Genomic DNA, 57,553 nt, shown 5'->3' on the forward strand with positions numbered 1-57,553 from the left:
AACTTCTTCTGCATTATCTAGTTTTGAGGGAATGAAAAAAAAAAATTTTCCTCTTGAAAAATTTCAAAAAGACATTATAATAAAATAGTGTCTGATAAATAGTCTGGTAATAATGGCGAGAAGGCCACACCCGTTCCCATACCGAACACGGAAGTTAAGCTTCTCAGCGCCGATGGTAGTTGGGGCCTTGCCCCTGTGAGAGTAGGACGTTGCCAGGCTGTTATAATGGAGGATTAGCTCAGCTGGGAGAGCATCTGCCTTACAAGCAGAGGGTCGGCGGTTCGATCCCGTCATCCTCCACCATTATTATTTCACAAAAGCGAATAAATCTTCAATAAACCTGCCGGTTTAGCTCAATTGGTAGAGCAACTGACTTGTAATCAGTAGGTTGGGGGTTCAAGTCCTCTAGCCGGCACCACTTTGTTTGAGCCATTAGCTCAGTTGGTAGAGCATCTGACTTTTAATCAGAGGGTCGAAGGTTCGAGTCCTTCATGGCTCACCATTTAAATTGGATATGCGGGTGTGGCGGAATTGGCAGACGCACCAGACTTAGGATCTGGCGCCGCAAGGCGTGGGGGTTCGACTCCCTTCACCCGCACCAAATTTTTTTGCGATAGAAAAATAACAAAATATAAATGCGGAAGTAGTTCAGTGGTAGAACACCACCTTGCCAAGGTGGGGGTCGCGGGTTCGAATCCCGTCTTCCGCTCCATTTTTGCCGGGGTGGCGGAACTGGCAGACGCACAGGACTTAAAATCCTGCGGTAGGTGACTACCGTACCGGTTCGATTCCGGTCCTCGGCACCAGAGTTTTTTGCAAAAGTAAAATAACTTATAAATAATGCGCCCGTAGCTCAATTGGATAGAGCGTCTGACTACGGATCAGAAGGTTATGGGTTCGACTCCTTTCGGGCGCGCCATTAAAAGAACGGGAAGTAGCTCAGCTTGGTAGAGCACTTGGTTTGGGACCAAGGGGTCGCAGGTTCGAATCCTGTCTTCCCGACCATCTACTTCACTATATATTGGGGTCTTAGCTCAGCTGGGAGAGCGCCTGCTTTGCACGCAGGAGGTCAGGGGTTCGATCCCCCTAGACTCCACCAATTAAATTTCATTGATACTTTGGCGGTGTAGCTCAGCTGGCTAGAGCGTACGGTTCATACCCGTAAGGTCGGGGGTTCGATCCCCTCCGCCGCTACCAAATGAAATTAGAACCAAATTGCACTTTAACTTGGACCTTTAGCTCAGCTGGTTAGAGCAGACGGCTCATAACCGTCCGGTCGTAGGTTCGAGTCCTACAAGGTCCACCAGTAATTCTTATTTAATATGGAGGAATACCCAAGTCCGGCTGAAGGGATCGGTCTTGAAAACCGACAGGCGGGTTAAACCGCGCGGGGGTTCGAATCCCTCTTCCTCCGCCATATTATTAAACTTCAGCAATGTTAAGTTTCATTTCTATTATCGCGGGGTGGAGCAGTCTGGTAGCTCGTCGGGCTCATAACCCGAAGGTCGCAGGTTCAAATCCTGCCTCCGCAATTTGGTCTGGTAGTTCAGTTGGTTAGAATGCCTGCCTGTCACGCAGGAGGTCGCGGGTTCGAGTCCCGTCCAGACCGCCATATGTTGGCTCAGTAGCTCAGTCGGTAGAGCAAAGGACTGAAAATCCTTGTGTCGGCGGTTCGATTCCGTCCTGAGCCACCATTTAATTTTCTAGATTTAATATAATGGCGATTGTGGCGAAGTGGTTAACGCATCGGATTGTGGTTCCGACATTCGTGGGTTCGATTCCCATCAGTCGCCCCATTAATTTTGCGGGTGTAGTTTACTGGTAAAACCTCAGCCTTCCAAGCTGATGTAGTGGGTTCGATTCCCATCACCCGCTCCAATATGGGCCTATAGCTCAGCTGGTTAGAGCGCACGCCTGATAAGCGTGAGGTCGATGGTTCGAGTCCATTTAGGCCCACCATTGGTTTTTGAGAGAGCAAAATAACTATTATTATTCCGCAGTAGCTCAGTGGTAGAGCTATCGGCTGTTAACCGATCGGTCGTAGGTTCGAGTCCTACCTGCGGAGCCATATAGAGAAGTACCCAAGTGGCTCAAGGGGCTCCCCTGCTAAGGGAGTAGGTCGGGTAACCGGCGCGAGGGTTCGAATCCCTTCTTCTCTGCCATATTTTTTTTGGCCCCTTGGTCAAGCGGTTAAGACACCGCCCTTTCACGGCGGTAACACGGGTTCGAATCCCGTAGGGGTCATATTTTGAAGCTGATGAAATTATTCATCAGCTTTTTGTATTAAGCATCCTCAATACAAAAACATTTCTTGATAATGAGAGCATGGAATGAATTTGGTTAAAAATGTTCCAAATGTGGTCAGTAATGAAATTTATGATGCCCTTTCCACAAACCACAAAATACTTTCCAGTTTAAATGGTTTATTTTCCACTTAAGCAAAATATTTTCCACTTTGAATGATTTACTTTCCACTCTATATTTATAGGCCCTTAAAACTCGTAATTTAGTATTAAACAAAGGAGATCCTATCATAATTTTGAGGAATCCCTCACATTCCATCACTAATTTTATTAAAGATTTCAATTTATTTTCCACAAACCACAAAATACTTTCCAGTTTAGAAGGTTTATTTTCCACTTTAAGCAAAATACTTTCCACTTTGAATGATTTACTTTCCACTTACGATTATAGGCCCTTAAAACCCGTAATTTAGTACTAAACAAAGGAGATCCAATTATAATTTAGAAAAATATTTTCCACTCGAAATAATTTATTTTCCATTCTAAAACAATTACTTTCCATTATATACTTCCAACTTGCTTTACCTCCTGATGTAAACGTAATCAAAATAAAACTTTTTTTAAGAAATTTAATCAAATATTGTCGAGAATCGTAATTTTCTTTGTCGTATGCAGTCGGATTGTGGTGGAATTTCGAAGAATATGGTGCCTGATAATAGTTATTGTCAGAAAACATAAAAAAGTATTTCGGGAAAACACAATAATTACAATTATAATTGTATTTTGTAATACATATTTTCAATGGAGATGTGAAAAGCCATGGCAGTGAATACTTTTTTTCCTACTGACTACCAGTTGCATTTATTTCATGAAGGAAGTCTTTTTCAAAGTCACCAGCTTTTTGGCGCTCATATCTATAGACATTCCGATAAAGTATATACACGGTTTTGCGTTTGGGCCCCTCGGGCACTGAAAGTGAGGCTTGTTGGGGATTTTAATAATTGGAACGGTAGTGGATATGAACTACAAAAAGTGAATGATGAGGGTGTTTGGATTCTCATTATGGACCAGGACTTTGAAGGTTGTCTTTATAAGTACGAAATTTTTACGGAAAAAGGTGAAGTCCTTAAAAAGGCAGATCCTTATGCCTTTTATTCAGAGCTTCGTCCGAATACTGCCTCCATTGTTTATTCATTAGAAGGCTATAAATGGCAGGATGAACAGTGGATGATTCAAAGGAGAAAACGAAATTTCCTGTCAGAGCCTTCCATAATCTATGAAGTTCATCTAGGGTCATGGATGAAAAAACAGGCGAAAGAATTTTTGTCCTACAAGGAATTGGCAGAAGAACTTCTTCCCTATGTACTTGAGCATGGGTTTACACATATTGAATTATTACCCTTGGTTGAGCATCCGCTTGATGATTCTTGGGGATATCAGGGAACAGGGTATTATTCTGTAACTTCTAGATATGGTACACCGGAAGAATTCATGTATTTTGTTGACCAATGCCACCAGCTGGGAATAGGGGTTATTCTTGACTGGGTCCCAGGGCATTTTTGCAAAGATGCACATGGTTTATATCAGTTCGATGGTACCCATGTTTATTCCTATAGTCATGTAAAGGACCGAGAAAATCCAGTATGGGGAACAGCCAATTTTGATTTAGGGAAGCTCGAGGTCCAAAGTTTCCTGATTTCGAACGCATTGTTTTGGATGCAAAACTACCACATAGATGGCTTCCGAATGGATGCTGTTGCCAATATCATCTATTGGCCAAATGCAGATGGAAAAGTGGAAAATCCATTTGGAATTGAATTTTTAAAGAAATTAAACAAAGAAATCCACGAATATGATCCATCCTTCTTGGTTATTGGGGAGGACTCAACTGATTTTCCGCGCGTCACCACACCTGTTTGTTATGGCGGTTTAGGCTTTGATTACAAATGGAATATGGGCTGGATGAATGACATGCTGGAATATATGGAGACCCCCCCTTATTTTCGCTCAAAGGTACATTCAAATGTAACATTTTCGCTTTTATATGCATTTTCAGAAAACTTCATGCTGCCATTTTCGCACGATGAAGTGGTCCACGGAAAAAAATCATTATTAGACAAAATGCCAGGTGAATATTTAGAAAAATTTGCCCAATTGCGATTATTACTTGGCTATATGTTCGCCCACCCTGGAAAAAAATTATTATTCATGGGATTTGAAATGGGGCAGTTTTCAGAATGGAAGGATAAAGAACAGCTTGATTGGAACCTGCTGGACTATGAAATGCATCAAAAGATGAATGTATATGTTAAAGAATTAACAAAGTTTTACAAACGCTCAAAGCCTCTTTTTGAATTAGACCACCTGCAGGATGGCTTTGAATGGATTGATGCTAATAACCATCACCAATCAATTTTTTCTTTTATTCGAAAAGGTAAAAAACTGGATGAGAATTTAATCGTTATTTGTAATTTTACAGGGGTAGGTTATGAAAATTATTGTGTTGGAATTCCGTTCACTGGTGAATATCGAGAAGTTTTTAATAGTGATTATGAAAAATTCGGCGGTGCCGGATGGATAAATAAAAAGAAAATCATTTCTATAGAGGAGCCGTATCATCGGCAGAAGTACTCTGTTGAACTGACCATTCCACCATTTGGATTCCTCATTATTAGACCTGTCAAAAAGCGAAAGGAGAGAAAAGGAAATGGGAAAGAAAAAGTGCGTAGCCATGCTATTGGCAGGAGGGAAAGGAAGCAGACTTAATTCTCTTACAAAGGATCTTGCAAAACCGGCTGTACCCTTTGGAGGTAAATATAGAATTATAGATTTTCCTTTAAGTAACTGCTCCAATTCAGGAATCGATACTGTTGGTGTTTTAACACAATATCAGCCCCTATTGTTAAACTCGTATATTGGAATCGGCAGTACCTGGGACCTTGACCGTAAGGATGGCGGGGTAACGGTTTTACCACCTTACAGTGAGTCGTCGGAAGTAAAGTGGTATACAGGTACAGCAAGTGCCATTTATCAAAATTTAAATTATCTTAAGCAATATCAGCCGGAGTATGTGTTAATTCTGTCCGGGGATCACATTTATAAAATGAACTATGAAAATATGCTTGAATATCATATTGAAAAAAGGGCGGATGTCACCATCTCTTTAATTGAGGTGCCTTGGGCTGAAGCCAACCGCTTTGGCATTATGAGTACGAATGAGGATATGAGGATTACTGAGTTTGAAGAAAAGCCGAACAGCCCTAAAAATAATCTTGCTTCTATGGGCATTTATATTTTTAGCTGGAATATATTGAAAGAATATTTGGAAATGGATGAAAGAAATCCACATTCCAGCCATGATTTTGGTAAGGACGTTATTCCATTATTATTAGATGAAAAGAAGAAATTATATGCCTATCCGTTTAAAGGGTACTGGAAAGATGTTGGAACAGTGCAAAGCCTTTGGGAAGCCAATATGGACCTCTTGAATAATGAGTGTGAATTAGATTTATTCGACCATGATTGGAGAATTTATTCGGTTAATCCGAATCAGCCGCCGCAATATATTGCTCAAAATGCAATTGTGAAAGAGTCGCTTATTAATGAAGGCTGCACGATTGAAGGAGAAATTGAAAAATCGGTTCTGTTCCAAGGAGTAAGTGTCGGGCATGGGTCAATTATTAAAGAGTCGGTTATTATGCCTGATGCGATAATTGGCAATAATGTTTTGATTGAAAAAGCAATTGTACCATGCGATGTAACAATTCCAGATGGAACGGTAATCCGTTCCTATGAAGATGAAATTATTCTTGTTACCGAAGAGATGTTAAGTGGGTTATTTCCTACTTATTAAATATAGGTTGTATTAAATGACATTGTTGATTTTTTAACCATGTTGATTGGAGCGGAAGGCACGAAGACTCCTGCGTGAGTACGGGGCAGGGGAGACCTCACAGGAGCGCAAGCGACGAGGAGGCTCCCCGGACCACCGCCCTAAGGTGTGCGAAGTGCCTGGAGTGGAAATCAACAGACAAGTTTAACACAGCCTAAATATAAAAAATTGCATGTTCTTTAAAAATTTAGGGAGGGAACAAGGTTTGAAAAGAAAGCTATTAGGAGTAATTGACGCAACAACCTATCATGAAGATTTAGAGGACTTAATCACACACCGTTCACTTGCAGCTCTCCCTTTTGGCGGGCGCTACCGAATGATTGATTTTATTCTTTCCAACATGGTGAATTCAGGAATTCGCAGTGTGGCGATTTTTCCGAAATTACAATACCGCTCCTTAATGGATCATTTAGGTTCAGGAAAAAATTGGGATTTAAATCGAAAACGAGATGGCCTTTTCTTTTTTCCTTCTCCCAATCTCGAAAGCGATCAAAACAAAGTCGGTTCCTTTGATCATTTTGCTGCGAATATGGACTATTTTTATCGCAGCACCCAAGAATATGCAATTATTGCTAATTGCTATACTGTTTTTAATATGGACTTTAAACCTCTTTTGGATTGGCATATCCGTTCAGGTTGTGATATCACCGAACTCCATCACAAAGATGGCCGCCCAATGGAAATTTACTTAGTAAAAACATCCCTGCTAATGAAATTAATTGAAACAAGAAATGAAACAGGATATACCTGTATGAAGGATGTGGTTATGGAGATTGATCATCAATATACAGTGTGCCACCACGTCTATGATGGATATGCAGTGATGATTGATTCCTTCCAAAACTATTATTCTACTAGTATGGAAATCTTAAACCCAACTGTTTGGAAGCAGCTATTTTTAAAAGAACAGCCGATTTTAACAAAGGTAAAGGATGAGCCGCCAACGAAATATATTAAAGGCTCAATCGTAAAAAATACGATGATTGCCAATGGCTGCTTAATTAATGGTACGGTTGAAAATAGTATTATCTCCAGAGGCGTTAAGATTGGCAAAGGGGCTGTTATTAAAAACTGTATTATCATGCAGAAATGTCAGATTGAGGATAATTGTTTCCTAGATTCAGTCATTTTAGATAAAGATGTAAAAGTTCAAGCCGGTACCCGTTTGACAGGGACAGCTCAGAATCCATATGTTATCCGTAAAGGTACGAAACAAGGAGAGTTGATTAATTCGTGAAAGTATTATTTGCAGTTTCCGAGTGTGGTCCATTTGTAAAATCAGGAGGGCTTGCTGATGTTGCAGGCTCTCTTCCAAAAGAATTAAAAAGTCTTGGTACCGATGTCAGAGTAATTCTCCCTAAATATGGCACGATTTCTGATCATTTTAAGAAGGATATGAAAAAAATAAATGAATTTACGGTCTCGGTAGGCTGGAGAAAGCAATATTGCGGGATTGAGGAACTCGAGTATCAAGGACTAACCTTTTATTTTGTAGATAATGAATATTATTTTAAACGAAAAAGCCTTTATGGTTTTTATGATGATGGGGAGAGGTTTGCTTTCTTTAACCGGGCCGTGCTGGAAACGTTAGCCCACCTTAATTTCTTTCCGGATGTCCTTCATTGCCATGACTGGCATACAGCCATGATTCCTTTCCTTCTGAGGAAGGAATATTACAATCGAAAAGGTTACGGTAAAATTCGCACCGTGTTTACGATTCACAATCTTCAATTTCAAGGAATTTATTCAAACGTAGTTTTGGAAGATTTTTTTGGAATAAAGCCGGAGGCTAACGATTTCGGACAATTGGAGTTTTTCGGAAATGTGAATTTTATGAAAGCCGCCATTGTTGCTGCCGATAAAATTACGACTGTAAGTCCTACGTACAAGCAGGAAATTCAAACACCAACATATGGTGAAAAGTTGGACGGTCTCTTGAAGGCAAGAGAAGAGGATCTTTTTGGGATTCTGAACGGAATCGATGAGGATTTTTATAATCCGGAAAAAGATTCATTGATTTATCAGACATACACGGCTAACAATCATGAGAAAAAGCCCGTGAATAAGCGTGAGATTCAAAAGTTTTTTGGGCTGCCACAATCCTCAGGAACACCGTTAATGGTGATGATTTCAAGGCTTACAAGACAAAAAGGACTTGATCTTGTTCAATGTGTTCTAAGGGAAATTCTCCAGGAGGATATACAGGTAATCATCCTGGGAACGGGCGATTATGAATTTGAGGAATATTTCAGACAGGCCTCAAGGGTTTATCCGGAAAAGTTAAAGGTTTATACCGGATTTAGTGAGGAGCTTGCCCATAGGCTATATGCGGCGGCAGACTTATTTTTAATGCCGTCACTATTTGAACCATGCGGGCTTGGCCAGCTTATTGCCATGAGATATGGTGCTATCCCGATTGTTAGAGAAACAGGCGGCTTGAATGATACTGTTCAGTCCTGGAACGAAATTACAGGCGAAGGAAACGGGTTCTCATTCAGTCATTTTAATGCCCACGACATGCTTTATACAATCCGAAGAGCCATTCATTTTTACCGTGATCAGGATGTATGGCCAATGCTCATCAAGAGGGCAATGGAGATGGATAACAGCTGGGCACAGTCGGCATTTAGATATAACCAACTCTATGCAGAACTCATCTCAAGGAGTGAAACTCATGTTTTCTAATAAAAATGAGTTTAAAAGAACCTTTTTAAAAAGAGTTGAGATGGTATGCGGGACTAGTTTTGCTGAGAGTTCGGAGCAGGATCATTTTCAAACGCTTGGAAATATGATTCGCGAATATGTTAGCAATGATTGGATTAAAACAAATGAACGGTACCGGGAAACGAAGGGAAAACAGGTTTATTATCTGTCCATCGAGTATCTGCTAGGAAAACTATTACGGCAGAATTTGATTAATCTTGGTATCGAGGATGTGGTCCAGGAAGGGCTGGAGGAGCTTGGAATCGATTTAGGTGAGTTAGAAGAGTTTGAAGCGGATGCTGGCTTGGGAAACGGCGGATTAGGCAGGCTGGCCGCCTGTTTTTTAGATTCCCTGGCCTCGCTGAATTTACCGGGTCATGGACATGGAATCCGATATAAACACGGGTTGTTTGAACAAAAGATTGTCGATGGATACCAGGTTGAACTCCCTGAGCAATGGCTGCGGAGCGGTAATGTTTGGGAAATCCGGAAAGCGGATTTGGCTGTTAAAATTCCATTTTGGGGGAAGGTAGAAGCTAAAATGGAAAATGGCCACCTTCTGTTTCAGCATCTGAATGCAGAAACCATTACGGCTGTGCCGCATGACATGCCGGTAGTTGGCTACCATACGGATACCGTTAATACATTAAGGCTTTGGAATGCTGAGCCCTCTCAGTTTCCTATTCACCATGACATTTTAAGGTATAAAAGAGAAACAGAGTCTGTTTCGGAATTTTTATATCCTGACGATACTCATGATGAAGGAAAAATACTGCGGTTAAAGCAGCAATATTTTCTCGTTTCCGCGAGCCTGCAATCGATTATTAAATCCTACCGGCAACAGCATGGCGATTTAACGCAGCTTCATAAGAATGTCAGTATCCACATCAATGATACGCACCCGGTTTTGGCCATACCGGAATTGATGCGGATTTTAATTGATGAGGAGTCCTTTGAATGGGACGAGGCATGGCATATTACGAAAAATACAATTTCTTATACGAATCATACCACTTTGACAGAGGCACTGGAGAAATGGCCGATAAGAATTTTCCGACCGCTGCTGCCAAGGATTTATATGATTGTTGAAGAGATAAATGAAAGGTTTTGCAAGGAGCTTTGGGAGCGTTATCCGGGTGATTGGGAACGGATTGGAATGCTTGCTATTATTGGGGATGATCAGGTGAAAATGGCTCACCTAGCCATTGTCGGAAGCTTTAGTGTGAATGGTGTTGCCAAGCTGCATACAGAAATTTTAAAAAATCGGGAAATGAGTCAGTTTTTTGAACTGTTTCCAGAAAAGTTCAATAATAAGACGAATGGAATCGCCCACCGCCGCTGGTTATTAAAATCAAATCCGAAATTATCGAATTTAATCACGGAAACGATTGGATCAGACTGGATACAAGCACCGAATGAATTAATTCGCCTAAACGATTTTGAAAATAATACAACCTTCCTTGACCAGTTAGCCAAAATTAAAAAGGGTAATAAAGTGAGACTTGCTGAAATTATTTATGATAAAACAGGAGTAGCTGTGGATACAAATTCTATTTTTGATGTCCAGGTAAAAAGACTTCATGCCTACAAGCGCCAGCTTCTCAATGTTTTACATATAATGTATCTCTATAATCAGATTAAAGAAGATTCCAGTTTTTCAATGGTTCCCAGGGTGTTTATATTTGGAGCAAAAGCTTCTCCTGGATACTATTATGCAAAGAAAATCATAAAATTGATTAATACGGTTGCGGAAAAGGTCAATCATGATCCAAAAATCGGTGATCGTATGAAAGTCATTTTCATGGAAAATTATCGTGTTTCACTAGCGGAGAAAATATTCCCTGCTGCAGATGTAAGTGAACAAATTTCCACAGCGAGTAAAGAAGCTTCCGGAACGGGAAATATGAAATTTATGATTAATGGAGCGCTTACAGTCGGAACACTGGATGGTGCTAATATTGAAATCCGTGAATTAGTAGGGGATTCCAATATTTTTACCTTTGGGCTTACGGCGGATGAAGTATTGCATTATTATCAACATGGCGGCTACCAATCGCTTGAATACTATCATCATGATTGGCGTATCAGACAGGCTGTGGACCAATTGGTCAATGGATTCTTCTCGGGTGTATATAATGAATTTGAGCCGATTTTCGATTCTTTATTAGAGGAAAATGACCAATATTTTGTTTTAAAGGACTTTGCCTCTTATGTGGATATCCAAAAGGTCATTGGTAAAACCTTTATGGAACCATTAAAGTGGCAAAAAATGAGCCTGGCGAACATTGCAAATGCCGGCTATTTTTCCAGCGACCGAACGATTCAGGAATATGCGGATGATATTTGGGGGATTAAATGATAAAAGGGAGACTGAAAAATTCAGTCTCCCTTTTATTTATGAAAAAAAGTGCCCGATAAAAATTCCAACTGCAAGTAAAAATCCAAAAATCGTATTCGTTTGGGCTGTAGCTTTCATGGCAGGTGCCATTTTGATCGGCACGGTGTTTTCGATAAATCCCTTTGTTGCCTTGATTGCTTTTGGTGCACTAATAATGACAAGTGCTACCCAGGCAGGAGTGATCCCAGCGATAATTAAAGCCAAAACCCAAAGATATGAAAAGGTAAACATTCCGGCGAGTAAATAAATCGCCCTTTTTTTACCTAATAGAATCGCGACAGTTTTACGGCCGTTTTCTTTATCGCCATCAAGGTCACGAATGTTATTGGAAAGCATGATTTCACCAACCAGCACCATACTCGGTACAGAAACTAAAATACTGGTGCTGTTCACAGTACCTGTTTGAATAAAGAAGGATATTAAAATAATCAACATTCCCATAAAGAAACCAGAAAAAAGCTCTCCAAAAGGTGTATAGGCAATCGGATAAGGTCCGCCTGTATAAAAATATCCAATGGCCATACAAATTAACCCTACTATAGCAAGCCACCAGCTGCTGTTCGCACAAATATATACTCCTAATAATAAGGCGATTCCATAAAAACCAAAAGCAAGATTTAAAACGGTTTTTGGTTTAATTCCATCTCGGACAATCGTACCGCCAATACCAACTGAATGTTCATTATCCAGACCGCGTTTAAAATCAAAATATTCATTAAACATATTGGTTGCTGCTTGAATCAACAAGCTGGCAATAAGCATGGCTATAAAAAGTCCAGCGTGGAATTTTCCATATTTTAATGCAAGTGCGGTACCAAGAAGTACAGGTACAAATGATGCTGTTAACGTATGAGGACGGGTCATTTGCCACCAAACTTGAAAACCACGGTTTGATTCCACAGCTGGACGCTGTATATTTGGCTGCATACTTGTTCTCTCCCTTTTAAAATTTTATCTATATCTCAAGTATAAATTTCTAATAAGACTTACTATCTTTCCAAATACTAAGTGTAAGAAATCTACGGGTCAGTGTCAATGGAATTTTATTAGTCTCCCTAGAAGATAATACCTGTTTTGCCGGAACAACGTGTTTATTTTAACTAAAACATACTATTTTTATAAGAAAGATACTTTTTCTTATATAATAAGGAATAAAAAAGCAGGATAAAGGCAAGGATTATTGACTTTTTTACAATGGGAGTAGTATGGTTAAATAGGCTTGAAAATGAATGGATAACAGCTTTTTTAGCTGTTTTGGAGGGATTTTTTTGGTTACCATTCACGAATTAGAATTAAAGGAAAGGGGTCTATTGGCTCTTTCACGGGCGAAAAAGCTTGGTCGGTCCATTTTGGTAAGTGAAGTGCACAAAATAGCCGGGATGAACCCATTTACATTTTTTATGATGGGGAAGGAACGTTATCTGGGTGAGCGCTTTTTCTGGAAGGACCCAACGGATGAAATGGTGATTTCAGGTATTGGAATATCAAAACAAATTCAGTCGGATCAGGCTACTGACCGCTTTTTTCTTGTTGACAAAGAATGGAAGAATTTTTTAAAGGAAAGTTTTATTTATAATTCATATGGAGAATTGGGAATTGGCCCCCTCATGTTTGGCGGATTTTCTTTTGACCCTTACAAACCAAAAACAAATCTTTGGTCAAAATTTTCGGATTCACTGTTCCATATCCCAAAATACATGCTAAGTATCATAAAGGGTCAGACCTATTTAACAACAAATATTGTTTGCACCCCTAATGATGATGAATCATTATTTACAAAAATTCAGGATGAAAGAAATCTGCTTTTACGTTCAATGAACCAAAAGAACGAAACGAAATCTGCCATTCTTCTTGAAACGGAAGAAATTTCTCCAGAGTCTTGGAAAGCCTCGGTGGAGGATGTTGTAAAGGACTTGAAGGCTGGTCCGTTAAAAAAGGTGGTTCTTGCCCGCGAACTCCGATTGTTATTTGATGATTTTGTTGAACCGGAATCGGTATTGAATCGTTTATTTGAACAGCAAAAAGATAGTTATCTCTTTATTTTTGAATCCAATGGCGATTGTTTTATCGGGGCCACACCTGAACGGCTCATCAAAAAACAGGATCATCACATTTTTTCAACTTGTCTGGCCGGTTCTATTTCAAGAGGGCAAACAGAGGAAGAAGATCATCTTTTAGGTGAAACATTATTAACTGATAAAAAAAATCTAATTGAGCATCGTTATGTTGTCGAAATGATTAAGGAAGCCTTGGAGGAATCCTGTGAAGAAATGATTCTACCGGATAAACCCCAATTAATGAAAATTAGAGATATTCAGCATCTTTACACACCGGTTGTTGGCAAAGGCAAGAGTGATGCTTCTTTGCTCCGCATTGTTGAACGTCTCCATCCAACACCTGCACTGGGTGGACTGCCTAAAAAAGAGGCAGTCGAAAAAATCAGGGAAGTGGAAAAACTCGATCGCGGTTTTTATGCGGCTCCTCTTGGCTGGATGGATTATCGTGAAAATGGAGAATTTGCGGTAGCAATTCGGTCCGGCCTTATTCAGGGGAAGGAAGTCTCTTTATTTGCCGGGTGCGGTGTAGTGGAGGATTCGGAATCAGAAAGTGAATATTTGGAGACGGGCTTAAAATTTAGACCAATGCTTCGTGCTCTTGGAGGAAATTAATATGAGTCATCAAGAATCATTAACTGCTTATATTGCAGCATTTGTCTCGGAACTGGTTCTCTCCGGCATCACAGATGTGGTAGTCAGCCCGGGCTCCCGTTCGACACCAATGGCTATGGTAATAGCAGAACATCCGGATTTAAAACTACATATCCATGTGGACGAACGCTCGGCTGCCTTTTTTGCATTAGGGATTGCAAAGGCTTCCAACCGTCCTGTAGCAATTCTTTGTACATCAGGTACTGCTGCCGCTAATTATTATCCTGCGATTGTCGAAGCAAAGTACGCCAGGGTACCCTTACTTGTATTTACAGCAGACAGGCCGCATGAACTTCGGGACGTAGGGGCGCCGCAGGCGATTGAACAGCTTCATTTATATGGCCATCATGTGAAATGGTTTACAGAGATGCCTTTACCTGAAAAAAGTGATGAAATGATCCGCTATGCAAGGACAGTCTGTGCCCGTGCTGTATCCATTGCGGCAAAGGCACCAGCTGGTCCTGTTCATTTGAATTTTCCTTTTAGGGAGCCATTAATTCCTAAAATAGCTGATGATCTGTTTCAAACGACGGAACGCCCTGAAGGGTATGTAAAGGTTGTTAATGGGGACATTGTGATTACTGATGAACAGTTTAAGGAAATTGCCGCCCTTTTAAAAGGGAAAGAAAAAGGAATTATTGTTTGCGGTCATATTGCGGACAAGACATTTGGAGATCGTGTAACAAAATTGGCTGAGACCTTAAAGTTTCCAATCCTTGTTGACCCGTTATCACAGCTTAGAAGCGGGATTCACAGTCAAGAAAATATCATTGAAACCTATGATACGTTTTTACGCAATGACGATGCTAAAAACGCTTTAAAACCTGATATCGTGATTCGTTTTGGGGCTATGCCGGTTTCAAAAGCGCTAAACATCTTTTTAAAAGAAAATCACAGTGCATTGCAATTGGTTATCGATGGCGGGGGCGGCTGGCGTGATCCGGCAAGCTTAACGACCAACATGATTTATTGTCATGAAGCAACCTTTTGTGAAAAGTTGCAAGCAAATGTAGAAATACAATCAGCTTCATCTTTTTTAAGTAAGTGGAAAAGTGTCAATCAGTTAACAAAGGATCATATGACAATGATAAGGGATACGCCACAGTTAAGCGAAGCAAAATTATTCTGTCAGCTGGCAGACATGCTTCCTGAAGGCGCCACTTTATTTGTCGGAAACAGTATGCCCATTCGGGACTTGGATAGTTTTTTCCTTAATAATGATAAATCGATTACGGTTATGGCTAATAGAGGTGCAAACGGCATTGATGGTACAGTATCCACTGCCTTAGGTGCCGCTTTATATTCAAAGACACTTTACCTTGTGTTAGGAGATTTAACCTTTTTCCATGATTTAAATGGATTATTGGCGGCGAAGCTACATAATATCGATATTCAAATTCTTGTGATAAATAATAATGGGGGAGGAATATTCTCTTTTCTTCCACAATCAGAGCATCCCACTCATTTTGAGCTGCTGTTCGGCACCCCAATAGATATTGATTTTGAACACGCCGTAAAGATGTATCATGGTGAATTTACAAGAATTACGGATTGGGATCATTTATATTCAATGATGAAAGCAGATCCCCCCAAAGGTTTAAAAGTAATTGAAATGGTGACAAATAGAGAGAAAAATACAGAGGAACACCGCGAATTTTGGCGTTCTGTTTCCCGGGAAATATCAAATTTTGTCAAAGGTGACCATGAATGGATGTAATGGTTGAAAATCTTCAGTATCATGTTGAAATTTGTGGGACAGGATTCCCACTGCTGCTATTGCATGGGTTTACAGGTGATTCCTCAACATGGTCACCTTTTTGTTCTGTTTGGGGAGGGCACTCAAAATTAATCATTCCCGACATTATTGGACATGGTAAAACTGAGATTAGCCAAGACCTTAATCGCTATAAGATGGAGTCGGCTGCAAGGGACTTGAACCTTCTGCTCGATCGATTGGGTATTAATCAGGTTGACGTTCTTGGATATTCGATGGGAGGAAGACTTGCTTTAAGCTTTGCCATTCTTTATCCTGAAAAAGTAAGAAAATTGATATTGGAAAGTGCTTCACCTGGCTTGGAAACAGAAGAAGAACGGAAAAATCGCTGCATGAATGATTTAAAACTGGCAAACCGTATAAAGGAGCAAGGGATTGAATCATTTGTTGATTATTGGGAGAAGATTCCGTTGTTTTCAACCATGGAGCAAATCCCGGATAAAACAAAGAAGGTCATCAGACAACAGCGGTTAACGAATTCACCGGTCGGTCTTGAAAATAGCTTAATTGGAATGGGAACGGGCGCCCAGCCTTCTTGGTGGGGAAATCTGCAGCTGCTAAATTGTAATGTCCTCATCCTATCAGGTGAAAAGGATCTTAAGTTTTGTGGAATTGCGGAAAAGATGTATCAAAAGCTAAAAATGGCTTCATGGGTTGTTGTTGAAAATAGAGGACATGCAATTCATGTGGAAGATGCAGAAAAGTTTGGTACAATAGTAAGTGACTTTTTGTCGAATAATACAAAAGGAGGAGTAATGTATGACAGTTGAATGGGTTGCAGGTCGCAAGTATGATGAGATTCTTTATGAAACTTATAATGGTATTGCTAAAATATCCATTAACCGTCCGCAAGTACATAATGCTTTTACACCAAAGACCGTAATGGAATTAATTGATGCTTTTGCCTATGCGCGCGATGATTCAGATGTTGGTGTTATTATCTTAACAGGCGCAGGAGATAAAGCATTTTGTTCCGGTGGAGATCAAAAGGTCCGCGGACATGGCGGATATGTTGGGGAGGACCAAATCCCGCGTTTAAATGTACTTGATCTTCAACGTTTAATCCGTGTCATTCCAAAACCGGTCATCGCCATGGTTAAAGGATATGCCATTGGCGGAGGACATGTCTTACATGTTGTCTGTGACTTAACAATTGCAGCAGACAATGCTGTTTTTGGTCAAACAGGTCCAAAGGTTGGAAGTTTTGATGCCGGATATGGTTCAGGATATCTTGCCAGAATTATTGGTCATAAAAAAGCACGCGAAATTTGGTATTTATGCCGTCAATATAATGCTCAAGAGGCACTTGATATGGGCCTTGTCAACACGGTTGTTCCACTTGCGCAAGTAGAAGAAGAAACCATTAAATGGTGTGAAGAAATGCTTGAAAAAAGCCCAACAGCTCTTCGCTTCATCAAAGCGGCCATGAACGCTGATACAGATGGTTTAGCGGGACTACAGCAATTTGCCGGGGATGCAACATTACTATACTATACAACGGATGAGGCAAAAGAAGGCCGCGATGCCTTTAAAGAAAAGCGTAAGCCTAATTTCGGCCAATTCCCGCGTTTTCCTTGATTGTAAAAAACAATCTTCACCGCAGCTTGATGGTCTCCATCAAGCTGTTTTACTAGTCGCTGGGCGCTGGAGCTGGACAGTTGTCTAGGAATAATGAAGTTAAAAGGTGATTCATGGAAAGTTGGTGACGATAATGCAAAATGCCTTAATGCCAAATCTTTTAACGAAAAGAGCATTCTTAACGCCCGATCGGGTAGCGGTTTATTTTGATGACAAGCAACTAACCTTTAAAGAACTTTACAATCAATCACTTAGTACCGCAGGTAAATTACAAGGCCGAGGGATTCAAAAGGGACAATATGTTGGGGTTTTATTAAAAAACAATCTTGATACAGTTGTGATATTATTTGCCCTTCAGCTTCTTGGAGTTAGAGCAGTTATTCTCAATAACCGTTTAACCTCTTCCGAATTAGTTTGGCAATTAAAAGACTCTCAGGCAGCCTCTTTAATTACTGAAGGAAGTTTTGCCGATAAAGAACTTGAAATTAGAGATATGCTTCCAACCCTTCCTACTCATTTAAAAGAACAATTGGACAGCCTTCCAACTGAAATTCCCGATATACTAGAGGAAATCAATCTTGAAGATGTTTGTACCATTATGTACACATCAGGGACAACAGGTAATCCAAAAGGAGTAATGCAAACATATGGAAATCACTGGTGGAGTTCGGTTGGATCAGCACTTAACCTAGGATTTATCGATACGGATTGCTGGCTTTGTTCGGTCCCTCTATTTCATATCAGTGGGTATTCGATCCTCATGCGGAGTGTCATATATGGAATGCCAGTTGTTCTACATGAGAGTTTTGACGTTGAAAAAACCATTCAGGATTTTCAAAGCAAGCGAGTAACGATTATGTCTGTTGTGGGAAATATGTTAACCAGGATTATTGAATTTCTTGGGGAAGAACCGCTGCCGGAATATTTCCGCTGCTTTCTTCTTGGAGGAGGTCCCGCTCCATTGCCATTACTTGAAGCCTGCGTTGCAAAAAATATTCCTGTTTTCCAAACCTATGGAATGACGGAAACCTCTTCGCAGATCGTTACCCTGTCACCCGAATACAGTATTTCAAAATTAGGTTCAGCAGGGAAGCCCTTATTCCCATCAGAAGTTCAAATAAAGCATGAAGATGGTCAAAAAGCCAAAGAAGGAGAAGCCGGAGAAATTTTTGTCAAAGGTCCCAATGTTACTTCAGGTTATTTAAACCGTCCCGGAGCTATGTTGGAGAAGGTGCATGATGGATGGTTTTCTACCGGGGATATTGGCTATTTGGACGAGGAAGGCTTTTTATATGTTTTAGACCGCCGTTCTGATTTAATCATCTCTGGTGGGGAAAATGTTTACCCCGCTGAAATTGAAGCTGTTCTTTTATCTCATCCTGATGTTATGGATGCTGGTGTAACGAGCCGGGAGGATGAAAGATGGGGGCAGGTACCCATTGCCTTTATTGTCCAAAGAGATGAACGCGGCACGGCCGAAGAACTTAAGCAATTTTGTTTAAAACGTTTAGCGAAGTATAGAGTGCCGAAGGATTTTTATTTTGTTGAAGAACTCCCAAGGAACGCTTCTAATAAGCTTTTAAGAAGAATGCTTGGAAAATAACGAAAAAGAACTGGGCATGCCCGGTTCTTTTACAAGATAATAAAGTATTACATTCTTCGAGAATTGTCCAGCTTCAGCGCCTAGCCCCTCGAGTCGCTTCAGCCCTGCCGATGAAGTCAAAAAACGACTTCACCGTCAGGGCTTTCAACGCTTGTCGGTGCTGACCAGGGCGCTTCCGATTTTCTCTTTACATGCCTTCAGGTTCAAAGGTTTGACAATCTGTTTCTTGGATATTGTCTGCGGTTTTTCCTTTATGACTTACTACATAAATTTGTTCAGCGCTGCATTTATTTCCTTTTGCCCAATAGGTACAGTTATTGACTTCACATAAAACATCTTTTGCCAAAAGTATCACTCCCATTTGATTTCGTAATACAGATATAGCTTTTGATGTTATGTTTTGAATCATCCATGGGAGTATTAGGAATCTTATTTAAAGAATGCGGTTTTTAACGTTGCTAAATTTTTCTTCTTTTTTCAGGCAAAAATTTTACCGCTGGTAGTAGAATTTATAATAAGATAAAAACAGGGAAAACGATACGAAAGGTAGATGGGTATGGCAGAGCATAAAATGTTAAATGAAATTTTGGATTATAATAAGCAATTTGTGGAAAATAAGGAATATGAAAAATATGAAACAACCAAATATCCTAAGAAGAAAATGGTAATTCTTACTTGTATGGACACTCGATTGTTGGAGTTGCTGCCAAAGGCATTGAATCTAAATAATGGAGATGTTAAACTGGTCAAAAATGCAGGAGCAATTGTTTCCCATCCTTTTGGAAGTATTATGCGCAGTATTTTGATTGCAGTCTATCAATTACAGGCAGAGGAAGTAATGGTTATCGCTCATCATGATTGCGGCATGAGCGGATTAAAAGCCGATTCGGTAATTGAAAGCATGAAAAAGCGGGGGATTTCGGAAGAAAGACTTGAAACGTTAAAATATGCCGGGGTTGACTTTGAAGAATGGCTTCATGGCTTTGACTATGTGGAAGAAAGTGTTGTTCACAGTGTGAATACGATAAAACATCATCCGTTAATGCCTGAAAGTGTGCCAGTCCATGGTCTTGTGATTGATCCGAAGACAGGAAAGCTTGATTTGATTGTCGATGGATATGACGATTAATTTCCATTATTCCTTTTCTTTTTTTCCGGAACAGGATCAAAGCCGCCTGGGTGAAAGGGATGACATTTTAAGATACGTTTGATTGTCAGCAATCCCCCCTTTATCGCTCCAAAACGTTGAATGGCCTCTAAGCCATAATGGGAGCATGTTGGATAAAACCGACACGTTGGCGGTTTTAAAGGGGAAATCCCCACTTGGTAAAAACGAATCAGCCCAATAAACGCTTTTTTTAACATATAGTTCACCTCCTAATCATCATGTACAACATACCATATTTTTAAAATAACGTCTAAATAGTTAATTTAAACTAAGTAGATGAAAAAACTCGGAATTTATAGTATGATAGGAAACAGATATGTAAAGGAGTGATGGAAATGCCTTCAGTTGAAAGCTTTGATTTAGACCATAATGCTGTTAAAGCTCCGTATGTCAGACACTGTGGTGTCCAAAAGGTGGGCAGCGACGGTGTTGTAAATAAATTTGATATCCGATTTTGCCAGCCAAATAAAGTGGCAATGAAACCAGATGCGATTCATTCTCTGGAGCACTTGCTGGCACATAATATTCGTGAGGCAGCTGAAAAGTATGATTTCAGTATTATTGATATCTCGCCAATGGGATGCCAAACTGGATATTACTTGGTTGTCAATGGTGAACCAACAGTTGAAGAAATTATTGACCTTATTGAAGATACAATGAAAATTTGCCTTGAAGCAACAGAAGTTCCTGCTGCAACAGAAAGACAATGTGGTCAGGCTAAACTTCATAATTTAGAAGCCGCTAAAGAGTTAATGCGTGAATGGCTAAAAAATAACAAAGAAGAATTAAAGCAGGTTTTTGCATAACATAAAAAAATTCCTATTCACTTGAATAGGAATTTTTTTATGGTTTTTTTTGCTCTGCGTTTTCCTTGTTTTCTTTCTCTATATAAGGATTATCATCTAATGAATCGACTGTATGTTTATAAGAATAGGCTTTTGATGTGGTAAGGACAGCAAGCAGCAAAACGACAATTACAATTACAATACATACTACGAAAACCGTGTACATCATAATCCCCCTTTCATCCCTATTGTAGCATTGCAGCAACCTTTCTGAGTATAAAAAAAGGAAATTGCCTTAAAGCAATTTCTCTTATTGTAATATGTAAATTTAATGGATATTACGAGGGGAAAAAGTATGTGTTCGGTGCTGGCCATATTCTTCTTGAGCAAATTTTCCCTTTAAACTCTCGATTAGATATAATCCCATTAAATCGTAAAGCTCCTGTTTATCCATATCCTGGATTAAAGCAAGCAAATCTTCATGGGACATTTCTTCAAGAAATGCAAACGCAAGCATATCGATATCTTCTTCATCACCAGTTAATTTATTCCGGTACATTTCATATAGTTCATCAACTAATTTCAATCCGTTCACCTCCAATGAGAAAAAATTTTACTTATTCACTATTTTACCCCTTTTTACCATTTAAAAATCTTTTTGCTTAATTTTATGATAATTAAACAGCATTCATTTGTAAAACCAAAAATAAAAAAAGAAAAAATTTTTCTTGGTGGAAAGTAATCATTTGGTTAATTGGAGAAAAGGGTAGTTGTTTACTACCCTTTTATTGGAAGTGATTGGTTTTTAAAAAAAAGCAAGTTCTGTCTTATCAATGAATAGTTCTCTAACTTTTACATGGTCAGGAATCAGCGGATGGTTTCTAATGACGTTGACACAGGTTTGTACATGGTTTTTTAATGTACCGCTGCCCTCAAGCCATTCCTTTATATTCCTTTCTGGAAACTCAGGCTTGCAATGTTTAAAAAGATAATCAAATGTTTGAATTTTGTCCTGTAATTTTTTATCTTCGGATATCTTTTTAAAGATTGCCTCAATATTTTTTTTGTTTTCTTCTTCAGTAGCCGTCACAAAGATTTCTTCAACATTTTCTTTGTAAACAGCAAGAATGATGTCTCTCATTGTATCACTGAAAGGAGAAGTAATGGGTAAATAACTTTGCAAAACTAAGGTGTTTTCAGGATTCATTTGGGAATTCTCTTTCATGATTCGTTCCATTTGATGGTCCTTTGCAATCACAAAAAGCAACTTTTTCTTTTTATCCATAGCCATTTCTTTCACCTCTAATTCCTTTTATTAAGATAATTTGGTCTCTAAATTACTCGAAAGTTTAAAAACCATGACCCGTTCTCCGGTGCGTGTACTGATATCGGTGTAAAAACTAACAACTTCCTCACCTGTTATCGTGAAAATAATCTCCTTTAATTCTTCTATACCCGTTTCAACTAAACTGTTTCGGGTCTTTTTAACTGATAATAGCCCCTCTTTATCCTGACATAGCGAATATTCTGCGGGGGATAATATACCATGTAATAGTACGATAATCATATCTCGTAAGATATCTGATTTAACGGATACAGAGCCGCGTCCAAGATAATTTTTCTCCCAATGAGTTAAAGCTTTACTTATTTCGGCTTCAAAAGCTCCTTTTGACTTATCCATAATGATTTCTTTTCCTTCTCTCTAAAAAAATTACATGTATAGACGAACGAATATTTGGATGTTTTTTCTAAAAATAAAGAAAGTAAAAATTTTCGTCTTTGAGAATTGTCCAGCGCAAGCATCCTAGCCTTTCGATTGTCTTATGCTATGCCTGAGGCTAACCAAGGCGCTTATGCTTTTCTGAATGGGAGAATGGCTAGGACCAACTTTCCCAATTTCCTTCCGGATCAATAGACGCTAGTCGTAACCATCCATTTTGAACTTTTTGACGGAAATCCTGATTTTGGTTGAGTATCCTTTTCACATAGTCCCTTGGTGATTGGATGACTACCAACAGCCTTAATGGAGCGTGATATACCTCCTTATCGGATTGCATCACAGACTGCCAAGGAAGTCCAAATAATAGGTCGCTGGCATTCCCTTGCATGACTCCAATACCGGCTGTTACCGTTTGGGTAGCTTTATTACCGCTGCCATAATAGTGGGGAGCAACAGTAGATGCATAATACTGTAAGTTAATCCATTGGGATACTGTTCCCGGGCCACTAATAATTGCGGCAAGCAAATCACTATTTTTATCATCATGCCAATTATAATTATGCAGAAACACTCTTCCATTCAGATCGCAATCCCGGGTAAGGTTTCGTTCACCTATAATAAAGGCGGCATTACGTGCCAATCCCCATTCTGGACGTACTTCACTCCAATCTTCTGCAAATCGCTCAGCTTCTGCCTTCGGATCTTTATAATTAAAGTTGATATTTGGTAATTGTGGTATACGTTCAGCATTTGCTTTTTGACTAACTTTTACTAGTATCGTTTCGATTTGATCAAAAGCTTCCCTAGCTGTTTCGGTAAGGTCGGGAACATAAAGCCATTTAAGTTCATCAACGGTCGTGATATGTTCGGCCGCCGCAAAAACAGTTTCTTCCGGTATCAAAATTCCTTCCAACGCGAGAGATTGGCGAACCTTTGGAAGATTGCACAAGGCTGCGAGGACCCGGGCATTGAATCCGCTTGATGTACCGCCACATGCCCCACAATCTAACGAGGAGGAATATGGATTATTTGTGCTGTGGCTGCCATGACCGCAAATGACCACTAATGGAGCGAAATGCTTCGTAAGCCCCATCATTTTCAACGCTTGGCGTACATAGTATACTTTTTCGGTATCACTAAATCCAACAGGCAGCGCACAATCCAAAGTATGTTCATGGTCTAATGAGAGCTTAGTCGAAGGTTTGCGCAGCCATGTTTTTTTGATTTTGTGAAAAGCAGATCCTGCTCTTCGTGGAATAAAGCTCCTTGCCAATGTTTGCAGACCGAGCCAGGGACCACTGATTTCCGGCAGAATCAGGCTGGAAGGCAAGTTATGTTTCATTGTCTTAAAAGTGGTGCTAAGTGATTTGGCAGCATGATCCCGTTGTTGATATTGCTCAAACTCCAACTCAGATGAAGTTTCTTTTACTTTCATTTGCGGTTTGAACATAACGGGTAAAGAATCATGGCTGTGTTGACTGCCAAGCTTAGTTGTTTCAATGGGCAATCCGAAAAAACCAGCTGCTCCAAATGTTTCAAAAGGACCCTCTTGTTCAAGTTTCCGGCGAAAAGGTTCTGAACGAACATCAATGCAAAAAACAACTTGAGCCATTACGGGATTTTCTTTTTTTCCTGAAGCCAGTTGTTTTGATGTGATCATCTTCATTATTTGATCTTCGTATGTTTTTTCCCATGCTTCTAACCATAGGCGCTGACGGACAGCCTGATCAAAACGATAGGCAAGTGTCAAATGTGCTTTTAGTTCCGTTGCAGACAACTGGGATAATAAGCTAATGGGCATGTCACCCCATTGAACCCAAGCCGCGACCAACGGTTCTAAGAAGTCTTTATCTTCTATTTTTTGCTCGGGCAATGGGAGATAGGGTTTCATCAATGCAGATTCCATCGAAACCCGAACAGCTAAATATTCCTGAAGCAGGGAATCCTCCTGGGATGATTGCTGGGAGCGCCACAGCATCATGCCCGCCCAGCCTGGAAGGGCAAGTAAATGGGCTTCAAGATATTCCTGGACCTCTGAAAACGGGATTTCCAGTTCTAGCAATGCCTTCATTAAAGCATCTTCAGCTTTTTCAGGTCCGTCATTTAGCTGCTTACGTACGGTCGATTTTAAGGCTGGATCAAACTTAATCAGTCTCTGCCACGCCTGATAGAAACCATCTTCACGACTCGGCATGGACCAGACAGCTTGGGATTCATCCAGAAACAATTTGCACCATTTAATCATGTGACGATTGAGATCCTTCGCTATCGTATTATTACTCTGCTGCACCAGTCGCTGACTGAATGTTTTAACAGCTCGCTTTCCGTTAATTTGGTACCTTAAATGACTTGCTTTTTTTACTAATTTTTTTAATTCGGGCCCTTCCAAGGCTTTAGAAGGTGATGGTTCCATCGAAAGGGCAGTACGGCAGAAACGTTCCGCAACATCATGAGGAATGCCTAAAGTTTGTGAGTCCAGCCATTGTTGCAGCAAGATATCCAGAAATTCGTGACGAATTTCACCCCGATCACGTGCAGATTGCAGGATAGAATTATTAGGATATATATCTACATCCATTACATCTTTTAATCGACGTGCGACTTCTTCAAATGGCTGCTGTTCCAATCCCATCCAAGGATTTCGTGCCGCAAATGTGGTTATAGGCCCGAGGGGTGCTATAACCTCACTTGCTGCCTTTACTAAATCGTTAAGATTTTGGGAATATAATTCATTTTCCAAACTGTATGATTTAGCCAATGTTAATGTAGTACTCACCGTACATTCCCTCCTTGTGACAGTAATCGTGTAAGATACTTAGGATGACTTTCAAAGAAATTATTTTTCGGTTCACTTAAACGTAAGAGCCATAAATAAATGACAGTAAAGAAAGTGGATGAACGATACCGATTGAATAAAAGGCCAAGAGCACTGCCGGCAAGCAGGATAAACAGAAGAATAATGGTTGCCGGTGCTGGAGATTCTTTTCCAATCTGCACAGTTTTATCTAACATGTGATAAAAGGCGGTATGTACCAGGTTGAATACAATGCCCGCTCCTGCAAATAGAATCAATCCTGCTATACGCCCAAGACTGCCGTTTCCATTCGCCACAAGCTGTCTCCAGGCAAGTAACACTGACCATCCTAAAATAAGGGCGCTGATTAATTGATATCCGTCTTTAGGAGAAGTCAGCCAAAATCCACCTCCCATTAGAAGAGCCACAATGGCTCCAATGATAGTCCAAATCAAAGACGAAGGCTGGGGAGTCCGGATTGTGGATTTATGGTGATGAACGGCAGAACCTGCCTGCAAGAAAAGAGTAGCTTTGAATAGGCCGTGTAACATCGCATGAATGATCGCTGCCCAATAGGCGCCCAAAGCACATTGAATGAGCATAAAGCCCATCTGTGCTATCGTGGAACCTACCAGCTGTCGTTTATAGTCAACCTGAATAAGCATAATACCTGTTCCCATTAAAACTGAAAAACTAGATAATATAAGCAGCACAACCTGCGCAGCATCCCCGCTGAATATTGGCGCGAAACGAGTTAACAAAATTCCACCGGCATTTACGATACCTGCATGCATAACAGCAGAAATAGGCGTTGGCGAAATAGCTGAGTCCAATAGCCAGCGTTGGAAAGGCCATTGTGCCGCCGGAATAACAACAGCTGCAATTAACAGCAGGTTAATACAGGTTTTTTCCCATGAATCAAGTTCCTTCAGACTATTCGTTGATAGAACTTGCGACAATTCCCAATGACCAGTCTCATGTGTGATCCAAATGACGGCTGTTAAAAGAATTATCCAACTAAATGCAAACAAACGGCCGGACACTACGGAAGTATTCCTTGCTACCTGCCATTCCTTTTTTAAACCTATGAGGATGGTTAATCCGAGAAGCGTCACTCCCCAGAAAAGTAACAGCAAACGAAGGTCATTACTAAGCCAGGCAAGAGAATCGGCAATAGTAGTAATAGTTAGTAAGGCAAAATATTTCCTATAGGAATGTTCACCAAGTAAATAATGAACAGAATAACGCTGCACAATAAAACTAATGGTAAGTACAAATAGGGCAAGCAGCCATGATAAAGCATCTAAATGCCAAGGGCCGAAATTTACACTACCATTATGAAAAATAAGGGCTGTCAAAGCGGCAAGTAGTGGCAGTGTGAGAATCGCGGTATGAATACGAACAAAATTCAAGGGAACTTTAGGAATTAATAGGAATAAGCCGCTTAACAAAGAAACAGAAAGCAATATTAAAAAAATAGTTGGGAGTAAATTAGGGCTTTGGAAAACTAGCATTTGGCTGCCCTCCATGGCATTGAATCGATAGAAGCAGCCAAAATTCCGAGAATACAATTCTTAACCATTTGCATCATTTTCCTTTCTACATAGCATTTTTAAAACAAAAAAACCGACAATTTTTCAATTTAATGGTTTTGCAATCCAACCATTAAAGTCTGAAAATTGTCGGTTTACTTTTAACTAGCCCAATACAGGCTTTTTATTAGTCTACCTAATTTATATAGTTTCTCTTCCATCCCATAAGGAATAAGATTCCGAGTCAACTTATTCTGATACTAATTTATATTTTTCCTTTTTCATATAGCCAATAAAAGTGTATTAACCGAATGCTAAAGGAAAATTTAATATAATAATAGAATAAGCTTTATATGGTATCGATAATACTATTAATTCAACATTCTGTCAAGATGAAAAAGGTAATGCAAGTCAACTGTTTTTTAATTAGTAATTTTTGGTGAACATTTTAAAAACATAAATCAAAATTTAAAAAAGAATAAAATTTATCTCTTTGTGGAAAATGATAATTAGTGGGAAGAAAATCGGGCACCTCTGAAACGGTAGGGGCATAGCCTGAACAAAGGGGCTGAAAGCATGGATGATCAAAAGAAAACCTATTATATAGATGTTGGTACAGGACACATTACTCAAAGTGCCAGAAGCTCCACATGGAGCTATAAAATTCAAGCAAGCGATAAAGAAATTTCCGAGTTGCGTAAATTATTTGATCAAAACTATTCAACCGAATGGGATACATTTATTCGAGCCCATATTCCTTATGTTGAATATCACCTTGATCGTGAAAATGACCAGTATGACAGCATGATTCAACAAGTGTATGGGATGATTTATAAGCTTGGAGATGAAGAAACAAAGAATCATATTGAAAATATGAATATTTTACCTAAAGATGAATAACTAAAAGGAAATCCTTATCCGCAAAAAGATAAGGATTTTTTGTTTCTTGAGAATTGATTATAATGAAAGAATCAATGGATATAGGCGGTAATGAAATGATAGAGTTTATCGATCAAAATGGGAATAAAGTTGAGTTATCATTTTCCGAAAAAAGTTTTCCAGAGATCCCGAAACATGTTTTAGTGATTTGCCAATATGAGGATGGGTGGGTTTTAACTCATCATAAAAAGCGCGGCTTCGAATTTCCGGGAGGTAAAATGGAGACGGGAGAAACCTTAGAAGATGCGGCACGGCGAGAAGTTTTTGAAGAAACGGGAGCGGTCCTTGGAGAGCTAATAAAAATCGGGGAATACAGGGTAACAGACCCAAAAGGGAAGTTCGTAAAAGCCGTATTTCACGGGAACGTAGATTCAATTAGTAAAACAAATACATATTACGAAACAAATGGACCAGTTTTTATAAAAGGAGATCTTTTACAGAAGCGGTTTGAAGATGAATTCAGCTTCATCATGAAGGATCAAGTAGTAGAGGAATGTCTCAAACACATTGATAACGGTATAAAAAACTAGACTATGTTAAAAGCCATTGGTGATTTTTTAACTATGTTGAGTGGAGCGGAAGGCACGAAGACTCCTGCGGGAGTACGGGGCAGGGGAGACCGTAGCGACGAGGAGGCTCCCCGGACCGCCCTAAGGTGCGCGAAGTGCCTGGAGCGGAAATCAACAGGCAAATTTAGCTAAAAACTAAAAGAATAGCGGCACTATTAAAAATGGAAAAATTCAAAATTTTATTTATAATTTAATTGACAAAGAAACGAGTCTATGAGAATATTACTTTGTGAATCCGCTTTCAATTTTTCGATTATTCGACAATTTAATACTATACGGTTGAGTGTATTGGGAGAGAGTAACGAATGTTGCCGCCGAAGGAGCAAATTCCATAAAATCCTTGGAATAAATCTCTCAGGTAATAGGGACCAGTACATGACGTAGCTCTGGAGAGTGCATAGTACTTTAAATGCCACCAAAGGGGATCTGCTTTTTGGCAGGAAACTTTCAGGTAAAAGGACAGAGAAGGTAGAAACATTGCCTTCTTCTGTCCTTTTTTTGTTATGGGCTGTGTTAAAGGCCATTGTATATTTTTTAACCCTGTTGATTGGAGCGGAAGGCACGAAGACTCCTGCGGGAGTACGGGGCAGGGGAGACCCCGCAGGAGCGTAAGCGATGAGGAGGCTCCCCGGACCGCCCGCTGAAAGCGAAGTGCCAGGAGCGGAAATCAACAGACAAGTTTAACACAGCCTTGTTGTTAAAAAGGAGGTAAAGGGAAAATAGGTTGGATTTACTGAAATATTTTGAGAGTGCATTCACAGTTCAAAAAAATTAGGAAAAGAGGGGGATTTATGCAGGAACAGCAATTAGCGAGGGGTTTAAAGAACAGGCACGTTCAGTTGATCGCCATTGGCGGAGCAATCGGAACGGGGTTATTTCTTGGGGCAGGAAAATCTATTCATTTGGCAGGACCTTCGATTTTATTTGCTTATATGATTACGGGTATCATTTGCTTTTTAATTATGCGTGCACTTGGCGAACTACTCTTAACTAATTTGAACTATCATTCTTTTGTTGACTTTGTAAGAGACTATTTAGGGAATATGGCAGCATTTATCACCGGTTGGACCTATTGGTTTTGCTGGATTTCCATTGCAATGGCAGACTTAACAGCAGTTGGTCTCTATACGCAGTATTGGCTTCCTAATGTACCACAGTGGATGCCAGGATTAATTGCCCTTGTTATTTTACTAATTATGAACCTTACAACTGTTAAACTTTTTGGTGAAATGGAATTTTGGTTTGCATTAATCAAAGTAATCGCAATCCTAGCTCTGATTTTCGTCGGTCTTGTCATGATTATTAAAGGCTTCTCTACAAATTCGGGACCATCCAGTGTCACAAATTTATGGAGCCATGGCGGCATGTTCCCAAATGGAATAAATGGGTTTATCCTCTCCTTCCAGATGGTGGTGTTTGCGTTTACAGGGATTGAACTTGTCGGACTTACAGCCGGTGAAACAAAAGACCCGGAAAAGGTTATCCCAAAAGCGATCAATAATATTCCAATCCGTGTGTTTATTTTCTACCTTGGTGCACTGTTTGTCATTATGAGTATTTATCCTTGGAATGCCATAAATCCGGCGAAAAGTCCATTTGTTCAAGTCTTCGTAGCGGTTGGTATCGCAGCTGCTGCCGGTATCGTTAATTTTGTCGTCCTTACTTCTGCAGCTTCAGCATGTAACAGCGCTATTTTCAGCACTAGCCGGATGGTTTATTCACTTGCAAAAGATAAAAATGCACCTGTACCATTCGCGAAACTAACTTCTAGACAAATACCTTCTAATGCTTTGTTTTTTTCAACAGTTGTCATTCTCATTGCCGTTATTTTGAATTATGTGATGCCAGAAGGCGTATTTACACTGATTACAAGTATTTCTACTGTGTGTTTCATCTTTATTTGGGGAATTACAGTTATCAGCCATTTGAAATACCGAAAAGTAAGACCGGATTTGGCAAAAGTAAACAAATTTAGGTTGCCGTTTTATCCTGTATCCAATTACTTGATTCTTGCATTTCTTGCATTTGTTCTTGTCGTGCTTGCACTTGCGGAAGATACTCGTGTTGCCTTGTTCGTTACACCTGTTTGGTTTATTTTGCTAATTGCTATTTATAAGGTACGGAATATGAAGGAAAACCATCCTGATCATTTGAAAAAAGTTGCGGAAAATTAATCGCAATTTAAAAAAATCCTACTGTTAACCGCTTTCAAAAAAATTTAGAAAATACTTGACGAAGATTATGTTAGCGATTATTCTGATAATAACAAAAAAATAGAGCGGATGACGGTTGTGGGAGAGTGCAATTTAACACGCCACCGAAGGAGCAAGTTCCAAAAAGACCCTTGGAATTAATCTCTCAGGTAGATGGAACCACAATTGGACGCACCTCTGGAGAGCGCATATACAATTATGCCACCAAAGGGGAAGGTTCGATTTATAAATCGGAACTAAACTCTCAGGTAAAAGGACAGAGAAGGGTAAAGCAATCTTTATGCTACCCTTTTCTGTCCTTTTTTGCGTGCAAAAAAAGGAGTGTTTCTATCGATTTACTTGGAATAAATCTGCAGTGATTCGGATGATTAATTCCATGTTTGAAACATCAAAGGGTAGTTGAACCATTAAAAGGAGGACTAAAAATGGGATTACAACAAAATGATTCAACTATTTTTGAAGCAATTAGGAAAGAACAGGAACGCCAACTTCAAACATTGGAGTTAATCGCATCTGAAAACTTCGTTAGCCAAGATGTGTTAGAAGCAATGGGTAGTGTGATGACGAATAAATATGCTGAAGGCTATCCAGGAAAGCGCTATTATGGAGGTTGTGAATTTGTTGATATAGCAGAAAATACAGCGATAGATCGCCTAACAGAGCTGTTTGGCGCTAAATATGCAAATGTCCAGCCACACTCAGGTGCACAAGCAAATTTTGCAGTATTTTATGCATTGCTGCAGCCTGGTGATAAGGTCATGGGGATGAACCTTTCACATGGAGGGCATTTAACTCATGGAAGTCCTGTCAGCGTATCAGGGAAATGGTTTGAAATTGTGTCCTATGGTGTAAGAGAGGATACTCAATTAATTGACTATGATGAACTGGAAGAGATTGCAAAAAGAGAAAAACCAAAATTGATTATTGCAGGGGCAAGTGCTTACCCTAGAGTAATTGATTTCGCACGTTTTAGACAAATTGCTGATGAAGTTGGCGCTAAATTCATGGTAGATATGGCGCATATTGCGGGCCTTGTTGCCGCTGGCCTTCATCCATCTCCAGTTCCATATGCTGATGTTGTAACAAGCACTACGCATAAAACGCTCCGAGGACCACGTGGCGGCATTATTTTAACCAATGATGAAGACATCATAAAAGCCATTAATAAATCGGTGTTCCCAGGGATACAAGGCGGTCCGCTCATGCACATTATTGCGGCCAAGGCGGTAGCATTCAATGAAGCATTGCAGCCAAGCTTTAGGGAATATGTAAAACAAGTCATTGAAAATGCAGCAACACTTGGCGAAACATTAAAAAATGAAGGTGCTGCCCTTGTTTCTGGGGGAACAGATAATCATATTGTTCTTTTAGATTTACGTCCGTGGAATTTAACCGGAAAAGAAGCAGAAAAATTATTAGAAGAAGCGGGCATTACCGTTAATAAAAATACGATTCCATATGACCCGGAAAAACCATTTGTTACGAGTGGAATTCGGATGGGAACAGCCGCTTTAACAACACGTGGTATGAAGCAGGATGAGATGGTGAAAATTGGTAAAGTCATTGCCGCCGTTCTGAAGAGCAAAGGGGACAAAGTCGTACTTGAGAAAGCAATGGAAACAACAAAAACGATTTGTGACGCTTATCCGTTATTTCAGCAGGCAGTACCAGTGTAAGAAAGGGGCAATTTGGGATGGAATTTCAGAGTTGTTTTGACATTATCGGTCCAATCATGGTGGGACCGTCGAGTTCTCATACAGCTGGAGTCGTATCAATCGGAAAGTTTATTTACGAACTGTTGGGAGATTGTCCACAAGAAGCAAATATTGTATTTTATGATTCTTTTGCCGAAACTTATCAAGGCCATGGAACAGATAAAGCGCTTCTTGGCGGATTACTTGGGATGGATACCGATGATCAGCGCATTAAAAATTCATTGGTGTGGGCTAAAGAATATGGCATGAAGTACCAATTTGAATTTGCTGAAGAGTGCGAATATTATGACCACCCCAATATAACAATTGTAACAGCAAAGTACGGAGATGATGTTGTTAAGGTTGGCGGCGTATCACTTGGCGGCGGCTTATCTAAGATTTTTCTGATTAACGACAAGATGGTGGATATACGTTTAAGTGCTGGCGATGATTTTAAAGCGCTTGCCCGCCCTTATCAACCGATTAAGAAAGTACTTATGGAGGCAATTTAATGGAAATTCAGTCCATGAGAGAGCTGATTGAAGCTTGTGAAAAAGAGCAAAGAACAATAGGCGAAATGATGTTGATGATAGAAGCAGAAAAATCAGGAAGAGACAAAGAAACCATTATTGCCATGATGGAAGAGCGATTAATCAAAATGAAAGAAGCTGTTGACAGCGGGATCAAAGATGATTCTGCTGCACCAAGTGGTATTTCCGGCGGCGATGCTGTGAAAATGTATGATTATATGAATCAAGGAAAAGCTTTGTCAGGAAATTATATTAGTAATGCCATGGCTTTTTCGTTGGCAACTTCCGAAAATAATGCCCGGATGGGGGTCATTGTAGCGACACCAACTGCAGGGGCAGCTGGCATTTTACCTGGAGTATTGTTTTCGCTTCATAAAAATGACGGAACACCTTTTAAAGATTTAGTGATGGGATTGTTTACAGCAAGTATGCTCGGGTTAGTCATTGCAAACCGTTCTTTCATTTCAGGAGCGGCTGGAGGGTGCCAGGCTGAGGTAGGATCGGCCACAGCCATGGCTGCCGGAACAATCGTTGAGTTAAAAGGAGGCACACCACAGCAAGTTGTGAATGCCACAGCCATTGCCATGAAGTCACTTTTAGGTTTGGTTTGCGACCCGGTGGCCGGCCTTGTTGAAGTGCCTTGCATTAAACGGAATGTGATTGGGACTTCCATCGCGTTTTCGGCAGCCGATATGGCCCTTGCGGGGATTGAAAGCCGGATTCCTTGTGATGAAGTAATTGGAGCGATGTATAGGATTGGAAAAGATATGCCCAGAACACTAAGGGAGACAGCTCTTGGAGGTCTGGCAACGACTGAAACTGGTAAGCAGGTAAAGGAACGGCTATTTTGCAGGAGAACATAGGAGGTAAATCAATGGGAATTGAAACAGCATTAAAGCAAACACCACTGTTTGAAACGTATAAAAAATTTGGTGCAAAGGTCATTGATTTTGGCGGATGGGCATTGCCAGTACAATTTTCCAGTATATTAGATGAGCATGAGACGGTCCGGACGAAAGCAGGCCTTTTCGATGTCTCACATATGGGTGAAGTACTGGTTGAAGGAAAAGATGCAGAGAGCTATATCAACTACCTGGTTACAAACGATGTAACAAAGCTTAGTATTAATCAAGCGCAGTATACCGCAATGTGTTATCCAGACGGGGGAACTGTCGATGATTTATTAGTTTATAAATTGGAGGATGAAAAATATTTACTCGTTATAAATGCAGCTAACATCGATAAAGATTTTGAATGGATGAAGCAGCATGCAAAAGGAGATATGACTCTCACAAATATTTCGAATGAAATCGCTCAGCTTGCCATCCAAGGTCCAAAGGCGGAAGGGATTTTACAAAAGTTGACTGGAACCGAACTAGCTGAAATAGGCTCCTTTAAATTTGCTCAACATATCGACCTTGGCGGGGCTACAGATGTACTCGTATCCCGTACAGGATATACAGGAGAAGATGGTTTTGAGCTATATTTCTCTGCTAATCAAGCGGAAATTCTTTGGGAAAAGCTTTTAGAAGCCGGTAGTGAAGACGGCTTAAAGCCATGTGGACTTGGTGCCCGGGACACACTTCGTTTAGAAGCTCGACTTGCACTCTATGGTCAAGAACTGTTAAGTGATATTAATCCTCTCGAAGCAGGAATCGGCTTTGCCGTAAAACTGAAAAAAGAAAGTGATTTTATCGGGAAAGCTTCGCTTGTGGCTCAAAAAGAAGCGGGATTAAAACGAAAACTAGTAGGGATTGAAGTCACAGGACGCGGGATTCCACGCCATGGTTATAAGATTTTTTCGGAAACTGGAGAGGAAATCGGTGTTGTTACATCGGGAACCCAATCACCATCTTTAAAGAAAAGCATTGGACTTGTTCTAATTTCAACGGAACATGCTGAAGTAGGAACACCGTTAAAAGTAGAAATCCGTAATAAGCTGATTGATGCAGTTGTTGTGAAAACACCATTCTATAAAAGAGGTTAATAGAGTAATAAGATACTCTGAAAAACTCACTAACGGGCGGCAGGCAGCCTCCTACTATACAAAAAATGATTTTTATATTATTTAATCCTAATTAACAGCTGAAAGGAAGAAAATATAATGACAAAAGCAATCGCAACTTTACTATATAGCAAGGAACACGAGTGGGTTTTACAATTAGAAGGCAATCGAGTACGAATTGGGATTTCTGATTATGCACAAAAACAGCTGGGAGATATCGTATTTGTTGAAAATCCACAAGTTGATGATGAAGTAACAGCGGATGAATCAATGGGAACAATCGAATCGGTTAAAGCAGTTTCTGATATTTTCTCTCCAGTATCAGGTACAGTAGTTCGAATCAATGAGGAGATAGAAGATGCTCCAGAAACAATTAACGAATTTCCCTTTGGAAAAGGCTGGTTAATAGAAGTGGAAATGTCATGTCCAGAAGAGCTGGAATCTCTTTTAAATGAAGATGAGTACCAAGCGTTTATTAGTGAAGAGGGAGAGGAATAAGATGGCGAATACTTATAGATATCTCCCTGATACGGAACAAGATAAAAAGGAAATGCTCGATTTCTTAGGAATGTCTTCAATTGAAGAATTATTTGAAGATATTCCATCTGAACTTCGCTTAAAAGGTGAATTAACTATTCCAGAAGCGGATCCAGAACCTCTTTTAATGAAGAAAATGAACCAACTTGCCGCCCGTAATTTAAATGCAAATCAATATCCAACTTTTCTAGGCGCGGGTACATATGATCATTACATTCCAAGTGTTGTTGATCATATGATTTCACGTTCAGAATTTTATACAGCTTATACACCATATCAACCAGAAATCAGCCAAGGGGAATTACAAGCAATTTTTGAATTCCAAACGATGGTTTGTGAGTTGACAGGAATGGATGTGGCCAACTCCTCCATGTACGATGGCTTTACATCACTTGCAGAAGCTGCCTCACTTGCTGTTGCTTCTACAAGACGTTCAAAAGTAGTTATTTCAAAAGCTGTTCATCCTGAATCACGTGCAATTTTAAACACTGTTGCAAAGGGTCAAGAATATTCAGTTGAAGAAGTAAGTCTTGCTACAGATGTAACAGACTTAGAACAACTTAAAGCACAAGTAGATAAAGACACGGCTGCTGTTATTGTTCAATATCCAAACTTCTTTGGTTCTATTGAAGATTTAACAGAAATTAAGAATATCGCTGATGAAGTTGGTGCTCTTTTCATCGTAAGTTCAAACCCGCTTGCTTTAGCTCTATTACAATCACCTGGTAAACTTGGAGCAGATATTGTTGTCGGAGATATGCAGCCACTTGGTGTTCCTATGTCCTTTGGCGGCCCGCACTGCGGATATTTTGCTGTTAAACAAAAATATATGCGTAAAATTCCTGGACGTATTGTAGGACAAACTCATGACGAACAAGGAAGACGCGGATTTGTATTAACCTTGCAAGCTCGCGAGCAGCATATTCGCCGCGATAAAGCGACTTCTAATATTTGTTCAAACCAAGCACTAAATGCTCTTGCCTCTTCTATTTGCATGTCAGCATTAGGAAAGAATGGAGTTCGTGAAATGGCACAGCAAAATATTGAGAAAGCTGACTACTTGGCAAAGTCTCTTCAAAACAAAGGCTTTAACGTTTTAAACAAATCAGCATTCTTCAATGAATTTGTTGTAGAACTTCCACGCCCAGTTAAAGAAGTTAACACTAAGCTTCTTGAATCAGGGCTCATTGGTGGTTATGACTTAGGAATTGATTACGGATTTGACAATCAAATGCTGATTGCGGTAACAGAACAACGTACAAAAGAAGAGATAGACAAATTTGTAGAAGCATTGGAGGCTGTTGTAAATGGTTGAATATAATGATCTAATTTTTGAAATCAGTCGTTCAGGTCGTGTAGGGTACAGCCTTCCGAAAAGTGATGTTAAAAGTGTTGATTTACAAGATAAATTTCCAAAACATTTAATTCGTGATGAAGCAGCAGAACTACCTGAAGTATCCGAGCTTCAACTTGTTCGTCACTATACTGCACTTTCAAATAAAAACCATGGGATTGATAATGGATTCTATCCTCTTGGATCTTGTACGATGAAATATAATCCGAAAATTAACGAAGATGTGGCACGTCTAACAGGTTTAAGCCGTATTCACCCATATCAACCAAGTGAAACTGTACAAGGTGCATTAGAGCTTTTATATAATTTACAAGAAGAGTTAGCTGTAATCACTGGTATGGATGCAGTAACATTACAGCCTTCTGCAGGTGCTCAAGGTGAATGGACTGGATTAATGATGGTTAAAGCTTACCATGAGCAAAAAGGTGAAGTTAGAAAGAAAGTTCTTGTTCCAGACTCCGCTCATGGTACAAATCCTGCTAGTGCGAGTGTTGCAGGATTTAAGACAGTAACGATTCCATCAAACGAAAATGGACTAGTTAACTTAGATGAATTAAAAAAACATGTTGATAGTGATACCGCTGCATTAATGTTAACAAACCCTAATACACTTGGTTTATTTGAGCAAGAAATCGCAGAAATTGCTGCTGTAGTTCATGAAGCAGGCGGATTACTATACTATGATGGTGCGAATGCCAATGCGATTTTAGGAAAAACAACTCCAGGATCAATGGGCTTCGATATCGTGCATTTAAATCTTCACAAAACATTTACTGGTCCACACGGTGGTGGAGGTCCTGGTGCTGGTCCTGTTGGTGTTAAGGAATTCCTTCTTCCTTATTTACCTGTTCCACGCGTTGAAAAAGACGGCGATAAATTTGTGTTGAATTCAAATTATCCATTATCTATTGGCCGTGTAAAAGGCTATCATGGAAACTTTGGAATTTTAGTTCGTGCATACACTTATATTCGTACATTGGGACCAATTGGATTGCGTGAGGTTTCTGAAGGGGCCGTCCTTCATGCGAACTATCTTCGTAAAAAGCTTGAGCCATATTTTGAAGCTCCGTATTCACAAGTTTGCAAGCATGAATTTGTTTTATCCGGATCAAGACAGAAGAAGTTGGGGGTCAGAACACTTGATATGGCCAAACGTCTGCTAGATTTTGGGTATCATCCGCCAACCATCTACTTCCCGCTAAATGTTGAGGAATGTTTGATGATCGAACCAACTGAAACAGAATCAAAGGAAACAATGGATGCATTTGCTGATGTGATGATTCAAATTGCTAAAGAGGTTGAAGAAAACCCAGGTATTGTATTAGAGGCACCACATACAACGGTGATTGGCCGATTGGATGAAGTGCAGGCAGCGAGACAACCGATTTTGCGTTATACAAAAGAGGCATCGGCAGTGAAAGAAAAAGAAACTGTTAACGTATAAAACTAGTTATCTGTGCGGGGGGTTACCCTGCACAGATAACTTTCAAGTTAAGCAGATTATATGTACCGTACATAGGAGTGAATAGGATGGCCACCGAGTATGTCCGTAAACCAGAATGGCTTAAGATAAAATTAAATACGAATGAGCAGTATACTGGCTTAAAAACGATGATGCGTGAAAAAAAGCTTCATACAGTTTGTGAAGAAGCAAAATGTCCGAACATTCATGAATGCTGGGCATCGAGAAAAACGGCAACCTTTATGATTTTAGGAAGTGTATGTACACGTGCCTGCCGATTCTGTGCGGTTCAAACAGGGCTTCCGACAGAGCTTGATTGGGAAGAGCCGGAACGAGTGGCGGAATCAGTGGAGATGATGGGATTAAAGCATGTCGTGATTACAGCTGTTGCCCGTGACGATTTAAAAGATGGAGGAGCCGGGGTTTTTGCAGAAACGGTAAGAGCCGTAAGGAGACGTAACCCATTTTGCAGCATTGAAGTCCTTCCGTCCGATATGAATGGTAAATATGAAAATTTAAAAACATTAATGGATGCAAAGCCGGATATTTTAAATCACAATATTGAAACGGTGAAACGTTTATCACCAAAAATTCGTGCCCGGGCTACATACGAACGTTCCCTTGAGTTTTTGCGGCGCGCAAAAGAAATGAATCCTGCTATTCCAACAAAATCAAGCATTATGATTGGGCTTGGCGAAACAAAAGAAGAAATTCTCGAGACGATGGATGATCTTCGCAACAACAATGTGGATATTATGACCATTGGACAATATTTGCAGCCTACTAAACATCATTTAAAAGTCCAAAAATATTGGAGTCCGCAAGAATTTGAAGAACTAAAAATAATCGCCATGTCAAAAGGTTTTAGTCATTGCGAAGCGGGTCCGCTTGTTCGCTCCTCCTATCATGCAGATGAACAGGTCAATGCAGCAAAAGTGAATGCGCAATAAAGATAAATAGGTGATTAAGAGAAGAGGAGGGGATTCTATGAAGTTAAAAGTGACAGATGCAGCGATAGAGAAACTTAAAGAGCTAATTGAGACTGAAGGGAAAATTCCTCGGATTGATGCGGATGTAACAGGGGGCTGCGGGATGTCCGTTAAGTTTTCAATTGTTTTTGATGAACCGCGTCGAAACGATTTATGCATCGAGATGGATGAAATACAAATTCGGCTGGATCGTTTTACTAAACGCTATTTAGATGAAGAAGCTGAAATTGATTATCTCGACGAACAGGGTTTTCTAGTAGGAGACAGCTTTACCTCAAGTGCTTGTGCAATTGAAATCGGTTAATGGGGACCTGATTATGATTTAAAATGCAATGAGCACCATCTAATTTTATTACTTATAATCATAGTTTTCCTGTAGGAATTATAGGTATTGTGAATAGGAGAAACGAAAATGACAAAAGAATATGATATTGTGGTTATCGGAGGCGGGCCAGGAGGCTATGTGGCTGCCATTCGTGCATCTCAATTAGGGTTGAAAGTGGCAGTTGTTGAAAAAGGAAAAATCGGTGGAACATGCCTTCATGCAGGATGTATCCCAACCAAAGCCTTATTAAGAAGTGCAGAATTATATTCTCAAACAAAAAATGCAGAGCGATTTGGCGTCATTGCCCCTGAAATTGGACTTGATTTTTCAAAAGTACAAGCCCGGAAAGAAGAAATTCAGGACCGCCTTTTTAAGGGTATCCAACATCTAATGCAAAAAGGAAAAATCGATGTTTATGATGGAAAAGGCAGTATCTTGGAGTCAAGAGATGTTTTAGTTGAATTAAACAATGATGGCGGAGAAATCATTGTAAGCCCGAGGAATATTTTAATTGCAACAGGATCCCGGCCAAGAACATTTTATGGCTTGGAGGCAGATGAAAAGTATGTGATGACATCAGATGAAGCCCTGGAAATGGAAACACTTCCAAATTCTATCATTATTGTTGGCGGTGGTGTGATTGGAATTGAATGGGCATCGATGCTTGTGGACTTCGGTACACAGGTTACTGTCCTTGAATATGCTGATCGTATTTTACCGACAGAAGATAAAGATGTTTCAAAGGAAATTCAGCGCTTACTAAAGAAAAAAGGCGTAAAAATCGTCACAGGGGCAAAAGTTCTCCCAGAAACGCTTGAAAAAGGTGATGGTGTTTCGATCAAGGCAGAGCATAAAGGGAAAGAAACGTTATTTTCTGCCGATAAACTTTTAGTATCCGTAGGGAGATTGCCAAATACAGAAGGAATTGGGCTTGAAAAAACGGCCATTGAAATGAATGGAATTTTTATTAAAACAAATGATTTCTATCAAACAAAAGAACCGAACATATACGCAATTGGTGATGTCATTGGCGGCTTGCAGCTTGCTCATGTTGCCTCACATGAAGGAATCATTGCTGTTGAACATATAGCTGGAGAAAGTCCAAATGCACTTGACCCAACTCTCGTTTCAAAATGTGTATACTGCAGTCCTGAGGTAGCAAGTGTTGGACTTACAGAAGATGAAGCAAAGGAAAAAGGATTTCAGGTAAAAACCGGTAAATTCTCATTTCGTGCAATCGGTAAGGCCCTCGTTTTTGGTGAATCAGACGGATTTGTCAAACTTGTTGTTGAGGAAGGAACGAATAATCTGTTAGGAGCGCATATGGTGGGTCCTCATGTAACAGATATGATTACCGAGTTTGGTCTTGCCCGTGTGCTAAATGCAACTGCAATGGATATTGCTCATACAATCCATCCACATCCTACATTAGCCGAAGCAATCGGAGAAGCAGCATTAGCTGTAGATGGAAAGGCAATTCATTCATAATACGATAACTACATAATTCACAGCCAAAAGGATGGTGGGAGAATTGATCACAAAAGTAAAGACAAACCGTGCAGTATTATTAATTTCCTGTCCAGAAAAGCCAGGTATTATCTCAACCGTAACGAATTTTTTATTAGAACATAAAGCGAACATTGTTCATTTTGATCAACACACAACAGATCCACACTCAGGTGTATTTTTTATGCGGATTGAGTTCGAAGTGGAAGAATTAGATTCTTCATTTGAAAAACTTGAACAGGATCTGGATATGATGGGGCGGGATCATGCTTTGGATTGGCAGTTAAGCACCAATAAAAAAAGAAAGCGAATGGCAATCTTTGTTTCCAAAGCGGACCACTGTCTAACCGAGCTTTTGTGGCGGTGGAAATCAAAGGAAATCCCGGTAGACATCTCTATGGTAATCAGTAATCATCCTGATTTAAAAGAGGAAGTGGAGTCGTATGGCCTCCCTTTTTATCATATCCCAATGTCGCACGAAACCAAAGATGAGGCCGAACAGAAAGCATTAGAACTGTTAAATGGGGAAATAGACTTTATTGTCCTGGCAAGATATATGCAAATACTCTCCCCTAATTTTATTTCTCATTACCCAAATCAAATCATTAACATCCATCACTCTTTCTTACCGGCATTTGTTGGAGCAAATCCCTATGTGAGAGCGTTTAACAGAGGCGTGAAGTTAATCGGCGCAACTGCCCATTATGTTACGAATGATCTTGATGAAGGACCAATCATTGAACAGGATGTACAGCGGATTAATCATCGTTTTACGGTTGAGGATCTTAAGACTGCTGGACGCCATGTGGAAAAAAGGGTTCTTGCCGAAGCGGTTTCCTGGCATGTTGAAGATAAAGTACTTGTTCATGGTAATAAAACGATTGTTTTTGCTTGAATAGAAAAACTAAAAAGAATAGCGATATCTTTCCGCTATTCTTTTATTAATTTTTTCTCAATAAAATCAACAATTTGGTACATCACCGTTGCTAAAACCGCAACGATCAGCAGTGACAGCATTACTAAGGTAAAATTAAACACTTGGAAACCGTAAATGATTAAATAACCTAAACCTTTCGCCGAAACAAGGTATTCACCCACAATTACTCCTACCCATGATAAACCGACATTTACTTTTAAAGTTGAGATAATAGTTGGAAAACTTGCCGGCAGAATCGCCTCTTTAAAGCATTGAAATCGGGTGGCCCCCAATGTTTGCAGGACTTTGATATAGTTCGGATCTACTTCGCGAAAGGATGTATAAATCACAATGGTTGTTACAATAACAGATATAATGACTCCCATTGCAATAATTGAAGGATAACCGGGACCTAAAGCCACAATTAAAATTGGACCAAGGGCAACTTTCGGTAATGCGTTTAAAATAACCAGATAGGGGTCAAGTATTTTTGAAATCATTGGTGACCACCATAATATTGCAGCGATAATCGTACCAAGCAATGTCCCCAGGATAAAACCAAACACGGTTTCTGTTAAGGTAACAATCGTATTATCAAGCAGTGATCCATCTTGAAGTTTTTCTAAAAATAACAGCCAAATTTTTGAAGGGGAACTAAAAATGAGCGGATCAATCCAATGGAGCCTGCTTGCAATTTCCCAACCTATAAAAAATAACAGAAATATTAACAACTGGTAAAATCGCACCCATCTATTTTCAACCCTTAAGACACGCAGATATTCCTTGTGAAGCTGTTTTACTTTATTAGGATTCAAGGGACTCCAGCTCCTTCCAAATGGTCTCGAATAAGTTGGGATATAATGGGTGGTTACGAGCTTCAAAAGGGGATGCGATTCTTAATTCATTAGGCATTTGAAAAGTTTTATGGAGCCGGCCGGGTTTAGAAGAAAACAAAAATATCCGGTCGCTCATGGCAATGGCTTCTCCGATATCGTGTGTAACAAGGATCGCGGTCTTGTTTAACTCTCTTAATGTACCTGCAACTAAATCCTCTAACTTTAGCTTAGTTTGATAATCAAGCGCTGAAAAGGGTTCATCCAGCATTAATAGCTTAGGCTCTGTTGCTAAAGTTCTTACAAGGGCAGCACGCTGCCGCATTCCGCCAGATAATTGTTTTGGCAATTGTTTCTCCACACCATGAAGACCAATCTGATTTAAAAGCTGTAACGTTTTAGACTTTGATTTTTCATTAAGCTGGTCTGATAACTTTAGTCCCAATAGGACATTTTCTTCAATTGTTTTCCAAGGAAACAGATAGTCTTGCTGAAGCATATAACCAATTTGATGTATGTTCGTAGATTCAGGCTTATTTTCAAGCAGTACCTTTCCATGGGTTGGTTTGAGTAAACCGGCAATAATAGACAAAAGGGTTGTTTTTCCACAGCCGCTTGGGCCGAGGAAGGAGACAAATTCTCCTTCCTCGATTTTTAAAGAAACATCGGAGAGGGCCGTGGTCACGGATTTTTTTGTCAAATAGGTATGATGGATTTCATTAATGGTTAAGAAACTCATCGGACCGCTCCTTCAGTATTTTTTTGAAAATTTGACTTCGGAGACAATTATTTTTTAATCACTTTTTCAGCAATGCTCGTATTGACCAGTGTTTTGTAATCCACTTGTTTCGGCAGTTCGCCTGCCTCTTTCATAATGGTTTGGAGATTATTCCATTCTTCTTCATCAAGAATCGGGTCTGTCGCAAATGAGCCTTGATTCTTATACCGATCGACCACCATTTTAATGATTTCAAAGTCAGTATCCTGGAAATACGGTTGTACGGCCTTAGCGATTTCATCTGTACTGTGCGTTTTTACCCATTGTTGTGCTTTATAAATCGCACTTGTGAATTTTTCAATCGTTGCTTTATGGTCTTTCATATAGCTTTGTTTTGCCATAAAGGAGGTATAGGGGACATGACCTGATTCCGTGCCAAAAGAAGCAATGATATGGCCTTTCCCTTCTTTTTCAAAAATACTTGCAGTTGGCTCAAATAATTGGACAAAATCACCAGTTCCTGAGGCGAAAGCACTAGAAATATTTGCAAAGTCAATATTTTGAATTAATTTTAAATCCTTGTGCGGATCAATCCCGTGTTTCTTTAAAACAAATTCGCCAACCATTTGTGGCATACCGCCTTTACGCTGGCCCAAGAAGGTTTTTCCTTTCAGCATATCCCATGAGAAGTTATCGATTTTTTCACGGGAAACAAGGAAGGTTCCATCCGTTTGCGTTAATTGAGCGAAGTTAATCACTGGATCGCTGGCGCCTTGGGTGTAAACATAAATCGAAGTTTCCGACCCTACAAGGGCAATGTCAGTACCACCGGAGAGTAAGGTCGTCATCGTTTTGTCGCCGCCAAAAGTAGTGGTCAGCTTTACATCCAATCCTTCATCCTTGAAAAATCCTTTTTCCAGTGCAACATATTCGGGGGCATAAAAAATTGAGCGTGTCACTTCCGCTAAGCGAACTTTTTCCAGTTTCTTTGGCTTCGTAGTATTATTATTGCAGGCAGCAAGTGAGACGATAAGAATAGCAATCGTCAATATGGAGAAACTGAATTTTAACCATTTTTTCATAATGTACCTCCTAATCTCGGAAAAATCTGGGCTGGTTTTGCTTACATTATCGTATGAAGTGGAAAAAAATGTGTGAATGCCCAGTTACATATTTTTGAAATAAAAAATGAAGGGAGAGGTACTGAATGGCGGAAATAGGCAAGATTATAGAGATAAGCCGGTTTCCTTCTCCGAATCCAAATGTGGAGCTGAAGCTGATTACCTACCTTTCAAATGGATTAAAGGTAAAAGGAATGCTGGCTGAACCAAAATATGAAAAAACAAATGAGGGGTTTTTGTATTTACGCGGCGGGATTAAAAATGTTGGAAGAGTCAGACCGGCACGGATTGCCCAATTTGCAGCAGAAGGATTTATTGTTTTTGCTCCGTTTTACCGTGGAAATCAAGGCGGTGAGGGCAATGAGGATTTTGCCGGTGAGGACAGGGAGGATGCTTTTGCCGCCTTTTTCCTGTTAAAATCTCTTCCACAGGTTAAGCATATTCATATTTTTGGTTTTTCACGAGGAGGGGTGATGGCGCTTTTAACAGGAATTCAATTTCCTGAAGCAGCTTCACTGGTTACGTGGGGAGGGGTGAGTGATATGGCCTTGACCTATATGGAGCGTACTGATTTACGGAGGATGATGAAAAGGGTGATTGGCGGTACTCCTGAAAAATTTCCTGAACGGTATGAGGAAAGGACTCCACTATATCAATTAACGGAGTTAGAAGTGCCTGTTTTAATTATCCATGGTGTGAACGACCATAATGTCTCGGTTGAACACGCCTATCGTCTTGAGCGAAGATTAAAAGCATTAAATAAGCAAGTGGAGTCTTGGTATTTCGATTTGTATACCCACTACTTTCCTCCTGCAAAAAATAGAAAAATTGTCCATGATTTATCGAATTGGATGAAAAATCAAATCAAAAGATGATAGAATGGAAGTAACCAATAAGCAGAGGAGTGGATCATATGGGCATGCCTCTAGAGCTAAATACAATGATTGTAACAAAAGGAAATGAAAAACGTGTTGAAGAAAACCTATTTCATTTAGTAAAAGAAGGATACAGACTCTATCCAATTGACATTCCTATTGAAGTCCGAAAAACGATTCAAAGTGATTCCAGTGGAACGGCAGTTATTAAGAAAGTGGAATGGCAGGAGAAAACAACCCAAATTACCTATCAATTAATTTCATTGAATTCGACAAATTGAGCAGGGGGCTTATGCAACCTGCTTTTTCAAATGTGAAAAAACGGTTCGCAGATAAAAGTGGTTTTATCGCAGATGAACCTAAAAGAGGGTTAAAAAAAGAGGAGCTCCTATAATTTGAAGCTCCTCTTTTACTATATTACGCGATTGGACCGCCTTTTTCTTCGATGTTGCCAGGGACATTTGAAAACTTTTTGAAGTTTTGACGGAACTTTTCTGCAAGTTCTTTTGCTTTTTGCTCATAAGCATGAGCATCAGACCATGTTTTGTTCGGCTGAAGAACCTCGTCCGGAACGCCTGCAATGTGAAGCGGAATATGCAGACCAAAAATTTTGTCCTGAATGGTTTCAACTTCATTTAATTCGCCTTCAAGAGCTGCCTGAACCATTGCTCTTGTGTAAGAAAGCTTCATTCTGTTGCCCACACCGTATTCTCCGCCAGTCCAGCCTGTATTAACAAGAAAAACATTTGCACCATGCTCAAGAATTTTCTCACCAAGCATTTCGGCATAACGTTTAGCCGGAAGCGGCAGGAACGGTGCACCAAAGCAAGTTGAGAAGGTAGCTTGCGGTGAAGTGATTCCACGTTCAGTACCGGCAAGCTTTGAGGTATACCCGCTCAAGAAATGGTACATTGCCTGCTCCTTCGTTAATTTAGCAATTGGAGGTAAGACACCAAAAGCATCTGCAGTTAAAAATACAATCGTATTTGGATGACCGGCAATGCTTGGGTCAAGAATATTATCAATCGCTTGTAGCGGATAAGCTGCACGCGTATTTTCCGTTAATGTGTTATCATCATAATCAGGAATTCTCGATTCAGGGTTAGTAATCACGTTTTCTAATACCGTTCCAAAGCGAATGGCATCAAAGATTTGCGGTTCTTTTTCACGAGTAAGATTAATGGTCTTTGCATAGCAGCCGCCTTCAATATTAAAGACCCCATTTGATGACCAACCATGTTCATCATCACCAATTAATTTGCGATTTGGATCAGCTGATAAAGTTGTTTTACCTGTTCCGGAAAGACCGAAGAATAAAGCAACATCTCCTTCTTGGCCCACGTTGGCAGAACAGTGCATAGAAAGAAGATTATTTTCAGGCAGTAAGTAATTCATAACGGAGAAAATGGATTTTTTCATTTCCCCGGCATATTCAGTACCACCGATTAAAACAGTGCGGTGCTCGAAAGAAATAATAATGAAAGTTTCGGATTTTGTTCCGTCAATAGCCGGATTTGCTTTGAAATTTGGTGCAGAAATCACAGAAAAACCGGCATCATGTGTTAAAAGCTCTTCTGCATTTGGACGAATAAATAATTGATGGGCAAATAGGTTATGCCATGCATACTCATTTACCACCTGAATTGGCAATCGGGATTTTTTATCTGCACCTGCAAATCCTTTAAAAACAAAAATTTCTTCTTTTGTTTTTAAATAATCAAGTACTTTATTATAAAGGTTAGTGAATGCTTCTTCTGAAATAGACTGATTATTTTCCCAGTCGATTTTATCCTTTGAAGATTCCTCAACCACAATAAACTTGTCTAGAGGGGAACGCCCTGTATATTTTCCAGTTGCCACACTGATGGCACCCGATGATGTTAAGGTTCCTTCATTACGACTTAAAACTTTCTCCACTAATTGCGGTACGGACAATTGGATTTGGATATTTTTTTCCGCTAATAATTGAGTTAATTCATTTGGGATATGAACAGAATTCATTTGGATGGGACCTTCCTTTTTATTTTTTTTAGCAACAACTGCATCTTGTTAAAAAGTATAACACATTTAATTTATTAGTCTATACTAATTCGAAAAATAACTTACATATCATACAGTATTCATAAATTAATGATTTTAATTAGACAAATTGTACATTTATATTTATTTTTTACAAAAATTGATTTTTTAGCTGATATTATTGAAAGTTTTATTTTTAAAAAAATTGATTGACATCCTTCGACACAGTAGGTTAAGATTTAAAATTGAACGGATACTCTCTTATCCCGAGCTGGTGGAGGGACAGGCCCGATGAAACCCAGCAACCTGCTATATGAGGAAAGCAGTCGAAAAAAGGATATTCCTTTTTTAACTGGTCATTTTCTAAGCAAAGGTGCTAAACCTGAGGCAAGGCTAGACCTTGAACGATAAGAGTGAAAGGCGCGGAAACAGTATGCTCTTGACCTTTCCTCAATTGGAAAGGTTTTTTGTTTTGGTGCAATAATCTTTTATTTCTACCCTTGAAAATGTACTATGGGTTGTTTTTCTCATAATATACCCGTATTTATTTCATACTACTAAGGGAATGAGTACCGTATCAACCCGAGGTTAAAAGGTTTTAGAAACCGGCACAATAACCTCATATAATAAATTTAGGAGGAATACAGATTGTCAACAAAACGTCGTTTGTTTACTTCTGAATCAGTAACGGAAGGTCACCCGGATAAAATTTGTGACCAGATTTCTGATTCCATTTTAGATGCCATTTTAGCCAAGGATGCGAATGCCCGCGTTGCAGCTGAGACTTCAGTTACAACCGGACTTGTCCTTGTTGCCGGTGAAATCACCACTTCTACTTATGTGGATATTCCAAAAATTGTTCGTGAAACCATTAAGGGAATTGGTTATAATCGTGCAAAATATGGCTTTGACTCCGAAACCTGTGCGGTATTAACCTCGATTGATGAACAATCACCAGACATTGCAATGGGCGTTGATCAGGCACTTGAAGCACGTGAAGGTCAAATGTCCGATGAACAAATTGAAGCAATTGGTGCAGGGGACCAAGGTTTAATGTTTGGATTTGCTTGTAATGAAACTAAAGAGCTAATGCCTTTGCCAATTTCACTTGCACACAAGCTTGCTCGCCGTTTGACCGAGGTTCGTAAAGATGAGATACTCCCATACCTTCGTCCGGACGGAAAAACTCAGGTAACCGTTGAGTACGATGAAAACGATAAACCTGTTCGTATTGATACGATTGTTATTTCTACTCAGCACCATCCTGAAATTAGTCTTGAGCAAATTCAACGCAATTTGAAGGAATACGTGATTAACCCGGTAGTACCAAAAGAACTGATTGATGAAAATACAAAATACTTCATTAACCCTACAGGCCGTTTCGTAATTGGCGGACCTCAAGGGGATGCAGGTTTAACAGGCCGTAAAATTATCGTTGATACTTACGGTGGTTATGCCCGTCACGGCGGCGGCGCATTCTCCGGTAAGGATCCTACAAAGGTTGACCGTTCTGCAGCCTATGCGGCGCGTTATGTAGCGAAAAACATCGTTGCTGCCGGACTTGCCGAAAACTGTGAAGTACAGCTTGCTTATGCAATTGGTGTAGCAAGACCGGTTTCCATTTCTGTTGATACTTTTGGTACTGGTAAGGTGAGCGAAGATATCTTGGTTGAGTTAGTAAGTAAAAACTTTGATCTTCGTCCTGCAGGCATTATCAGAATGCTTGACCTTCGCCGTCCGATTTATAAACAAACAGCAGCATACGGACATTTTGGACGTACAGATGTAGATCTTCCTTGGGAGCGTACAGATAAAGCAGATGCTTTAAGAGAACAAGCAAATCAATAAATTTTTGAAAGAGAGTTACGGGAAACGCGTAACTCTCTTTTCTTATTTTCGTCACATACATAAATAGTTAAAAGAATAGGATGTTTAAGTCACCCTAAAAAGGTGAAAACTGGATATTATCCAATTTCTAAATTAAAGTGGGTGAGTACAGAATGTGCGGCTTTATTGGCTGTGTCCATGATCAACCAAAAGATTGCAGTGAAGAGCAAAAACAGCAATTTAAAACCATGAATGATATCATTACACATCGTGGACCAGATGATGATGGATTTTACTATGATGATTATATCCAATTTGGGTTTCGCCGCTTAAGTATTATTGATATTGAAAGTGGACACCAGCCGTTAACATACGAAAATGAGCGTTATTGGATTATTTTTAATGGTGAAGTTTATAACTATGTTGAACTGCGTGAAGATCTTTTAAAGGAAGGCCTGGAATTTGCAACAAGCTCTGATACGGAGGTGATTATCGCTTTATACAGCCATCTAAAAGAACGTGCGGTTGAAAAACTTCGCGGCATGTTTGCCTTTGTCATTTGGGATAAACAGGAGCAGCAACTTTTTGGAGCACGGGACCCGTTTGGGATAAAACCTTTTTTTTACTATGAAGATGAAGAAAGAACATTCTTTGCTTCCGAGAAAAAAAGCATTTTGCTGGCTCGGAAAAACGAAGTTCTGAATTATAATGCCCTGCAGCATTATTTTACCTATCAATTTGTCCCCGAACCGGAAACCTTATCATCAGGAATAAAAAAATTAGAGCCGGGTCATTGTTTTACCAAGAAAATTGGTTCTTCTATGGAAATCAATAGATACTGGAGAGCTCAGTTTCATCCTGTAAACCGATCGGAATCGGAAATAATGAAAGAAATAAGGGATGTATTAACTGAATCGGTAAAAATCCATATGCGAAGTGATGTACCCGTCGGCTCTTTCCTTTCTGGTGGGATTGATTCTTCGATTATTGTTTCACTAGCAAAGGAATTTCACCCGGCGATCAAAACGTTTTCTGTCGGTTTTGAACGGAATGGATTTAGTGAAATTGATGTAGCGAAAGAAACAGCGGAAAAGCTTGGAGTTGAAAACATAAGCTATGTGATTCCACCGGAGGAATATATGGCTGAAATCCCAAAAATCATGTGGCATATGGATGACCCTCTCGCTGACCCGGCATGTGTTCCGCTCTATTTTGTTGCCCGTGAAGCACGAAAGCATGTGACGGTTGTTCTCTCAGGTGAAGGGGCTGACGAACTTTTTGGTGGATACAATATTTACCGGGAGCCGCAATCATTAGAAGTTTTTACTAAAATCCCAAGGATCGTGAAATTATTTTTAAAATGGATGGCATCCGTTATGCCTGAAGGAACAAAGGGAAAAAGCTTTATTGAACGCGGGGTAACACCAATGGAAGAACGCTACATTGGCAACGCCAAAATGTTCACGGAAGAAGAAAAGCGAGAGTTATTAAATGTTTATCAGGAGGGCATATACTATACAGATATTACAAAGCCTTTATATCAAGAATCAACTGGATACAACCCGGTTGATCGGATGCAGTATATCGATATTCATACATGGTTGCGCGGGGATATCTTGCTGAAGGCTGATAAAATGACGATGGCACATTCATTAGAACTGCGTGTCCCCTTTTTAGATAAGTCGGTTTTTACAGTTGCTTCGAAAATCCCTGAGAGTTTTAAAACAGCGAATGGTACGACAAAATATATTTTAAGAAAAGCAGTAGAGGGGATTGTACCAGACCATGTGTTACATCGTAAAAAACTTGGGTTTCCTGTACCCATCCGGCATTGGTTGAAGGACGAAATGAATGAATGGGCGAAATCGATTATCCACGAAAGCGAAACCGACCATTTAATCAATAAAAGTTATTTATTGAAGCTATTGGATGATCATTGTCTGGGTAAAGGTGATTACAGCCGAAAAATCTGGACCGTGCTCATGTTTATGATTTGGCACCAGGTTTATATTGAAGAAAAGTATGCCTTTCAGCGGAATTTTAAAAGAGAACCGGCAGTATTAAAAAACTAAGGGAACTTTACCATTATCCCTTAGTTTTTTGTTTGCAGTGATTTATATACTGGGCTTTTCTAAAAAAGTATATGAAATGATGACCTGTAAATGCATGTCATTTTTGTAACTTATGTTAAAATAAAATAAATATTAGGACGATGTTTTTGTATTTAGGAGGAAGGGTCATGTGGAAGTGGGAAGCAGAAGGGGAGGCTAAGGCGGTTATTGTGATGGTGCATGGGGCAATGGAACACCATCGCCGCTACGGCTGGCTGATTGAAATGTGGAGAACATCGGGCTTTCATGTAATCATGGCCGATCTTCCCGGCCAAGGGATGACAACCAGATCCCGCAGAGGTCATATTGATTCCTTTGATGAATACATAATAGAAGTAAAGGAATGGGTACATGCTGCTTCCAGCTATAATTTACCTGTATTTTTACTAGGCCACAGTTTGGGTGGCTTAATCTCAATTCGACTTTTGCAAGAGGAAAAAATGAACATAGCCGGTATAATTCTTTCTTCCCCTTGCCTTGGGCTTGTCAAAACTCCATCCAAATTTTTAGAGTTCCTAGCATTTGTTATGAATAGTATCTTTCCTTCCTTTCGAATCAATTCGGGTTTAACTGTGGAAATGGCAACAAGGAATTTGAATGTCAGGGAAGCAGATGTAAATGATACCCTATATGTTACGAGGGTTTCTGTCCGATGGTATCGAGAATTATCAGCGGCGATAAAACTTGCATTTATGAACCTAGAAAAGACACATGATGTTCCTATCCTTGTCATGCAAGGTGGCGATGATAAGATTGTCAATAATAAAGCGGTGAAAAATTGGTTTAACCATGCGCCATTTTCTGAAAAAAGATATAAGGAATGGCCAAAATTATATCATGAAATATTCAATGAACCAGAGCGGGAAGAAGTATTTGAATACGCAAAGGATTTTGTTGCGAGTCAATTAAAAGCAATTGGGTACATTGTTTAAAAAGAGGTGTGGAATGATGAGTTTCTCGATGACGCCAATTAATCTAATGTCGAATGTATACCGTAAAATCATTCCAGCTGTTCATCAAGAATTGAGCTATTGGAAAAAACGTGCGGAAAATATTCCTAATCAAGAATTAAGAACCCAGGCACTGGCCAGCATTGAACATAAAACATTCCACTGCGAAGGTGGTGCAATTCTGGCATTAACGGCAGGGAAGCATTATAAAAAAGCTGTGAAGTTTATTGTTGCTTATCAAACCATCAGCGATTATTTGGACAATCTTTGTGACAGAAGCACATCTCTTGATCCGAATGATTTTGCCGCCCTGCATGAATCCATGGCAGATGCACTTACTATAGAAGTCAAACGGAAAAATTATTATCGGCTGCGCGAAGACCAGGATGATGATGATTATTTATATGATTTGGCCGCAACCTGCCGTTCAGTGCTAAGTGACATGGAAAATTATCCGCTGATTAAGAAATATCTTCATGAGCTTTGCAGCTATTATTGTGATTTGCAAATTCACAAGCATGTGGTAAAAGAGGAACGTGTAGCTAGGCTAGAAAATTGGTTTGATCATTATAAAAATCAGCTTCCGGACATGGAGTGGTATGAGTTTTCCGCTTGCTCCGGTTCGACCCTTGGAATCTTTTGTCTTGTTTCCTATGCAATGCGGGAGGATTTCCAGGCAAAGGATGCGGATAATATTCGTAAAGGGTATTTTCCTTATATACAGGGACTGCATATTTTATTAGATTATTTTATTGACCAAGAGGAAGACATTAAGGGCGGAGATTTAAATTTTTGTTTCTATTATGAAAATCAGGAAAAGCTTTTTAAACGGTTAAAGCATTTTGTTTTAGAAGCGGACCGGCATACGGAATATCTTCCACATAAGAAATTCCATCAGCTCATTAATCGGGGGTTGTTGGGGATTTATTTATCAGATAGCAAAGTAAGGAAGCAAAAGAATGTTCGCAAATTAGCAAAGGAAATCATCAAAACCGGCGGAATCATTAGTTATTTCTTTTATATTAATGGACTGGCCTACCGGTCTTTTCAAAAATGGGTACCAACATTTGTAACAAGATTGATTGTAAAGTAAAAAACCAGGCCCCTAAAGCCTGGTTTTTAACGTTTCTCAATCGCTACAATAAATGGCGGGTTATTTTGCTGGTTAATAAATTGATAAGTTAAGACATGTGCAGACTTTTGATCGATTTTTCGGCAATATTCCAGTAAGGCATCCCGCTCAATGGAACCTTCTTCATGCCCATGGTAAATGACCATAATGATAATTCCTTCCGGTTCCATAATTTCTAATAGTTGTTCTACTGCCGAAATGGTTGTATTGGGTTTCGTTACGATCGTTTTATCACTGCCTGGCAGATATCCCAAATTGAAAATTGCCCCTGTAATTCTACCATAATCAACAGCGAGAATTTTTTGTTTTATGTTCTCGTGTCCTTCATGCAAAAGTGTAACCCTTTCGAGCAAGCCATGTTCGGATAAACGGGCATGGCTTGCGGCAATCGCTTCTTCCTGAACATCAAAGCCATATACTTTGCCGGTTTCTCCAACAAGCTCAGCTAAAAAAAGGGTATCGTAGCCATTTCCAAGTGTTGCATCGATCGCGATATCACCGGGTTTTACAGCTTTGGTCAGTAACTTTTTGGCATAAGGAAGAATTCTCTCTAATTTCATCAGATATTCTCCCTTTGAAAAAATTTCCCCTGCCAACTGTTTCTTCTTTTTAGCTCCGCATCAATTGAGTTCAAAACTTCCCATTTGTTTACACTCCACATCGGTCCGACCATAAGGTCAATCGGTCCGTCACCGGTAATCCGATGAACAATCATTTCAGGTGGTAAAATTTCTAATTGGTCACATACTAAGTTTACATAGTCCTCCTGAGAAAGAAACTCGAGCATGCCCTTTTCATATTGTTTCACCATAGGCGTGCCTTTTAAAAGATGAAGTAAATGGATTTTAATTCCTTGAACATCCAGTTTTGCTACCGCGCGGGCAGTTTCCATCATCATTTCGTTTGTTTCAAGCGGGAGCCCATTAATAATATGTGAGCAAATGCGTATTCCATGTTTTCGTAATTTATTTACGCCATCTACATAGCATTGAAAATCATGAGCACGGTTAATTAACAGGGCTGTTCGTTCGTGAACCGTTTGTAATCCAAGCTCAACCCAAAGATAGGTTCTTTCATTTAATTCTGCCAGGTATTCGACCACATCATCTGGAAGACAATCCGGACGGGTAGCAATCGATAAACCGACAACCCCTTCTTGTTTGAGGACAGTCTCATATTTCTCACGAAGGACCCGGGTGGGTGCATGGGTATTTGTGAAAGCTTGAAAATAGGCCATGTATTTGCCATCTTTCCATTTGGTGTGCATTTTTTCTTTTATTTCACGAAATTGTGTTTCCAATGTTTCGGCACGGTTACCGGCAAAATCCCCAGAACCGGCAGCACTGCAAAAAGTGCACCCGCCGTGGGCAACCGTACCATCGCGGTTCGGACAATCAAACCCGCCATCTAATGCCACTTTAAAAACTTTATGGCCGAATTGCTGGCGTAGATGGTAATTCCATGTATGGTACCGCTTATCATCTAATGCATATGAAAAAGGTTTCGTTTCAAGCATACGAAAACCTCCTTATAAAAAATTTATATATAAGCACATAGAATAAATTTTATCATGAAGTAAAGCCATATCCAAATGGATTTTATTTGCTGTTATAGGAAAAGGAATCGGGAACAAAATAAGAATTGAAGCGGTACGCTTCAGGTGTAACAGCAATAGGAAAGGGGTTCTTAAATGGCTACTCGTGAATCAATGAGTCATTTAATTCAGCAATGTGAGGATGCTATTCGGTTCGCTCAAGAGCAATATCGAGAAGGCAGCCTTCAACAGCATTACAACAATGATGATTATACACAAGCCTTACAAGGACTTGAAGAAACGTACCAGGACATTTGTAAAATGGCCCAATTCGCAAATTCACAGCAGAGGGAACAACTCCACAGAATGAGACTGCAGCTGCAGCAGGTACAGAATACAATGATTTTACAGGGCCCCTATCAAAATACACAGATATTTGAGTGAACATAAGAGGAGGAAAACCTGGTGAAAAAACGTTCGAAACAACAAAACCCGGAACAAAAAACACGTAATGGAATCAACAATAATGATTTGGAGTTAGGGCAGGATGTGGACTTGGTAAAACAAGCTAAAATGAAATATGAAAAATCAGGCGGCCAGCCTGTAAAATCGAAATTTCATCAAGAATAAGACCAATCATCCTAACTTGGTCTATACACCCTCAACGGTATGTTGAGGGTATTTATCTTTTCGTCGAAATAAGGCTAAGAAAAAGGATTGCACGTCAGGTAAAAGTAAACTACACTTATGTAGGGTTTCGAAATAATTAAATGTAAAGGAGAATTTTCATGCCACGTGCACTATGGCTGTTAATTATCGGGATGGCAGTGAATTCCACTGGCTCTTCTTTTTTATGGCCTTTAAATACAATATATATCCACAATCATTTAGGAAAAAGTTTATCGATGGCCGGGGTTGTTCTCATGCTAAACTCTGGTGCGAGTGTCATTGGTAACCTAATTGGCGGAAGTTTTTTTGATAAGTATGGGGGTTATAAATCTATTCTAGCAGGCATTGGTATTTCATTGTTTGCGATTATTGGACTTTCATTTTGGCATGGTTGGCCAGAATATGTGATCTTTTTGACCATCATTGGACTGGGGACAGGAATTATTTTTCCGGCAATGTACGCCATGGCTGGCTCGGTATGGATTGAGGGTGGACGTAAAGCCTTCAATGCAGTGTATGTTGCTCAAAACCTTGGTGTAGCTATCGGGGCCGCTCTTTGTGGAATTGTTGCAGAATATTCCATGCAATTAATCTTTCTTGCAAATGCACTTATGTATATTATCTTTTTATTCATTGCAGTGTTTGGATATAGGAATATTACTGTAAGCCCTGTAAAACAAAAGATAAAGCCGGGAGAACCTATCCAGGTAAAAAACAAACAGAATCTAAAAGCATTATTGATCCTATGTTCTGGTTACTTGCTATGCTGGGTAGCTTATGTCCAATGGACCACAACCATTGCATCCTATACACAAGAAATCCATATTTCTTTATCAAAATACAGTTTGTTATGGACGATAAATGGTGCTCTCATTGTTCTAGGTCAACCACTTTTAAGTAGTGTTTTAAAGCGCTGGGCTACTACGTTAAAGATACAGATGGTAACTGGAATTATTATTTTTATTATTTCTTTTGTCGTAGCTGGTAATTCTAGTGCTTTTCCTGGGTTTCTTGCAGGTATGATTATTTTAACAATTGGTGAAATGTTTATTTGGCCTGCGGTGCCAACCGTTGCGTTTTCCTTATCACCTAAGGGGCGGGAAGGATTTTATCAAGGAATTGTCAATAGCACCGCCACAGGAGGCAGAATGATTGGCCCGCTATTAGGCGGAATCATCGCCGATTTATATAGCATGTCTACACTGTTTACCGTATTAATTGCATTATTTATAGTGGCCATCATCACAACATTCATCTACGATCGTGTAATGGTGACAGGCACCGTTCGTAGACAAATCTAAGGATTTGTCCACCTCACGCGGACAAAGGGGGCTTAGCACTCTCTTTGTCCTTTTTATGTTTAAAATTTTAGGAATGCGGCAATTCTGAATTTAGGCTTTTGTTTTCTTGCAAATTGCCGGGAAATTTTATACAATATCCGTATATCTTTATATTGAAAAACATGGATTAGGAATAGTAATGGTTCCTGCCCGTTTTTAGAGAATTGACGGCTGGTGAAAGTCAATCGGGTACATCATGAACTCGCCTAGGAGTTGCAGGCACGAAAGAAGAGTAATGTTTGCCGTTTACCGCGTTAAGGAGAATGAGCGAGTGTTTTCACACTAATGTGGGTGGTACCGCGGGAAGATACATACAATCCTCTCGTCCCTGTTTGGGATGAGAGGTTTTTTATTTTTTTATAGGAGGCAACAAACAATGAGCTTCGATCATCAACAAATTGAAAAGAAATGGCAAAAGAAGTGGGAAGAAGAAAAGACATTCAAAACAAGCGAAGAGTATGAAAAAAGAAAATTCTACGCTTTAGAT

The 57,553-nt window shown here is 39.7% G+C and carries 52 protein-coding genes, 21 tRNA genes, 1 rRNA gene, 3 riboswitches and 1 other annotated feature (1 of these 78 cut by a window edge); of the genes, 59 read left to right on the forward strand and 15 right to left on the reverse strand.

Translation table 11 applies throughout. The features are described from left to right. Nucleotides 1–102: 102 nt before the first annotated feature. The 27 genes from rrf (at nt 103) to BIV60_RS15710 (ending at nt 11,197) form a co-directional block, all read left to right on the forward strand. Nucleotides 103–218, forward strand: a 5S ribosomal RNA gene (rrf, locus tag BIV60_RS15575). Between the two features lie 9 nt (nt 219–227). Next, a tRNA-Val gene (locus tag BIV60_RS15580) sits at nt 228–303 on the forward strand. A gap of 39 nt (nt 304–342) precedes the next feature. Beyond that, nucleotides 343–418 (forward strand) — tRNA-Thr (locus tag BIV60_RS15585). An 8-nt stretch (nt 419–426) separates the two neighbouring features. After that, nucleotides 427–502: transfer RNA gene (locus BIV60_RS15590), tRNA-Lys, on the forward strand. A 14-nt stretch (nt 503–516) separates the two neighbouring features. Next, a tRNA-Leu gene (locus BIV60_RS15595) sits at nt 517–601 on the forward strand. Between the two features lie 36 nt (nt 602–637). Then, nucleotides 638–712: transfer RNA gene (locus BIV60_RS15600), tRNA-Gly, on the forward strand. A gap of 5 nt (nt 713–717) precedes the next feature. Then, nucleotides 718–806, forward strand: a tRNA-Leu gene (locus BIV60_RS15605). Between the two features lie 36 nt (nt 807–842). Continuing rightward, nucleotides 843–919: transfer RNA gene (locus BIV60_RS15610), tRNA-Arg, on the forward strand. A 9-nt stretch (nt 920–928) separates the two neighbouring features. Continuing rightward, nucleotides 929–1,005: transfer RNA gene (locus tag BIV60_RS15615), tRNA-Pro, on the forward strand. 18 nt (nt 1,006–1,023) lie between these two features. Next, a tRNA-Ala gene (locus tag BIV60_RS15620) sits at nt 1,024–1,099 on the forward strand. Between the two features lie 21 nt (nt 1,100–1,120). Further along, nucleotides 1,121–1,197: transfer RNA gene (locus tag BIV60_RS15625), tRNA-Met, on the forward strand. A 32-nt stretch (nt 1,198–1,229) separates the two neighbouring features. After that, nucleotides 1,230–1,306, forward strand: a tRNA-Ile gene (locus tag BIV60_RS15630). Between the two features lie 18 nt (nt 1,307–1,324). After that, nucleotides 1,325–1,417: transfer RNA gene (locus tag BIV60_RS15635), tRNA-Ser, on the forward strand. A gap of 41 nt (nt 1,418–1,458) precedes the next feature. Next, nucleotides 1,459–1,532 (forward strand) — tRNA-Met (locus BIV60_RS15640). Between the two features lie 3 nt (nt 1,533–1,535). Then, nucleotides 1,536–1,612 (forward strand) — tRNA-Asp (locus tag BIV60_RS15645). A 6-nt stretch (nt 1,613–1,618) separates the two neighbouring features. After that, nucleotides 1,619–1,694: transfer RNA gene (locus tag BIV60_RS15650), tRNA-Phe, on the forward strand. Between the two features lie 26 nt (nt 1,695–1,720). Further along, nucleotides 1,721–1,796, forward strand: a tRNA-His gene (locus BIV60_RS15655). Between the two features lie 8 nt (nt 1,797–1,804). Further along, nucleotides 1,805–1,878 (forward strand) — tRNA-Gly (locus BIV60_RS15660). Between the two features lie 4 nt (nt 1,879–1,882). After that, nucleotides 1,883–1,959: transfer RNA gene (locus BIV60_RS15665), tRNA-Ile, on the forward strand. 34 nt (nt 1,960–1,993) lie between these two features. Continuing rightward, nucleotides 1,994–2,068 (forward strand) — tRNA-Asn (locus tag BIV60_RS15670). 3 nt (nt 2,069–2,071) lie between these two features. Continuing rightward, nucleotides 2,072–2,162 (forward strand) — tRNA-Ser (locus BIV60_RS15675). 10 nt (nt 2,163–2,172) lie between these two features. Then, a tRNA-Glu gene (locus BIV60_RS15680) sits at nt 2,173–2,244 on the forward strand. A gap of 818 nt (nt 2,245–3,062) precedes the next feature. Further along, nucleotides 3,063–5,009: a 1,4-alpha-glucan branching protein GlgB gene (gene glgB, locus BIV60_RS15690; RefSeq protein WP_071356645.1), complete on the forward strand. Its 1,947-nt coding sequence runs from the start codon at nt 3,063–3,065 to the stop codon at nt 5,007–5,009. After that, nucleotides 4,951–6,096, forward strand: a complete 1,146-nt coding sequence (locus BIV60_RS15695) for a glucose-1-phosphate adenylyltransferase (protein ID WP_071356646.1) — start codon at nt 4,951–4,953, stop codon at nt 6,094–6,096. Before glgB ends, BIV60_RS15695 begins: the two co-directional genes overlap by 59 nt. 244 nt (nt 6,097–6,340) lie before the next feature. Next, nucleotides 6,341–7,372, forward strand: a complete 1,032-nt coding sequence (locus tag BIV60_RS15700; protein WP_071356647.1) for a GlgC family sugar phosphate nucleotidyltransferase — start codon at nt 6,341–6,343, stop codon at nt 7,370–7,372. Beyond that, complete coding sequence (gene glgA, locus BIV60_RS15705) at nt 7,369–8,820, forward strand: glycogen synthase GlgA (RefSeq protein ID WP_071356648.1); 1,452 nt, start codon at nt 7,369–7,371, stop codon at nt 8,818–8,820. Before BIV60_RS15700 ends, glgA begins: the two co-directional genes overlap by 4 nt. Further along, nucleotides 8,810–11,197, forward strand: coding sequence for a glycogen/starch/alpha-glucan phosphorylase (locus tag BIV60_RS15710; protein WP_071356649.1), 2,388 nt, complete (start codon nt 8,810–8,812; stop codon nt 11,195–11,197). Before glgA ends, BIV60_RS15710 begins: the two co-directional genes overlap by 11 nt. Before the next feature lie 36 nt (nt 11,198–11,233). Here the strand turns inward: BIV60_RS15710 and BIV60_RS15715 are convergent, their stop codons facing one another. After that, nucleotides 11,234–12,163: a 1,4-dihydroxy-2-naphthoate polyprenyltransferase gene (locus tag BIV60_RS15715; protein WP_071356650.1), complete on the reverse strand. Its 930-nt coding sequence runs from the start codon at nt 12,161–12,163 to the stop codon at nt 11,234–11,236. Between the two features lie 341 nt (nt 12,164–12,504). Here BIV60_RS15715 and BIV60_RS15720 point away from each other — a divergent pair, with 341 nt between their 5' ends. The 5 genes from BIV60_RS15720 to BIV60_RS15740 all read left to right on the forward strand — a co-directional run bounded on the left by BIV60_RS15720 (nt 12,505) and on the right by BIV60_RS15740 (nt 18,899). After that, nucleotides 12,505–13,905: an isochorismate synthase gene (locus BIV60_RS15720; RefSeq protein ID WP_083402276.1), complete on the forward strand. Its 1,401-nt coding sequence runs from the start codon at nt 12,505–12,507 to the stop codon at nt 13,903–13,905. A gap of 1 nt (nt 13,906) precedes the next feature. Further along, entirely contained in the window at nt 13,907–15,661 is a 1,755-nt protein-coding gene (gene menD, locus BIV60_RS15725) for a 2-succinyl-5-enolpyruvyl-6-hydroxy-3-cyclohexene-1-carboxylic-acid synthase (protein ID WP_071356652.1), read from the forward strand. Beyond that, nucleotides 15,652–16,488, forward strand: a complete 837-nt coding sequence (gene menH, locus BIV60_RS15730) for a 2-succinyl-6-hydroxy-2,4-cyclohexadiene-1-carboxylate synthase (protein ID WP_071356653.1) — start codon at nt 15,652–15,654, stop codon at nt 16,486–16,488. Before menD ends, menH begins: the two co-directional genes overlap by 10 nt. Beyond that, on the forward strand, nt 16,478–17,296 hold the full coding sequence (gene menB / locus BIV60_RS15735) for a 1,4-dihydroxy-2-naphthoyl-CoA synthase (protein ID WP_071356654.1): 819 nt from the start codon (nt 16,478–16,480) through the stop codon (nt 17,294–17,296). Before menH ends, menB begins: the two co-directional genes overlap by 11 nt. 133 nt (nt 17,297–17,429) lie before the next feature. Next, nucleotides 17,430–18,899, forward strand: a complete 1,470-nt coding sequence (locus BIV60_RS15740) for an o-succinylbenzoate--CoA ligase (protein WP_071356655.1) — start codon at nt 17,430–17,432, stop codon at nt 18,897–18,899. Nucleotides 18,900–19,086: 187 nt separating this feature from the next. Here BIV60_RS15740 and BIV60_RS15745 read toward each other — a convergent pair whose 3' ends face one another. Continuing rightward, entirely contained in the window at nt 19,087–19,245 is a 159-nt protein-coding gene (locus tag BIV60_RS15745) for a DUF1540 domain-containing protein (RefSeq protein WP_071356656.1), read from the reverse strand. Between the two features lie 210 nt (nt 19,246–19,455). Here BIV60_RS15745 and BIV60_RS15750 point away from each other — a divergent pair, with 210 nt between their 5' ends. Further along, nucleotides 19,456–20,028 (forward strand): beta-class carbonic anhydrase, encoded by a 573-nt coding sequence (locus tag BIV60_RS15750; RefSeq protein ID WP_083402277.1) that lies wholly within the window; start codon nt 19,456–19,458, stop codon nt 20,026–20,028. Here BIV60_RS15750 and yidD read toward each other — a convergent pair. After that, nucleotides 20,025–20,264, reverse strand: a complete 240-nt coding sequence (gene yidD / locus BIV60_RS15755) for a membrane protein insertion efficiency factor YidD (protein WP_071356657.1) — start codon at nt 20,262–20,264, stop codon at nt 20,025–20,027. The two genes, BIV60_RS15750 and yidD, sit on opposite strands and share 4 nt — an antisense overlap. Nucleotides 20,265–20,402: 138 nt before the next feature. Between yidD and BIV60_RS15760 the strand changes: the two genes are divergently transcribed. Then, the gene (locus BIV60_RS15760) at nt 20,403–20,873 is read left to right on the forward strand and encodes an S-ribosylhomocysteine lyase (RefSeq protein ID WP_071356658.1); all 471 of its coding nucleotides are present in this window, start codon (nt 20,403–20,405) and stop codon (nt 20,871–20,873) included. Nucleotides 20,874–20,910: 37 nt separating this feature from the next. Here the strand turns inward: BIV60_RS15760 and ytzI are convergent, their stop codons facing one another. The 6 genes from ytzI to BIV60_RS15785 all read right to left on the reverse strand — a co-directional run bounded on the left by ytzI (nt 20,911) and on the right by BIV60_RS15785 (nt 26,880). Beyond that, complete coding sequence (gene ytzI, locus BIV60_RS28530; protein ID WP_083402278.1) at nt 20,911–21,078, reverse strand: YtzI protein; 168 nt, start codon at nt 21,076–21,078, stop codon at nt 20,911–20,913. A gap of 102 nt (nt 21,079–21,180) precedes the next feature. Then, entirely contained in the window at nt 21,181–21,438 is a 258-nt protein-coding gene (locus tag BIV60_RS15765; protein WP_071356659.1) for a DUF6154 family protein, read from the reverse strand. A gap of 219 nt (nt 21,439–21,657) precedes the next feature. Continuing rightward, entirely contained in the window at nt 21,658–22,143 is a 486-nt protein-coding gene (locus BIV60_RS15770; RefSeq protein WP_083402279.1) for a carbonic anhydrase, read from the reverse strand. A gap of 24 nt (nt 22,144–22,167) precedes the next feature. Then, complete coding sequence (locus BIV60_RS15775) at nt 22,168–22,533, reverse strand: Na-translocating system protein MpsC family protein (RefSeq protein ID WP_071356660.1); 366 nt, start codon at nt 22,531–22,533, stop codon at nt 22,168–22,170. Nucleotides 22,534–22,729: 196 nt separating this feature from the next. Further along, on the reverse strand, nt 22,730–25,348 hold the full coding sequence (locus BIV60_RS15780) for a DUF2309 domain-containing protein (RefSeq protein ID WP_071356661.1): 2,619 nt from the start codon (nt 25,346–25,348) through the stop codon (nt 22,730–22,732). Then, on the reverse strand, nt 25,345–26,880 hold the full coding sequence (locus tag BIV60_RS15785) for an NADH dehydrogenase subunit 5 (RefSeq protein ID WP_071356662.1): 1,536 nt from the start codon (nt 26,878–26,880) through the stop codon (nt 25,345–25,347). Before BIV60_RS15785 ends, BIV60_RS15780 begins: the two co-directional genes overlap by 4 nt. Before the next feature lie 594 nt (nt 26,881–27,474). On the opposite strand from BIV60_RS15785, the gene BIV60_RS15790 reads away from it, so the two are divergent. The 15 genes from BIV60_RS15790 to purU all read left to right on the forward strand — a co-directional run bounded on the left by BIV60_RS15790 (nt 27,475) and on the right by purU (nt 41,916). Next, nucleotides 27,475–27,798, forward strand: a complete 324-nt coding sequence (locus tag BIV60_RS15790; protein WP_071356663.1) for a hydrolase — start codon at nt 27,475–27,477, stop codon at nt 27,796–27,798. A 62-nt stretch (nt 27,799–27,860) separates the two neighbouring features. After that, nucleotides 27,861–28,367, forward strand: a complete 507-nt coding sequence (ytkD, locus tag BIV60_RS15795; protein WP_371261547.1) for an RNA deprotection pyrophosphohydrolase — start codon at nt 27,861–27,863, stop codon at nt 28,365–28,367. Between the two features lie 318 nt (nt 28,368–28,685). Continuing rightward, a riboswitch (glycine riboswitch) is annotated at nt 28,686–28,787 on the forward strand. Between the two features lie 12 nt (nt 28,788–28,799). Further along, entirely contained in the window at nt 28,800–29,018 is a 219-nt protein-coding gene (locus BIV60_RS29765; protein ID WP_071356664.1) for a hypothetical protein, read from the forward strand. Between the two features lie 179 nt (nt 29,019–29,197). Beyond that, nucleotides 29,198–30,580, forward strand: coding sequence for an amino acid permease (locus BIV60_RS15805; protein ID WP_071356665.1), 1,383 nt, complete (start codon nt 29,198–29,200; stop codon nt 30,578–30,580). 206 nt (nt 30,581–30,786) lie between these two features. Beyond that, a riboswitch (glycine riboswitch) is annotated at nt 30,787–30,889 on the forward strand. Between the two features lie 155 nt (nt 30,890–31,044). Continuing rightward, a complete protein-coding gene (glyA, locus tag BIV60_RS15810) occupies nt 31,045–32,295 on the forward strand; it encodes a serine hydroxymethyltransferase (RefSeq protein ID WP_071356666.1) in 1,251 nt (416 codons plus the stop codon). 17 nt (nt 32,296–32,312) lie between these two features. Further along, nucleotides 32,313–32,825 (forward strand): serine dehydratase beta chain, encoded by a 513-nt coding sequence (locus tag BIV60_RS15815; RefSeq protein ID WP_071356667.1) that lies wholly within the window; start codon nt 32,313–32,315, stop codon nt 32,823–32,825. Next, the gene (sdaAA, locus tag BIV60_RS15820) at nt 32,825–33,706 is read left to right on the forward strand and encodes an L-serine ammonia-lyase, iron-sulfur-dependent, subunit alpha (protein ID WP_071356668.1); all 882 of its coding nucleotides are present in this window, start codon (nt 32,825–32,827) and stop codon (nt 33,704–33,706) included. The genes BIV60_RS15815 and sdaAA overlap by 1 nt, the downstream gene beginning before the upstream one ends. An 11-nt stretch (nt 33,707–33,717) precedes the next feature. Beyond that, on the forward strand, nt 33,718–34,830 hold the full coding sequence (gene gcvT / locus BIV60_RS15825; RefSeq protein ID WP_071356669.1) for a glycine cleavage system aminomethyltransferase GcvT: 1,113 nt from the start codon (nt 33,718–33,720) through the stop codon (nt 34,828–34,830). A 117-nt stretch (nt 34,831–34,947) separates the two neighbouring features. Then, complete coding sequence (gcvH, locus tag BIV60_RS15830; RefSeq protein WP_071356670.1) at nt 34,948–35,346, forward strand: glycine cleavage system protein GcvH; 399 nt, start codon at nt 34,948–34,950, stop codon at nt 35,344–35,346. Between the two features lies 1 nt (nt 35,347). Beyond that, complete coding sequence (gene gcvPA, locus BIV60_RS15835; protein WP_071356671.1) at nt 35,348–36,700, forward strand: aminomethyl-transferring glycine dehydrogenase subunit GcvPA; 1,353 nt, start codon at nt 35,348–35,350, stop codon at nt 36,698–36,700. Beyond that, nucleotides 36,693–38,183 (forward strand): aminomethyl-transferring glycine dehydrogenase subunit GcvPB, encoded by a 1,491-nt coding sequence (gcvPB, locus tag BIV60_RS15840; RefSeq protein ID WP_071356672.1) that lies wholly within the window; start codon nt 36,693–36,695, stop codon nt 38,181–38,183. The genes gcvPA and gcvPB overlap by 8 nt, the downstream gene beginning before the upstream one ends. An 86-nt stretch (nt 38,184–38,269) precedes the next feature. Beyond that, complete coding sequence (gene lipA, locus BIV60_RS15845) at nt 38,270–39,151, forward strand: lipoyl synthase (protein WP_071356673.1); 882 nt, start codon at nt 38,270–38,272, stop codon at nt 39,149–39,151. A gap of 37 nt (nt 39,152–39,188) precedes the next feature. Further along, nucleotides 39,189–39,494 carry an iron-sulfur cluster biosynthesis family protein gene (locus tag BIV60_RS15850; protein ID WP_071356674.1) on the forward strand — a complete coding sequence of 102 codons (306 nt, stop codon included), beginning with the start codon at nt 39,189–39,191 and terminating at the stop codon, nt 39,492–39,494. 108 nt (nt 39,495–39,602) lie between these two features. Beyond that, the gene (lpdA, locus tag BIV60_RS15855; RefSeq protein ID WP_071356675.1) at nt 39,603–41,003 is read left to right on the forward strand and encodes a dihydrolipoyl dehydrogenase; all 1,401 of its coding nucleotides are present in this window, start codon (nt 39,603–39,605) and stop codon (nt 41,001–41,003) included. Between the two features lie 43 nt (nt 41,004–41,046). After that, a complete protein-coding gene (gene purU / locus BIV60_RS15860; protein ID WP_371261549.1) occupies nt 41,047–41,916 on the forward strand; it encodes a formyltetrahydrofolate deformylase in 870 nt (289 codons plus the stop codon). Between the two features lie 35 nt (nt 41,917–41,951). On the opposite strand, the gene BIV60_RS15865 is transcribed toward purU, so the two are convergent. From BIV60_RS15865 to BIV60_RS15875, 3 genes are read right to left on the reverse strand one after another with little or no spacing between them, the layout of a single operon-like run. Then, nucleotides 41,952–42,752, reverse strand: a complete 801-nt coding sequence (locus tag BIV60_RS15865; RefSeq protein ID WP_071356677.1) for an ABC transporter permease — start codon at nt 42,750–42,752, stop codon at nt 41,952–41,954. Further along, nucleotides 42,742–43,509 (reverse strand): ABC transporter ATP-binding protein, encoded by a 768-nt coding sequence (locus BIV60_RS15870; RefSeq protein ID WP_071356678.1) that lies wholly within the window; start codon nt 43,507–43,509, stop codon nt 42,742–42,744. Before BIV60_RS15870 ends, BIV60_RS15865 begins: the two co-directional genes overlap by 11 nt. A 47-nt stretch (nt 43,510–43,556) precedes the next feature. After that, nucleotides 43,557–44,570: an ABC transporter substrate-binding protein gene (locus BIV60_RS15875; protein WP_071356679.1), complete on the reverse strand. Its 1,014-nt coding sequence runs from the start codon at nt 44,568–44,570 to the stop codon at nt 43,557–43,559. A gap of 125 nt (nt 44,571–44,695) precedes the next feature. On the opposite strand from BIV60_RS15875, the gene BIV60_RS15880 reads away from it, so the two are divergent. Further along, entirely contained in the window at nt 44,696–45,484 is a 789-nt protein-coding gene (locus tag BIV60_RS15880) for an alpha/beta hydrolase family protein (protein ID WP_071356680.1), read from the forward strand. Nucleotides 45,485–45,522: 38 nt separating this feature from the next. Beyond that, nucleotides 45,523–45,765, forward strand: a complete 243-nt coding sequence (locus tag BIV60_RS15885; protein ID WP_071356681.1) for a DUF2584 domain-containing protein — start codon at nt 45,523–45,525, stop codon at nt 45,763–45,765. 136 nt (nt 45,766–45,901) lie between these two features. Here BIV60_RS15885 and pckA read toward each other — a convergent pair whose 3' ends face one another. Then, complete coding sequence (pckA, locus tag BIV60_RS15890) at nt 45,902–47,485, reverse strand: phosphoenolpyruvate carboxykinase (ATP) (RefSeq protein WP_071356682.1); 1,584 nt, start codon at nt 47,483–47,485, stop codon at nt 45,902–45,904. A 276-nt stretch (nt 47,486–47,761) separates the two neighbouring features. Continuing rightward, nucleotides 47,762–47,917: riboswitch (SAM riboswitch) on the forward strand. 234 nt (nt 47,918–48,151) lie between these two features. Between pckA and metK the strand changes: the two genes are divergently transcribed. The 4 genes from metK (at nt 48,152) to BIV60_RS15910 (ending at nt 53,484) form a co-directional block, all read left to right on the forward strand. Continuing rightward, nucleotides 48,152–49,351, forward strand: coding sequence for a methionine adenosyltransferase (gene metK / locus BIV60_RS15895; RefSeq protein WP_071356683.1), 1,200 nt, complete (start codon nt 48,152–48,154; stop codon nt 49,349–49,351). A gap of 152 nt (nt 49,352–49,503) precedes the next feature. After that, entirely contained in the window at nt 49,504–51,402 is a 1,899-nt protein-coding gene (gene asnB / locus BIV60_RS15900) for an asparagine synthase (glutamine-hydrolyzing) (protein ID WP_071356684.1), read from the forward strand. 167 nt (nt 51,403–51,569) lie between these two features. Beyond that, nucleotides 51,570–52,373 (forward strand): alpha/beta hydrolase, encoded by an 804-nt coding sequence (locus BIV60_RS15905; RefSeq protein ID WP_071356685.1) that lies wholly within the window; start codon nt 51,570–51,572, stop codon nt 52,371–52,373. 16 nt (nt 52,374–52,389) lie between these two features. Beyond that, the gene (locus tag BIV60_RS15910) at nt 52,390–53,484 is read left to right on the forward strand and encodes a tetraprenyl-beta-curcumene synthase family protein (protein WP_071356686.1); all 1,095 of its coding nucleotides are present in this window, start codon (nt 52,390–52,392) and stop codon (nt 53,482–53,484) included. A 26-nt stretch (nt 53,485–53,510) separates the two neighbouring features. Here BIV60_RS15910 and mnmM read toward each other — a convergent pair whose 3' ends face one another. Both mnmM and mnmL read right to left on the reverse strand, forming a co-directional pair. After that, the gene (gene mnmM, locus BIV60_RS15915) at nt 53,511–54,083 is read right to left on the reverse strand and encodes a tRNA 5-(aminomethyl)-2-thiouridylate-methyltransferase MnmM (protein WP_071356687.1); all 573 of its coding nucleotides are present in this window, start codon (nt 54,081–54,083) and stop codon (nt 53,511–53,513) included. Beyond that, a complete protein-coding gene (mnmL, locus tag BIV60_RS15920; RefSeq protein ID WP_071356688.1) occupies nt 54,083–55,039 on the reverse strand; it encodes a tRNA modification radical SAM protein MnmL/YtqA in 957 nt (318 codons plus the stop codon). The genes mnmM and mnmL overlap by 1 nt, the downstream gene beginning before the upstream one ends. Before the next feature lie 174 nt (nt 55,040–55,213). Between mnmL and BIV60_RS15925 the strand changes: the two genes are divergently transcribed. From BIV60_RS15925 to leuS, 4 genes are all read left to right on the forward strand, one after another. After that, nucleotides 55,214–55,501 (forward strand): YtzC family protein, encoded by a 288-nt coding sequence (locus tag BIV60_RS15925; RefSeq protein WP_071356689.1) that lies wholly within the window; start codon nt 55,214–55,216, stop codon nt 55,499–55,501. Nucleotides 55,502–55,522: 21 nt separating this feature from the next. Beyond that, nucleotides 55,523–55,687 carry a glycogen biosynthesis protein GlgD gene (locus BIV60_RS15930; RefSeq protein WP_071356690.1) on the forward strand — a complete coding sequence of 55 codons (165 nt, stop codon included), beginning with the start codon at nt 55,523–55,525 and terminating at the stop codon, nt 55,685–55,687. A gap of 158 nt (nt 55,688–55,845) precedes the next feature. Beyond that, nucleotides 55,846–57,027 (forward strand): MDR family MFS transporter, encoded by a 1,182-nt coding sequence (locus BIV60_RS15935; protein WP_071356691.1) that lies wholly within the window; start codon nt 55,846–55,848, stop codon nt 57,025–57,027. A gap of 153 nt (nt 57,028–57,180) precedes the next feature. Continuing rightward, nucleotides 57,181–57,399 (forward strand) — a binding site (T-box leader). A 43-nt stretch (nt 57,400–57,442) separates the two neighbouring features. After that, nucleotides 57,443–57,553, forward strand: the 5' end (the start) of a protein-coding gene (leuS, locus tag BIV60_RS15940; RefSeq protein ID WP_071356692.1) for a leucine--tRNA ligase. Its footprint extends 2,307 nt past the window's final position; only the first 111 of its 2,418 coding nucleotides appear in the window; the start codon lies at nt 57,443–57,445; its stop codon lies beyond the right edge, outside the window.

The sequence above is a fragment of the Bacillus sp. MUM 116 genome (assembly GCF_001866655.1).
GTDB lineage: Bacteria > Bacillota > Bacilli > Bacillales > Cytobacillaceae > Neobacillus.

What these genes read in the sequence shown, in the direction of transcription:
- BIV60_RS15710 (WP_071356649.1), top strand. Translation starts at nt 8,810, where the DNA reads ATGTTTTCTAATAAAAATGAGTTTAAAAGAACCTTTTTAAAAAGAGTT.
- mnmL (WP_071356688.1), bottom strand. Translation starts at nt 55,039, where the DNA reads ATGCTTGAAACGAAACCTTTTTCATATGCATTAGATGATAAGCGGTAC.
- lpdA (WP_071356675.1), top strand. Translation starts at nt 39,603, where the DNA reads ATGACAAAAGAATATGATATTGTGGTTATCGGAGGCGGGCCAGGAGGC.
- menD (WP_071356652.1), top strand. Translation starts at nt 13,907, where the DNA reads ATGAGTCATCAAGAATCATTAACTGCTTATATTGCAGCATTTGTCTCG.
- BIV60_RS15910 (WP_071356686.1), top strand. Translation starts at nt 52,390, where the DNA reads ATGAGTTTCTCGATGACGCCAATTAATCTAATGTCGAATGTATACCGT.
- BIV60_RS15905 (WP_071356685.1), top strand. Translation starts at nt 51,570, where the DNA reads ATGTGGAAGTGGGAAGCAGAAGGGGAGGCTAAGGCGGTTATTGTGATG.
- glgB (WP_071356645.1), top strand. Translation starts at nt 3,063, where the DNA reads ATGGCAGTGAATACTTTTTTTCCTACTGACTACCAGTTGCATTTATTT.
- BIV60_RS15695 (WP_071356646.1), top strand. Translation starts at nt 4,951, where the DNA reads ATGGGAAAGAAAAAGTGCGTAGCCATGCTATTGGCAGGAGGGAAAGGA.
- ytkD (WP_371261547.1), top strand. Translation starts at nt 27,861, where the DNA reads ATGAAAGAATCAATGGATATAGGCGGTAATGAAATGATAGAGTTTATC.
- BIV60_RS15770 (WP_083402279.1), bottom strand. Translation starts at nt 22,143, where the DNA reads ATGGCTATGGATAAAAAGAAAAAGTTGCTTTTTGTGATTGCAAAGGAC.
- menH (WP_071356653.1), top strand. Translation starts at nt 15,652, where the DNA reads ATGGATGTAATGGTTGAAAATCTTCAGTATCATGTTGAAATTTGTGGG.
- BIV60_RS15715 (WP_071356650.1), bottom strand. Translation starts at nt 12,163, where the DNA reads ATGCAGCCAAATATACAGCGTCCAGCTGTGGAATCAAACCGTGGTTTT.
- menB (WP_071356654.1), top strand. Translation starts at nt 16,478, where the DNA reads ATGACAGTTGAATGGGTTGCAGGTCGCAAGTATGATGAGATTCTTTAT.
- BIV60_RS15935 (WP_071356691.1), top strand. Translation starts at nt 55,846, where the DNA reads ATGCCACGTGCACTATGGCTGTTAATTATCGGGATGGCAGTGAATTCC.
- BIV60_RS15775 (WP_071356660.1), bottom strand. Translation starts at nt 22,533, where the DNA reads ATGGATAAGTCAAAAGGAGCTTTTGAAGCCGAAATAAGTAAAGCTTTA.
- gcvPA (WP_071356671.1), top strand. Translation starts at nt 35,348, where the DNA reads ATGGCGAATACTTATAGATATCTCCCTGATACGGAACAAGATAAAAAG.
- mnmM (WP_071356687.1), bottom strand. Translation starts at nt 54,083, where the DNA reads ATGAAATTAGAGAGAATTCTTCCTTATGCCAAAAAGTTACTGACCAAA.
- BIV60_RS15815 (WP_071356667.1), top strand. Translation starts at nt 32,313, where the DNA reads ATGGAATTTCAGAGTTGTTTTGACATTATCGGTCCAATCATGGTGGGA.
- gcvPB (WP_071356672.1), top strand. Translation starts at nt 36,693, where the DNA reads ATGGTTGAATATAATGATCTAATTTTTGAAATCAGTCGTTCAGGTCGT.
- BIV60_RS15750 (WP_083402277.1), top strand. Translation starts at nt 19,456, where the DNA reads ATGGCAGAGCATAAAATGTTAAATGAAATTTTGGATTATAATAAGCAA.
- pckA (WP_071356682.1), bottom strand. Translation starts at nt 47,485, where the DNA reads ATGAATTCTGTTCATATCCCAAATGAATTAACTCAATTATTAGCGGAA.
- glyA (WP_071356666.1), top strand. Translation starts at nt 31,045, where the DNA reads ATGGGATTACAACAAAATGATTCAACTATTTTTGAAGCAATTAGGAAA.
- ytzI (WP_083402278.1), bottom strand. Translation starts at nt 21,078, where the DNA reads ATGTACACGGTTTTCGTAGTATGTATTGTAATTGTAATTGTCGTTTTG.
- BIV60_RS15925 (WP_071356689.1), top strand. Translation starts at nt 55,214, where the DNA reads ATGGCTACTCGTGAATCAATGAGTCATTTAATTCAGCAATGTGAGGAT.
- BIV60_RS15740 (WP_071356655.1), top strand. Translation starts at nt 17,430, where the DNA reads ATGCAAAATGCCTTAATGCCAAATCTTTTAACGAAAAGAGCATTCTTA.
- BIV60_RS15880 (WP_071356680.1), top strand. Translation starts at nt 44,696, where the DNA reads ATGGCGGAAATAGGCAAGATTATAGAGATAAGCCGGTTTCCTTCTCCG.
- BIV60_RS15875 (WP_071356679.1), bottom strand. Translation starts at nt 44,570, where the DNA reads ATGAAAAAATGGTTAAAATTCAGTTTCTCCATATTGACGATTGCTATT.
- BIV60_RS15885 (WP_071356681.1), top strand. Translation starts at nt 45,523, where the DNA reads ATGGGCATGCCTCTAGAGCTAAATACAATGATTGTAACAAAAGGAAAT.
- BIV60_RS15870 (WP_071356678.1), bottom strand. Translation starts at nt 43,509, where the DNA reads ATGAGTTTCTTAACCATTAATGAAATCCATCATACCTATTTGACAAAA.
- yidD (WP_071356657.1), bottom strand. Translation starts at nt 20,264, where the DNA reads ATGTTAAAAAAAGCGTTTATTGGGCTGATTCGTTTTTACCAAGTGGGG.
- lipA (WP_071356673.1), top strand. Translation starts at nt 38,270, where the DNA reads ATGGCCACCGAGTATGTCCGTAAACCAGAATGGCTTAAGATAAAATTA.
- asnB (WP_071356684.1), top strand. Translation starts at nt 49,504, where the DNA reads ATGTGCGGCTTTATTGGCTGTGTCCATGATCAACCAAAAGATTGCAGT.
- gcvH (WP_071356670.1), top strand. Translation starts at nt 34,948, where the DNA reads ATGACAAAAGCAATCGCAACTTTACTATATAGCAAGGAACACGAGTGG.
- sdaAA (WP_071356668.1), top strand. Translation starts at nt 32,825, where the DNA reads ATGGAAATTCAGTCCATGAGAGAGCTGATTGAAGCTTGTGAAAAAGAG.
- BIV60_RS15785 (WP_071356662.1), bottom strand. Translation starts at nt 26,880, where the DNA reads ATGCTAGTTTTCCAAAGCCCTAATTTACTCCCAACTATTTTTTTAATA.
- BIV60_RS15790 (WP_071356663.1), top strand. Translation starts at nt 27,475, where the DNA reads ATGGATGATCAAAAGAAAACCTATTATATAGATGTTGGTACAGGACAC.
- BIV60_RS15805 (WP_071356665.1), top strand. Translation starts at nt 29,198, where the DNA reads ATGCAGGAACAGCAATTAGCGAGGGGTTTAAAGAACAGGCACGTTCAG.
- BIV60_RS15850 (WP_071356674.1), top strand. Translation starts at nt 39,189, where the DNA reads ATGAAGTTAAAAGTGACAGATGCAGCGATAGAGAAACTTAAAGAGCTA.
- gcvT (WP_071356669.1), top strand. Translation starts at nt 33,718, where the DNA reads ATGGGAATTGAAACAGCATTAAAGCAAACACCACTGTTTGAAACGTAT.
- BIV60_RS15760 (WP_071356658.1), top strand. Translation starts at nt 20,403, where the DNA reads ATGCCTTCAGTTGAAAGCTTTGATTTAGACCATAATGCTGTTAAAGCT.